This is a genomic window from Flavobacterium sp. (genome assembly GCF_040402895.1).
GTDB lineage: Bacteria > Bacteroidota > Bacteroidia > Flavobacteriales > Flavobacteriaceae > Flavobacterium.
The window spans coordinates 395,291-443,545 of record NZ_JBBALR010000001.1 but is presented as its reverse complement, the minus strand read 5'-3'; the positions used below and the strand labels follow the sequence as shown (position 1 = coordinate 443,545).

At 33.4% G+C, this 48,255-nt stretch carries 37 protein-coding genes, 2 tRNA genes and 1 pseudogene; 24 read left to right on the top strand and 16 right to left on the bottom strand.

The window, feature by feature from the left end; genetic code table 11:
* Positions 1 to 99: 99 nt before the first annotated feature.
* The 8 genes from ileS to ABWP60_RS02030 all read left to right on the top strand — a co-directional run bounded on the left by ileS (position 100) and on the right by ABWP60_RS02030 (position 7,785).
* Positions 100 to 3,501 (top strand): isoleucine--tRNA ligase, encoded by a 3,402-nt coding sequence (ileS, locus tag ABWP60_RS02065; protein WP_353147778.1) that lies wholly within the window; start codon positions 100 to 102, stop codon positions 3,499 to 3,501.
* Between the two features lie 55 nt (positions 3,502 to 3,556).
* Positions 3,557 to 3,937: a TraR/DksA family transcriptional regulator gene (locus ABWP60_RS02060; protein WP_353147775.1), complete on the top strand. Its 381-nt coding sequence runs from the start codon at positions 3,557 to 3,559 to the stop codon at positions 3,935 to 3,937.
* Positions 3,938 to 4,020: 83 nt separating this feature from the next.
* Positions 4,021 to 4,614, top strand: coding sequence for a lipoprotein signal peptidase (locus ABWP60_RS02055; protein ID WP_353147773.1), 594 nt, complete (start codon positions 4,021 to 4,023; stop codon positions 4,612 to 4,614).
* An 88-nt stretch (positions 4,615 to 4,702) separates the two neighbouring features.
* A complete protein-coding gene (locus ABWP60_RS02050; RefSeq protein ID WP_353147770.1) occupies positions 4,703 to 5,923 on the top strand; it encodes an aminotransferase class V-fold PLP-dependent enzyme in 1,221 nt (406 codons plus the stop codon).
* 15 nt (positions 5,924 to 5,938) lie between these two features.
* A complete protein-coding gene (locus ABWP60_RS02045; protein ID WP_353147767.1) occupies positions 5,939 to 6,373 on the top strand; it encodes a hypothetical protein in 435 nt (144 codons plus the stop codon).
* Positions 6,374 to 6,375: 2 nt separating this feature from the next.
* Positions 6,376 to 6,795, top strand: coding sequence for a SufE family protein (locus tag ABWP60_RS02040; protein ID WP_353147764.1), 420 nt, complete (start codon positions 6,376 to 6,378; stop codon positions 6,793 to 6,795).
* A gap of 71 nt (positions 6,796 to 6,866) precedes the next feature.
* Positions 6,867 to 7,190, top strand: coding sequence for an SUF system Fe-S cluster assembly protein (locus ABWP60_RS02035; protein ID WP_353147761.1), 324 nt, complete (start codon positions 6,867 to 6,869; stop codon positions 7,188 to 7,190).
* A gap of 91 nt (positions 7,191 to 7,281) precedes the next feature.
* Entirely contained in the window at positions 7,282 to 7,785 is a 504-nt protein-coding gene (locus ABWP60_RS02030) for a DUF2480 family protein (RefSeq protein ID WP_353147758.1), read from the top strand.
* A 7-nt stretch (positions 7,786 to 7,792) separates the two neighbouring features.
* Here ABWP60_RS02030 and hflX read toward each other — a convergent pair whose 3' ends face one another.
* The 5 genes from hflX to ABWP60_RS02005 form a co-directional block, all read right to left on the bottom strand.
* Positions 7,793 to 9,022 (bottom strand): GTPase HflX, encoded by a 1,230-nt coding sequence (gene hflX, locus ABWP60_RS02025; protein ID WP_353147756.1) that lies wholly within the window; start codon positions 9,020 to 9,022, stop codon positions 7,793 to 7,795.
* Between the two features lie 47 nt (positions 9,023 to 9,069).
* Positions 9,070 to 10,671, bottom strand: coding sequence for a peptide chain release factor 3 (locus tag ABWP60_RS02020; protein ID WP_353147753.1), 1,602 nt, complete (start codon positions 10,669 to 10,671; stop codon positions 9,070 to 9,072).
* Positions 10,672 to 11,073: 402 nt separating this feature from the next.
* A complete protein-coding gene (locus ABWP60_RS02015) occupies positions 11,074 to 12,735 on the bottom strand; it encodes a T9SS type A sorting domain-containing protein (protein WP_353147750.1) in 1,662 nt (553 codons plus the stop codon).
* 813 nt (positions 12,736 to 13,548) lie between these two features.
* Complete coding sequence (locus tag ABWP60_RS02010; protein ID WP_353147747.1) at positions 13,549 to 17,928, bottom strand: PKD-like domain-containing protein; 4,380 nt, start codon at positions 17,926 to 17,928, stop codon at positions 13,549 to 13,551.
* A gap of 604 nt (positions 17,929 to 18,532) precedes the next feature.
* A tRNA-Leu gene (locus ABWP60_RS02005) sits at positions 18,533 to 18,612 on the bottom strand.
* 188 nt (positions 18,613 to 18,800) lie between these two features.
* Here ABWP60_RS02005 and ABWP60_RS02000 point away from each other — a divergent pair.
* Both ABWP60_RS02000 and ABWP60_RS01995 read left to right on the top strand, forming a co-directional pair.
* Positions 18,801 to 19,742, top strand: coding sequence for a ribose-phosphate pyrophosphokinase (locus ABWP60_RS02000; RefSeq protein WP_353147744.1), 942 nt, complete (start codon positions 18,801 to 18,803; stop codon positions 19,740 to 19,742).
* A 74-nt stretch (positions 19,743 to 19,816) separates the two neighbouring features.
* A complete protein-coding gene (locus tag ABWP60_RS01995; protein WP_353147741.1) occupies positions 19,817 to 20,422 on the top strand; it encodes a 50S ribosomal protein L25/general stress protein Ctc in 606 nt (201 codons plus the stop codon).
* Positions 20,423 to 20,495: 73 nt separating this feature from the next.
* Here the strand turns inward: ABWP60_RS01995 and ABWP60_RS01990 are convergent, their stop codons facing one another.
* From ABWP60_RS01990 to ABWP60_RS01970, 5 genes are read right to left on the bottom strand one after another with little or no spacing between them, the layout of a single operon-like run.
* Positions 20,496 to 21,278, bottom strand: coding sequence for an enoyl-CoA hydratase/isomerase family protein (locus ABWP60_RS01990; RefSeq protein WP_353147812.1), 783 nt, complete (start codon positions 21,276 to 21,278; stop codon positions 20,496 to 20,498).
* Positions 21,275 to 22,684 carry a sensor histidine kinase gene (locus tag ABWP60_RS01985; protein ID WP_353147738.1) on the bottom strand — a complete coding sequence of 470 codons (1,410 nt, stop codon included), beginning with the start codon at positions 22,682 to 22,684 and terminating at the stop codon, positions 21,275 to 21,277. The genes ABWP60_RS01990 and ABWP60_RS01985 overlap by 4 nt, the downstream gene beginning before the upstream one ends.
* Before the next feature lie 49 nt (positions 22,685 to 22,733).
* Complete coding sequence (locus tag ABWP60_RS01980) at positions 22,734 to 23,273, bottom strand: CopD family protein (RefSeq protein WP_353147736.1); 540 nt, start codon at positions 23,271 to 23,273, stop codon at positions 22,734 to 22,736.
* Between the two features lie 29 nt (positions 23,274 to 23,302).
* The gene (gene hemH / locus ABWP60_RS01975; protein WP_353147734.1) at positions 23,303 to 24,322 is read right to left on the bottom strand and encodes a ferrochelatase; all 1,020 of its coding nucleotides are present in this window, start codon (positions 24,320 to 24,322) and stop codon (positions 23,303 to 23,305) included.
* 12 nt (positions 24,323 to 24,334) lie between these two features.
* Positions 24,335 to 25,207 (bottom strand): helix-turn-helix transcriptional regulator, encoded by an 873-nt coding sequence (locus ABWP60_RS01970; RefSeq protein WP_353147732.1) that lies wholly within the window; start codon positions 25,205 to 25,207, stop codon positions 24,335 to 24,337.
* A 228-nt stretch (positions 25,208 to 25,435) separates the two neighbouring features.
* Between ABWP60_RS01970 and hemA the strand changes: the two genes are divergently transcribed.
* Genes hemA through ABWP60_RS01930 form a run of 8 tightly spaced genes read left to right on the top strand, consistent with a single transcriptional unit; the run spans position 25,436 to position 32,197 of the window.
* A complete protein-coding gene (gene hemA, locus ABWP60_RS01965) occupies positions 25,436 to 26,692 on the top strand; it encodes a glutamyl-tRNA reductase (protein WP_353147729.1) in 1,257 nt (418 codons plus the stop codon).
* 25 nt (positions 26,693 to 26,717) lie between these two features.
* Positions 26,718 to 27,644, top strand: a complete 927-nt coding sequence (hemC, locus tag ABWP60_RS01960) for a hydroxymethylbilane synthase (protein ID WP_353147809.1) — start codon at positions 26,718 to 26,720, stop codon at positions 27,642 to 27,644.
* Positions 27,645 to 27,646: 2 nt separating this feature from the next.
* Complete coding sequence (locus ABWP60_RS01955; RefSeq protein ID WP_353147726.1) at positions 27,647 to 28,327, top strand: uroporphyrinogen-III synthase; 681 nt, start codon at positions 27,647 to 27,649, stop codon at positions 28,325 to 28,327.
* A gap of 60 nt (positions 28,328 to 28,387) precedes the next feature.
* The gene (gene hemE / locus ABWP60_RS01950) at positions 28,388 to 29,413 is read left to right on the top strand and encodes a uroporphyrinogen decarboxylase (RefSeq protein ID WP_353147723.1); all 1,026 of its coding nucleotides are present in this window, start codon (positions 28,388 to 28,390) and stop codon (positions 29,411 to 29,413) included.
* Positions 29,414 to 29,441: 28 nt separating this feature from the next.
* Positions 29,442 to 30,344, top strand: coding sequence for an oxygen-dependent coproporphyrinogen oxidase (hemF, locus tag ABWP60_RS01945; RefSeq protein ID WP_353147720.1), 903 nt, complete (start codon positions 29,442 to 29,444; stop codon positions 30,342 to 30,344).
* Between the two features lie 55 nt (positions 30,345 to 30,399).
* Positions 30,400 to 30,762, top strand: coding sequence for a four helix bundle protein (locus ABWP60_RS01940; protein ID WP_353147717.1), 363 nt, complete (start codon positions 30,400 to 30,402; stop codon positions 30,760 to 30,762).
* A gap of 27 nt (positions 30,763 to 30,789) precedes the next feature.
* Positions 30,790 to 31,788 (top strand): porphobilinogen synthase, encoded by a 999-nt coding sequence (gene hemB, locus ABWP60_RS01935; protein ID WP_353147715.1) that lies wholly within the window; start codon positions 30,790 to 30,792, stop codon positions 31,786 to 31,788.
* Positions 31,789 to 31,795: 7 nt separating this feature from the next.
* Entirely contained in the window at positions 31,796 to 32,197 is a 402-nt protein-coding gene (locus ABWP60_RS01930) for a c-type cytochrome (protein WP_353147712.1), read from the top strand.
* A gap of 32 nt (positions 32,198 to 32,229) precedes the next feature.
* Here ABWP60_RS01930 and ABWP60_RS01925 read toward each other — a convergent pair.
* Together ABWP60_RS01925 and ABWP60_RS01920 are read right to left on the bottom strand one after the other, a co-directional pair.
* A tRNA-Leu gene (locus ABWP60_RS01925) sits at positions 32,230 to 32,311 on the bottom strand.
* Between the two features lie 59 nt (positions 32,312 to 32,370).
* Positions 32,371 to 33,762 (bottom strand): dipeptidase, encoded by a 1,392-nt coding sequence (locus ABWP60_RS01920; protein WP_353147709.1) that lies wholly within the window; start codon positions 33,760 to 33,762, stop codon positions 32,371 to 32,373.
* 286 nt (positions 33,763 to 34,048) lie between these two features.
* Here ABWP60_RS01920 and ABWP60_RS01915 point away from each other — a divergent pair.
* From ABWP60_RS01915 to ABWP60_RS01895, 5 genes and pseudogenes are all read left to right on the top strand, one after another.
* Positions 34,049 to 34,621, top strand: a pseudogene (locus tag ABWP60_RS01915) (30S ribosomal protein S16); the annotation flags it as partial.
* Positions 34,622 to 34,794: 173 nt separating this feature from the next.
* A complete protein-coding gene (gene rimM, locus ABWP60_RS01910; protein WP_353147706.1) occupies positions 34,795 to 35,322 on the top strand; it encodes a ribosome maturation factor RimM in 528 nt (175 codons plus the stop codon).
* 53 nt (positions 35,323 to 35,375) lie between these two features.
* On the top strand, positions 35,376 to 36,089 hold the full coding sequence (locus tag ABWP60_RS01905) for a tRNA1(Val) (adenine(37)-N6)-methyltransferase (RefSeq protein WP_353147807.1): 714 nt from the start codon (positions 35,376 to 35,378) through the stop codon (positions 36,087 to 36,089).
* Between the two features lie 100 nt (positions 36,090 to 36,189).
* Positions 36,190 to 37,368, top strand: coding sequence for an acyl-CoA dehydrogenase family protein (locus tag ABWP60_RS01900; RefSeq protein ID WP_353147703.1), 1,179 nt, complete (start codon positions 36,190 to 36,192; stop codon positions 37,366 to 37,368).
* 101 nt (positions 37,369 to 37,469) lie between these two features.
* The gene (locus ABWP60_RS01895) at positions 37,470 to 38,246 is read left to right on the top strand and encodes a DUF3050 domain-containing protein (RefSeq protein WP_353147700.1); all 777 of its coding nucleotides are present in this window, start codon (positions 37,470 to 37,472) and stop codon (positions 38,244 to 38,246) included.
* Positions 38,247 to 38,306: 60 nt separating this feature from the next.
* Here ABWP60_RS01895 and ABWP60_RS01890 read toward each other — a convergent pair whose 3' ends face one another.
* From ABWP60_RS01890 to ABWP60_RS01875, 4 genes are read right to left on the bottom strand one after another with little or no spacing between them, the layout of a single operon-like run.
* Positions 38,307 to 41,150 carry an alpha-amylase family glycosyl hydrolase gene (locus ABWP60_RS01890; RefSeq protein WP_353147697.1) on the bottom strand — a complete coding sequence of 948 codons (2,844 nt, stop codon included), beginning with the start codon at positions 41,148 to 41,150 and terminating at the stop codon, positions 38,307 to 38,309.
* Positions 41,151 to 41,204: 54 nt separating this feature from the next.
* Complete coding sequence (locus ABWP60_RS01885; protein WP_353147695.1) at positions 41,205 to 42,251, bottom strand: SusE domain-containing protein; 1,047 nt, start codon at positions 42,249 to 42,251, stop codon at positions 41,205 to 41,207.
* 19 nt (positions 42,252 to 42,270) lie between these two features.
* The gene (locus ABWP60_RS01880; protein WP_353147692.1) at positions 42,271 to 43,869 is read right to left on the bottom strand and encodes a RagB/SusD family nutrient uptake outer membrane protein; all 1,599 of its coding nucleotides are present in this window, start codon (positions 43,867 to 43,869) and stop codon (positions 42,271 to 42,273) included.
* 10 nt (positions 43,870 to 43,879) lie between these two features.
* Positions 43,880 to 46,903, bottom strand: a complete 3,024-nt coding sequence (locus ABWP60_RS01875; protein ID WP_353147689.1) for a SusC/RagA family TonB-linked outer membrane protein — start codon at positions 46,901 to 46,903, stop codon at positions 43,880 to 43,882.
* Positions 46,904 to 47,193: 290 nt separating this feature from the next.
* On the opposite strand from ABWP60_RS01875, the gene ABWP60_RS01870 reads away from it, so the two are divergent.
* Positions 47,194 to 48,213 (top strand): LacI family DNA-binding transcriptional regulator, encoded by a 1,020-nt coding sequence (locus ABWP60_RS01870; protein WP_353147686.1) that lies wholly within the window; start codon positions 47,194 to 47,196, stop codon positions 48,211 to 48,213.
* Positions 48,214 to 48,255 lie beyond the last annotated feature (42 nt).

The window sequence follows — 48,255 nt, the reverse complement described above, 5'->3', positions numbered from 1 at the left end:
AAAAGAAGTTTTTTCTTAACCTACAACTTTTGCCTTATACCTTTTGCCTTTTCTCATTAAATCATTACTTTCGCAAATTGATTTAAGATAGCGACAAAAATGAGTACAAAATTTACAGAATATAAAGGACTTGACTTACCAACAGTAGCTTCAGAAGTTCTTGATTTTTGGAAGGAAAATAACATCTTTGAAAAAAGTGTAGCTACACGGGAAGGAAACCAACCATTTGTATTTTTTGAAGGGCCACCTTCTGCAAACGGATTACCTGGAATTCACCATGTGATGGCGCGTGCTATTAAAGATATTTTTTGTCGATATAAAACTCAAAAAGGATTTCAAGTAAAACGAAAAGCGGGTTGGGATACGCACGGATTACCAGTAGAGTTAGGTACTGAAGCCGCTTTAGGAATCACAAAAGAAGATATTGGAAAAACCATTTCTGTTTCAGATTACAACGAAGCATGTAAGAAAACAGTAATGCGTTACACCGACGTGTGGAACGATTTAACCGAAAAAATGGGCTATTGGGTAGATATGGAAGATCCCTATGTGACCTACAAATCCAAATATATGGAATCGGTTTGGTGGCTACTAAAACAAATTTACAATAAAGATTTACTATACAAAGGCTACACCATTCAACCGTATTCGCCAAAAGCGGGTACAGGATTATCTTCGCACGAAGTAAATCAACCAGGTTCATATCGTGATGTAACAGATACGACAGTTGTAGCGCAATTTAAAACTAAAGAAGACACATTACCAAACTTTTTACAAGGTTTTGGAACCATTCATATTTTAGCTTGGACCACTACGCCTTGGACGTTACCAAGTAATACCGCTTTAACGGTGGGACCAAAAATTGACTATGTTTTAGTACAAACATTTAATCAATATACTTTTGAGCCTGTAAATGTTATTTTAGCTAAGAATTTAGTAGGAAAACAGTTTGGAAAAGGATTTATTGCAAGCACAGAAGCAACTGATTTTGAAAATTTTAAAGCTGGTGATAAAAACATTCCATTCAAAATTTTGGCTGAATGTAAAGGTTCTGATTTAGTTGGAATTCGTTACGAACAATTGATGAAGTTAGCTTTACCCTATCAAAACCCAGAAAATGCGTTTCGAGTAATTGCAGGAGATTTTGTAACTACCGAAGATGGAACAGGGATTGTACACACCGCACCTACTTTTGGAGCAGATGATGCTAAAGTAGCCAAAGAAGCCACTCCAGAAGTACCACCAATGTTGGTTTTAGATGAAAATGGAAACGCAGTTCCTTTGGTAGATTTGCAAGGTAAATTCATTTCTAATTTAGGTGAATATTCTGGGAAATACGTTAAAAACGAATACTACAATGAAAGCGAAGCGCCAGAACGCTCTGCCGACGTAGAAATTGCAATTCAATTAAAAGAAGAAAACAAAGCCTTTAAGGTAGAAAAATACGTGCACAGTTACCCACATTGTTGGCGAACAGACAAACCCATTTTATATTATCCGTTAGATTCTTGGTTCATCAAAGTAACCGAAATTAAAGATCGAATGTTCGATTTAAACGAAACCATCAACTGGAAGCCGAAAGCTACTGGAGAAGGGCGTTTTGGGAATTGGTTAAAAAACGCTAATGATTGGAATTTATCGCGTTCAAGATATTGGGGAATTCCTTTGCCAATTTGGAGAAATGAAGAAGGAACAGAAGAAATTTTAGTAGGTTCTGTACCAGAATTAGTTCAAGAAATTGAAAAAGCAATTGCTGCGGGCTTTATGACCGAAAATCCATTCAAAGGATTTGAAATCGGAAATATGTCTGAAGAAAATTACGATTTAGTCGATTTACACAAAAATGTAGTAGACGAAATCGTATTGGTTTCGACATCTGGAAAACCAATGAAACGAGAAAGTGATTTAATTGACGTTTGGTTCGATTCGGGGGCGATGCCTTATGCTCAATGGCATTATCCTTTCGAAAACAAGGATAAAATTGACGAAAACAAAGACTTTCCTGCCGATTTTATTGCAGAAGGAGTAGACCAAACTCGTGGTTGGTTTTATACTTTACACGCTATTTCTACTTTAGTTTTTGATAAAATTGCTTATAAAAATGTAGTGTCAAATGGTTTAGTATTAGACAAAAACGGACAAAAAATGTCAAAACGTTTAGGTAATGCTGCTGACCCTTTTGATACCTTAGCCGAATATGGCCCTGATGCTACACGTTGGTATATGATTTCAAATGCCAATCCGTGGGATAATTTAAAATTCGATTTAGAAGGTATTGCTGAGGTACGAAGAAAATTCTTTGGAACGCTTTATAACACCTATTCTTTCTTTGTTTTATATGCCAATATTGATGGTTTTAACTACAGTGAAGCTGAAGTTCCTTTAGCAGAAAGACCAGAAATTGACCGTTGGATTTTGTCCGAATTACATACGCTTATTCAAGTAGTTGATGTCGCTTACGCAGATTACGAACCTACTCGTGCTACAAGAGCAATTTCTGATTTTGTTCAGGAGAATTTGAGCAATTGGTACGTGCGTTTATGTCGTCGAAGATTTTGGAAAGGCGACTATGCTCAAGACAAAATTGCCGCCTATCAGACGCTTTATACCTGCTTAGAAACGGTTGCAAAATTAGCTGCGCCGGTAGCGCCTTTCTTTATGGATAGACTTTATAAAGACCTGAATGCCAATACTAATAAGGAAAAATTTGAAAGTATTCACTTAGCTAATTTTCCTATTTCGGTTGAAAACTTTGTTGATAAATCACTAGAAAGTAGAATGCAGAAAGCACAAACTATTTCATCGTTAGTTTTATCACTACGTAAAAAAGAAATGATAAAAGTACGTCAACCTTTACAAAGAGTAATGATTCCTGTACTTGACGCTACTTTTAAAGCTGAAATTTTAGCTATTGAAGACTTGATCAAGGCGGAAGTTAACGTAAAAGAAATAGAATTATTAGAAGACGCTTCTGGGGTATTAGTAAAGCAAATTAAACCTAATTTTAAAGCATTGGGACCTCGTTTTGGAAAAGATATGGGCTTGATTGCCAAAGAGATACAGTCTTTTTCGCAAGATCAAATTAATGAATTAGATAAAACAGGTGAACTAACTATTACGAGTTCTGAAAAAAGTATTACTTTAACAGTCGAAGATGTAGAGATTTCTTCTCAGGATATTCCGGGTTGGTTAGTGGCCAATTCAAACGGAATTACAGTAGCTTTAGACATCACAATTTCTGAAGAATTACGTAAGGAAGGGATAGCGAGAGAGTTAGTCAATAGAATTCAAAATATTCGTAAAGATTCTGGTTTTGAAGTTACAGATAAAATTAAAGTTCAAATACTAAAAAATGATAGTATTGAACAAGCAGTAATAGCAAATGAATCGTACATTAAATCAGAAACACTAACCAATGAATTAATTTTTGTATCAGAAATATCAAATGGTACGGAAGTTGAGTTTGATGAGTTAAAAACAATAATACTAATTTCAAAATAATAAAACCATTTGGTGTTATTGGATTGAAATTATAAATTTTAAAAACAGGTCAATTATGATAGATCAACAAATAAGATTCTCAGATGCAGAATTACAAGAATTCAAAGAATTAATTAATCTAAAGTTAGATAAAGCTAGAAACGACTTAGAATTAATTAAGAGCGCCTATTTAAACGATTCTAACAACGGAACGGAAGATACTTCTCCAACATTCAAAGCATTTGAAGAAGGAAGCGAAACCATGAGTAAAGAAGCGAATTCGCAACTGGCGATTCGTCAGGAAAAATTCATTCGCGACTTAAAAAACGCTTTAATCCGAATTGAAAACAAAACCTACGGGATGTGTAAAGTAACCGGAAAATTAATCAATAAAGAACGTTTAAAAATAGTGCCTCACGCTACTATGAGCATTGAAGCTAAAAATTTACAACGTTAAAAAACGTTAATAAAAATAGAAACGCTCCTTTTGGGGCGTTTTTTATTCGTTAAAATTACTACTTTTGCACAAACATTAAAAAAATGAACCTAAGAAAAGCCGCTTTATTTGTATTTCTTATTTTACTTGTTGATCAAGCAAGTAAAATTTACATCAAAACAAATTTTTATATTAACGAACAAGTAAAAGTGTTTGATTGGTTTAGAATATATTTTGTGGAAAATGAAGGAATGGCATGGGGCGCTGAAATTCCAGGTAATTATGGCAAATTATTTCTAACCCTTTTCAGAATTATTGCGGTCGGAGGTATCTCTTGGTGGTTAAATGATTCAATTAAGAAAGGATTATCTAGTTATTTGACTTTTGCCATCACTTTAATTTTAGCTGGGGCTATTGGAAACATCATCGATTCTGTTTTTTATGGGGTAGTTTTTAATGATAGTTATAGTCAAGTAGCTACAATGTTTTCTGACAACCCTTACGGAACATGGTTTCATGGTGAGGTAGTAGACATGTTTTATTTTCCTATAATTAAAGATTTACCAATGCCAGACTGGATACCAGTTATTGGCGGAAGACCATTTACATTTTTCAACGCCATTTTCAATGTAGCCGATGTAGCCATTTCTACAGGATTTGGAATTTTAATTGTATTCAACAAAAGGTGTTTTAACTAAAAACAAAACATAATTTTCTGTTATTTTAATCTTTATTTATTCCTATTTTAAATAATCATATCGTAAATTTGTCTAAAATAGTTTTGATATGTTCGATATTCAGAAAATAAGAACGCAGTTTCCAATATTGTCACAAACGGTTAATGGAAAACCCTTAGTGTATTTTGATAATGGAGCGACTTCGCAAAAACCTCAAGTAGTAATTGACAGTATTGTAGATTATTATTCCAATTACAATGCAAATATTCATAGAGGGGTTCATACGTTGAGTCAATTAGCTACCGATGCCTATGAACAAGCTCGAAATAAAATTCAAAAGCATTTTAATGCGAAACAGCCGTACGAAATCATTTTTACATCAGGTACAACCGAAAGTATTAATTTAGTAGCCAATGGTTTTGCCTCTTTATTGGAAAAAGGAGATGAAATTATGATTTCTGCATTAGAACATCATAGTAATATTGTGCCTTGGCAAATGTTATGCGAACATACGGGGGCGATTTTAAAAGTCATTCCAATAAATGTTCATGGCGAATTAATTTTATCCGAATATGAGAAGCTACTCTCAAAAAAAACCAAATTAGTTTGTTGCAATCACATTTCAAATGCTTTAGGAACGCTAAATCCAATTGAAGAAATTATAAAAAAAGCACATGACGTTGGGGCAGCAGTCTTAATTGATGGCGCACAATCTTGTCCACATATTAAACCCGATGTGCAAGCGTTGGATGTTGATTTCTATGTAACTTCTGCTCATAAAATGTGTGGGCCAACAGGCGTTGGAATGTTATTTGGTAAAGAAGAATGGTTGCGCAAATTACCTCCTTATAAAGGCGGCGGAGAAATGATTGCTACCGTGACTTTCGAAAAAACAACCTATGCCGATTTGCCACATAAATTTGAAGCCGGAACGCCAAATGTTTGCGGTGGAATTGCTTTTGGTGCTGCGATTGATTATATGAACGAAATTGGATTTGATAATATTGCCAAACATGAACACGAATTACTAGTTTATGGCACTAAAAAACTTCAAGAAATTGAAGGATTAACCATTTACGGACCGACAGATTTATTTAAAAAAGCATCTGTAATTTCTTTCAATATTGAAAACATTCATCCGTATGACATTGGCACGATTATAGATAAATTAGGTATAGCGGTTCGAACTGGCCATCATTGTGCACAACCAATTATGGACTTTTATAAAATTCCAGGCACAATAAGAGCCAGTTTTGCCTTTTACAATACCAAAGAAGAAATTGATATATTTGTAACGGCTTTGAAAAGAGCTAAAATGATGTTATCGTAACTAAAATCTCAACTTATGAAAAGATTGTTAATCCTTTTTACCGCGATGCTATTTCATTATGCGTGTAGCGAAACTAAAAGTGTCGTTGTAGAAAACGTACCTACAATTTATTATGAGGCAAGCACTAGGGGTTTTTTTCTTGCAATAAAAGTTGAAAATCAAGTACTTTATACTTCTAATGAGAGAGGTTTTAAAGAATATTCAAATAAATTGGTGCTTTCAGAGGAAGAATGGGCAGAAATTTCAACATTAGCCAAAGCGGTCGATTTAGCAAAAGTAAAAGACTTGAATTGGCCAACAGAAAAGCGATATTATGATGGTGCGGCACACGCTAATATTATTTTCGAAGCAAAAGGCATTAAATATCCAGCCAATGGTTTCGACCATGGTTTTCCACCTACAGAAATAGAAAAATTGGTAAATAAAATTACAAAACTAGCAGAAAAATAATAATGAATATTAAAGAAATACAAAATGAAATTGTTTCCGAATTCTCTATGTTCGATGATTGGATGGAACGTTACGAATACATTATCGAATTAGGAAAAGGATTGCCAATTATTGAAGAGCATTTCAAAACAGAAGACAATATCATTAAAGGTTGTCAATCTAAAGTTTGGGTTCATGCAGAAGAAAATAACGGAAAAGTCTTTTTTTCAGCTGATAGCGATGCCATTTTAACTAAAGGAATAATTGCTATCCTAATTAGAGCTTTTTCCAACCAAACTCCGGCTGCAATTTTAGAAGCAAATACTGATTTTGTAGATGAAATTGGATTAAAAGAGCATCTTTCAGCCACTCGAGCCAACGGCTTGGTTTCGATGATAAAAAAAATAAAAATGTATGCTTTAGCATTTGAAGCAAGAAATTAAAAATTGAACACACAAGTGAATCATTTGAATAATACTTATATGACTTATTTGTTATAATAAAATCCCAAAAAATGGAAGAATTTAAAGACGAAATAAACTTAGGCGAAAGTGTAGTTACTGCATTAAAAGGAATCTATGATCCAGAAATTCCTGTGGACATTTATGAATTAGGTTTAATTTATGACGTCATGATTAACGAAGACAATGAAGTTAAAATATTAATGACGTTAACCTCTCCAAATTGTCCAGTTGCTGAGTCGCTACCAAAAGAAGTGGAAGAAAAAGTTGAAAAAATTGATACAATTAAATCTTGTGAAGTAGAAATTACTTTTGATCCACCATGGAGTAAAGATTTGATGAGCGAAGAAGCTAAATTAGAATTAGGAATGCTTTAATAAATAGTCTGAAAGTCAAAGGTTTGAATGTCTTAAAGTACATATATAACTTTTAACATTACGTCTTTTGACATTCGACTTTTTGACTAAAATGAGTGAAATAGTAAATAAAGTGGCCAATAGCGCCTTAATGGTTTTCGATTTAGAAGATTATTATCCGGATAATCATGTGATAGCAGTTGATGTATCGCAATGGTTGTTTGGTGGTGCTATTTTGAAGGAAACCGAATTTAGAGCGCAATTAAAAGCAACTGATTGGTCAGTTTACGAAAATAAATACGTGGCATTATATTGTTCAGAAGACGCAATATTACCGGCTTGGACGTACACATTAGTTGCTGTTCACTTGGCGCCATTTGCTTTAAAAGTAATTCAAGGCACTAAAGAATTGGCAATTATCGATTGGTATCAAGATATTTTAAACAAATTGGACTACACAGATTATCTTGAAAAACCGATTATTTTAAAAGGGTGTTCTAAAAAAGAAGTCCCTAATGAAGTGTACACTTTGGCTATTCAAAAATTAATGAAAGTAGCAAAAAGCATTATGTTTGGGGAAGCGTGTTCTGCGGTACCTTTGTACAAAAAGAAATGAATTTAATCTAATTTTCTTCTTCTTCAATTACATCTTTGTAATCTGGATATAAAAATTTATTGTAAGGAAAACGACTGATATGAATGCTTCGCACCGCTTCATATACTTTTTCTCTAAAAGCTTCAAAGTTTTCTTTTTCGGTTGCTGAAATAAAAAGGGTGTTGTTTTCTCCTAAATTACTCATCCATGTTTGTTCCCAATCTTGAAGCGAGAAATTTTTAGACGTTTTTTCAATAGTTTCATCGCTTTCATCAATTTTTACATATTTGTAGGCGTCAATTTTATTAAAAACCATAATTGTTGGTTTATCGGCACTTTTAATGTCTAATAAAATTTTATTTACAGCTGCAATATGATCTTCAAATTCAGGATGAGAAATGTCTACCACATGTAAAAGCAAATCGGCTTCTCGTACTTCATCTAATGTACTTTTAAAAGAATCAACCAATTGAGTAGGTAGTTTTCTAATAAAACCAACGGTATCAGAAAGTAAGAAGGGTAAATTTTTAATAACCGTTTTTCTAACGGTGGTGTCTAGTGTAGCAAAAAGTTTATTTTCTACAAATACTTCGCTTTTACCAACAGCATTCATTAATGTAGATTTCCCAACATTGGTATAGCCCACTAAAGCCACGCGTACCATCGCGCCACGATTCCCTCTTTGGGTAGACATTTGTTTGTCTATGATTTTTATTTTTTCTTTTAGCAAGGAAATTCTATCCCTTACAATTCGCCTATCGGTTTCAATTTCTGTTTCCCCAGGACCACGCATACCAATACCACCGCGTTGACGTTCTAAATGTGTCCACATTCCTGTTAATCTAGGTAATAAGTATTGGCATTGTGCTAATTCTACTTGTGTTCTCGCATAAGAGGTTTCGGCACGTTGTGCAAAAATGTCTAAAATTAAATTGGTGCGATCTAACACTTTACAATCTAACTCTCTAGTGATGTTTTTTTGTTGTGAGGGCGTTAATTCATCGTCAAAAATTACTGAATTGATATCATATTCTTTGATGTAGGTTTTAATTTCTTCAAGTTTTCCAGTCCCTACAAACGTTTTTGGATGGGGTTTATCTGTTTTTTGCCAAAATCGTTTTACTACTTCACCGCCAGCTGTAAAGGTTAAAAATTCTAACTCGTCTAAGTATTCATTTAATTTTTCTTCACTTTGATTTTGAGTGATAAGCCCAACAATAGCGGTCCTTTCAAAGATATGTTTTTCAACTTCTAGCATATTTACAAAAATAGGTATTAATATTCATATTGTTACCAACAGAAATATTAATTTTCGTTTTTATGATAATCTGAAGTATAATATAATTTCACACTTGGGTATTTTTGATGGGTCATTTGAATTGAAAATTCACTATCTGCCAGAAAAACCAATTGTCCATGTTTATCGTGTCCTAAAAACTTCTGTTTCACACGTTTAAATTCTTTAAATTCTTCGTTTTTCGGATCGTCTGGAAGTACCCAACACGCTTTGTATGCAGGAAAGTTTTCGTAAGTACATTTTGCTCCGTATTCGTGTTCTAAACGGTATTGAATTACCTCATATTGTAACGCGCCTACGGTACCAATTACTTTTCTACCATTCATTTCAATCGTAAATAATTGCGCCACACCTTCATCCATTAATTGATCGACACCTTTTTCTAATTGTTTCGCTTTTAAAGGGTCGGCATTATTTATATATCTAAAGTGTTCTGGAGAAAAACTGGGAATTCCTTTAAAATTCATGGTTTCACCTTCAGTAAGGGTGTCGCCAATTTTAAAATTTCCAGTATCGTGTAAACCTACAATATCACCTGGATAGGAGATGTCAACAATTTCTTTTTTCTCGGCAAAAAATGCATTTGGACTACTAAATTTCATGTTTTTTCCTTGTCGAACATGAAGGTAAGGTTTGTTTCTTTCGAAAGTTCCCGACACAATTTTTATAAATGCCAATCTATCGCGATGTTTAGGATCCATATTGGCATGAATTTTAAATACAAAACCGCTTAATTTTTTTTCATCCGGTTTCACTAATCTGGTGTCAGACTCTTTTGGTCGTGGTGTAGGAGCAATAGCAATAAAACAATCTAGTAATTCACGAACTCCGAAATTATTTAATGCTGAGCCAAAAAATACAGGTTGTAATTTTCCTGATAAATACTCTTCTCTATTAAAAGCAGGATATACCTCTGTAATAAGTTCTAATTCTTCTCGTAGCTTATTTGCTGGTTTTTCACCAATAATTTTTTCTAATTCAGGGCTTTGGATGTCTGAAAAAGCAATGGTTTCTTCAATATTTTTTCGACTATCACCTTCGAATAAATTAATATTTTTCTCCCAAATATTGTAAATTCCTTGAAAATCGTAACCCATTCCAATTGGAAAACTCAATGGCGTTACATGCAAACCTAGTTTTTGTTCTACTTCGTCCATTAAGTCAAAAGCGTCTTTACCTTCACGATCCAGTTTGTTAATGAAAACAATCATAGGAATGCTTCTCATTCTACATACTTCCACCAATTTTTCTGTTTGCTCTTCAACGCCTTTTGCAACGTCAACAACAACAATAACGCTATCCACAGCAGTTAGCGTTCTAAATGTGTCTTCCGCAAAATCCTTGTGACCAGGGGTATCTAAAATATTTATTTTTTTTTCTTTGTAATTGAATGCTAATACGGAAGTAGAAACCGAAATTCCACGCTGACGTTCAATTTCCATGAAATCAGATGTAGCGCCTTTTTTTATTTTATTACTTTTTACGGCTCCCGCTTCTTGAATGGCACCCCCAAAAAGAAGTAACTTTTCTGTTAAGGTAGTTTTACCAGCATCTGGATGCGAGATGATTCCAAAAGTTCTTCTTCGGGCAATTTCTTTTTCGAAACTCATGAGTATTAATTTTATGCAAAAATACTATTTTTAATACGAATTTCTATATCGATATGGTTTTAATGATAAGATTTTAAAGCTTGAAAGGAAATTAAAAATCGTAAAATTGCAACATTCACAATAAATTAATAATACATTTGAAAGTATATGCCAATAAAAAACGGCTAATTTATTTTAGCCGTTTAATTCTTAATTTTATGATTAAATTTTAACTGTTTATTTTAACTTTTTTTCTTTTTGAAAATAAATAAACAATTACAATTGTAAAAATAATAATAATTGGTATGTAGTTATTAATTGGCACATCTTCTACATCATCATCAAAACCTGGTTGTCCGAACAAATTTATTGTATTGAACAAGAACAAAAACAAAAAACATATTAATTTATGTTTTCTAAGAATTAATTTTTTATCCATTTTTTTACGATATTTTTGGAGTCCTTACTAATTACTATTTGGTAAATCCCTGTTGCTAAACTTGAAGGTACTTTACAATTTATTACATTAGTGTCAGTTGCAATTAGTTCCAAATCGAGTAACTGCCCTAATGAATTGTACATTTTTATAGTATAGTTTGAAGCATCTAATGGCAATTGTAAATTAAAATAATTACTTGATGTTGGATTAGGAAATAAATTAACGGAATCAACATTAAAATCATCAGTGTATAATACTTCTGTATTATACACAATTTCAAATCGATTGTAGGCAGTAGAAGCGGAATTAGCAAGATCAACAGAAAAATTGTAATTAACAATTGGGTTTACTTCAGTAAATGTTTGAGTGAATTTATCGTGTATATAGGGTGTTATCCCATTATAATTGTTCAGTTTTGCAACTAAAGTGTAATTTGAATAACGATATGAGGTAAAGTTTAAAGGGTAAATTGTAGTAATTTGTGGTGATGGAAAACTTGCTATACTCAATTTTGTATTATCAACAAACACAGAAATATTTTCGTCAAGATTAGTTAATTTTTTTGCATCATTTGAATCAACTGAATTTGAATTGGTAGTTCCAAAATACAAAAGAGCACCATCTAAAGAAGTTGGCTGTTGGTTAAAACTAGATCCTTCATACAAAGTAAGACGTAAAGAACCTAAATTTGCGTTAGATTGGGAATGATTAGTTCTATATACATTTTCGTTGGTTCCATCAGTATATTTATTATTTTCATTAAATGATATACTTGCCGCTCCGTTTAAATCGGTTGTTACAAAACAAGCTTGCATAGGTTGTAAATATTGATTCACATATGAACCATCAACATTATTTTCATCGTTTAAAAAAGTATAGGTTACATAAGCTCCTCTTCCGTTTGCTCCTCCTACTTTTGGATCCCAAACATAATAAAAATTGCTATTTAAATTTGTACTATTTGTTAATACGTCACGCATATCCACCGGAGATTGATATGGATTACCTATAAAATTATAACCACCAGTTACTTGGCTTAATGTAGAATTAGTGTACGAACCAATTTTTAAAGTTCCTGTAGTTCTTAAAGTTGTTACTGAAGGAGTTGCCGCATTATTATTTAAATCTACAGCACGACTTCCCCTAATCATAATTCTGTATGGATCACCAGCTACAAGTGTATTAACATCAGTGTTTGTAATAGATGACCAAGCTTGAGTGTTATTATTATAATTAAACATTGACGGTGCACCAGATTGTTGCGCATCAAAACCATTAGCGCCAGTTACTGAACCCGTAATATGAGTACCATATCCAGGGGACGTATTTAAATTATTAGCATACGGAGTTGTTGTATTATTTTGGTTTTCTTGCCAATTGTATTTAATTGAAGTTGAAGTTGTTACTGGCGAACTCAAAAATCTAAAAGCACGCTTTGATGGAATGTATCGTTCAACAACTATATTATTGACAGTTCCTCCAGTCGATTGCTCCACTATGGCAGTCTTGTTTGCGGTACTTCTCATAATTAATTTTCCACCACCATCAATAGTTCCTTGATTAGCAAGTAAACCATCCGAAATAATTAAGTAACCTGAGTTAACGGTTGCCGTACCTTCAGTCTTATCAAGTTCTAATCTTTTCACTATAACTGAAGTGCCAAGATCAAATGTTTGAGTAGCGCTATTTCCTGTTACATTTAGGGTACCATCATTTAAAGTTAAGGTCCCATTATTGTCAATATTTCCAGCAACAAATAACTTACCAGTACCTAAAGTAATAGTACCTTCATTTATAATATCACTTGCAGAATAAAGATTTTCTGCATTTGAATATAAATTTGACCACCTGCGCTAACTTTTAATTGGGCAAAGCAACAAGTTGATGATACTATTACAAAAAACAAAAATAATTTTATTTTCATAACAATGTAAATTGATTATCAGGAACAAAAGTAATGATAAAAACAAAATAAACTATAAAATAAAGGATTTATTCAAATTTTTTTAAATCCTAAAAAGATTCAAAAAAGAAATTATTGAAACTAAAGAGTATATTTCCTCTAAAATCAGGACGACTTGATTAATTGAAAATTATGAAAAAAGTAGAAGAAAGTTTGTTTAGTATTCAAAGCCAAAGTTGCTATTGAACCATTAATATTGTGAGACAATATCAGAACTTACTTTTGCATCCTAATCAAATATTGTAATGGAGCTAGCAGGTTATAAATATCGTTCTGTTGCATTGATTACGATTTCACCGAAAATCACATAGCTATAAAAAGACGGTATATATATTCCCCGAAAACGATGATTTCCAACTCTAAAATCACCAAAGATATTGAGTTGATTATTTGGGTCATTTTGACGTTTGAAAAAAAAGTGTGTAAAATAAAAAGGGAGTAAAAAAAAGAAAGAGGTCATAAAGACCTCTTTCATTTAATTAACAAAACAATATAGTTATTCTTTAACTAATTTTTTAACAAAAGTTTCATTATTTGATGTGTTGTAAATTTGTACAAAGTAGATACCACTACTTAATGAAGAAACATCCTCATTAATAATATTAGTACCTTCTGTTAACTGTACATTTTTAGTTCTAATTACCACACCATTGATGTTGTATATTGTCATTGACATTTCACCTACTTGAGATGATGTTAATTCTAATGTAAAATTATCTCTAGCTGGATTTGGATACATCGAAACTACTGAACTTGTAGGAGCGGCCATTTTAACAGCTACAGGGGGGCAAGCAGTACTTAACAACGTAATTGATTTTATAGCGCTGCTAACATTACATACATTTCTGGCAGCAACCGTCAATTTTGTTGAAGTCACTGTTCCTGAAACTGCTGAAAAATCAACTGTAACGCTTGTAGTTCCTTGACCACTAACAATAACAGCCCCGTTCGCAGGTGTCCAAACATAATTTGTTGCTCCAACAACTGCAGGAATTGTGAATGTTTGAGTAGCACATCTTGTAAATGATGTAATACCAGCAGAACCTGTAACAGTTCCTACTGAAGACATTGCTGATGCAATAACAAGTGTTCTGTTTGTAAGACTATTTCCAACACCATTTACTGAAGTTATTGTAACTGTTTTAGGAGACAGGGTAGTGTTTCCAACAAATCCATTAGGATAAGTAACAGAGAACGTTAAATCACTTGTTGCTAATACATTTAATGTATTTGATGAATTACTAGCTGAAGTAACAACTGATCCTGTTGGAGCAGTAATAATGTATGAACTTGCAAGTGCATTAGGAGTTATAGTATAATTATAAGTGCTACCACCACAAATTCCTGAAATTTGACCTGATACAGCTGAAACGGCACTTGGTAGTGTAGCTTTTAATGTTAATAATCTAGCTGTAGAAGTTGTTGTAGGTTCAATTGCTGATCCATTATTTGTAGTCGATTGACCAACACCATTACTTGATTTAACTCCAATTCTTAACACTTTAGTTAAAGCTGTTGCGGTAGTTAAAGTGTGAGTATTATCACTATTAACACCTGAGAAATTAACAGTAATTTCATTTGTAGTACCTCCAGATAATTGATTTACGCCTTCTGGCAATTCCCAAACATAAGAAGTAGCTGTAAGCGATGGTGTCGCAACTAGTCTTAATACTCTATCAGTTCCCATGTATCTACCAAAAGAAGTAACTGCTACAGGTAATAAAGTAGTAGCATTTACTGGTAATGTATCATCATACATTTTTATTGAACTAGGTGCTGTAGGTAAAACTTTAGTAAGAGCTACAGATTTTGCAGCGGTTCTACAACCATTAGCATTTTGTGCTTGAACAGTTATAGCTCCAACAGCTCCAATTCCCGAAGGAACATTAAGGAAATTAACCGTTACAGTATTTTCTGTTTGACTAACGATGTTTACTCCTGTTGGTACTGTCCAATAGTAAGTTAAACCAGCACCAACAAATGCTGGAACTCTATAAGTTACTGTGTTTGACGTTCCAACAAACTTTCCAACTGCTGTTGTAGCAGCAAGGTAAGTTCCCGGAGTTACTGTAGATTCAGTATTACTTGTTATTGTTCCTAAAACTTCTGTTGGCAATGCTAGTACATTAACTGTAATAGTTGCTCTTGGGCTTTCACTTCCATTTGACAACACTTGAGACACTTGATATTTTTTTGTCCCAGTTGTTGATGTGGAAGGTGTTGGCGCTGTAGAAGAAGAAGCACCGTAAGTAGTAATTCCTGTAGTTGCATTAGTAGTACCTGTGTACCATTTTAAAGTATTTCCTGAAAAACCACTTGCCGTTAACGGCGATGCAACTACACCTTTACAATAGTTAACTACAGCTGTTGTAGTTGGTGCTACTGAAGTAGGAGTTGGTTTAGTAAAGTAAATATTATCAAGATAAACAATACTACCCGCTGGCGTACCAACTAGCTTAAATTGTTGAACTGCAGTTAAAGCAAGTGTGTCATATGATGACATTGGAATATCAATACTATTCCAACCACTTTGTGTAAGTGATACGGTAACCTTTTGCTCTGCCGGTGGAACGCCAACAGGAGCAGAGTCAATTAAAAAGAAATCAAATGAAGTACAATTTGGTGTCCAAATGTCAACGTGTAACGTAGTCATTGATGAAACATCTATAGTACTTGCTAATTGAACTCCTTGGTAGGTCAAATTATCAAGTTTCAACGTATTGTTTGTTTCTATTTGAACCACAGCAGGTGCTATATATCCTGTAGGTTGTCCCCAATATGGGTAAGAAGCACCACCTTCATTGGTGTAAGCATTACTAAAAATAGACAATACTCTATCCGCAGGAACTGTTGGCGTTGGCGCAGCAGTTGCTGGTGGAAGGAATGAAACAACAAAAGAAGCTGTAATAGTTCCAGGACCAAAACCGCCAGCAGCGGCTTGAGTAGCTGTGATTATGGTTGTTCCGCCTCCTTCAATTGTAATTTCATCTCCGCTAATTGAAGCTACAGCCGTATTACTAGACGTGTAAGTAAAACTTCCAGGACTATTACTAGTTGGAGGTGTAATAGTAAAAGCAGCATCGTCAATGTTTTTTGACGGTATACTAAAATTTGTTATTGTTGGAGCTGGTTGAGATGATTCTGGTCTGTAAAAATAAAAGTTATCAACATATACAGTAGATCCACCTAATTGTGGGTCTAATAAAATTTGTGTGATTTTAGACTTATTTAATGATGTCCCAAATTGAGACATTGGAATATCTACGCTTCTCCATGTACCCGTTACAACTGGATCTTGTACAATAGTAAGTCCCTCTCCACCATCAATGGTGTTCACAAGCTTGGCTATCATAATTTTATTATCTGGAGTCCAATAATCAATATGCATAGTGGTCATTTGAGATAAATTGATACCACTACCATAATTAGTAACCATACCCAAGAATTCACCTCCAAATTTCCATGTAGCATTTCCTGCAATAGTTTCAACCGTAAACGGCGCTACTGCCAATTGTGACCATGATGTAGGAAGTTCATTTAATGTTACATTATCATAAGCACCACTAAATAGAGATACTACATCCCATGCATTTCTTGCAGGAGGAGTTGGTGCAGCTGTACTAGGAGGAAATCCTTCATCTATTGCACCATCACAGTCATTGTCTAAACCATCAGCAATTTCTGTAGCACCAGGATTCATAGCTGCGCTAGAATCGTTACAATCTGTATTGTTTACAGAATATCCTGTTGGAGCTGTTTCTGCTGTCAATAAAACTGCTGCCCCTGCACCATAACCATCATTATCTGTATCTGCATAATAGGTAAATGTACCAGCAGGAGCTTTCCAGAAATAAATATTGTCTAAATAAACTGTACTTCCAGTTGTACCAACATACTTGAATTGTATAATATTTGATTTGTTAGGTGTAGTATAAGATGTTAAAGGAATATCAAAACTATTCCATCCAAGAAAAGTTGGTGTTAAAGTTACAGCTTGTTCAACAGGACCTGGGCTAATTAAAAATACTTGGAAAGAGGCACAATTAGTTGTCCAAATATCAATATGCAAGTACTCCATACTTGATGCATTAATTGCAGAGGCAAATTGATTTCCTTGGTAATTTAAATTTGAATATTTTATTGTTGGATTTCCTGCTGCACTATACTGAGTATATTGAGTAGATTGACCCCAGTTTGGATAGAAATTAGTTCCAGCAACATTGGTATAAGCATCACTAAATACAGATATTACATCTTCAGCGGCTTTTGTAGGTGTAGTAGCAGCAGTAGGAGGTGCTGTAACAGCACATGGACCACAAGACCCACCACAATCAACACCGGTTTCTGTTCCGTTTTGTACACCATCGTTACAAGTTGGGATATTGTTTGTTCCTCCGGCAAAATCATCAACTAAATAGGTTCCCGTTAGGTTATTATTGAAATCTGTAAATAAAACAAATTTAGCATAACTGCCTAAACCTGTACCAAAATCTAAAGTAATGGTTTGCCAGTCATTTCCCGTTGTAGTAAATCCAAGCTGAGTTTGTGCTGCACCTCCGGTACCTTGTTCAAACTTTAATAAATGGTTTCTAGTTGTTAAACCCGCATCTCCAATAGGCTTTATTCTAAAGGTAATAGTATTATTACCATTATCAGAAAGATTTAAGGTTTGTGCTAAGGTTAACTGATAAGTGTCATAAGGTTGGTTTACACTAACTAATTGACCAACCTCGTTGCCTTCATCCGTTATGATACTAAAAGCGTTCCCGTCGTATCCAGTAAGCACATCTGTACCATCTGTAAAATCTAAAGGAAAGGTCTGCGAATATCCTAATGAAATAGTCATCAGGAAAAATAATAATAAAAATTTTTTCATTGAATATAATTTTAAAGTTGAAATGTAAATTTAAAATAATTAGCAACACAACCGAAAACGTTTGCGTACATAAAAACTATACAGTTTTAAATTTTAAAAAAACTTTTCAAAACCATTATATAAAGTAGATTATTGCTAATAAACATAACATCTTCGTTTTTAACATTGTATGTGTTGTTAAGGTAATGTTAAGGTAAATTAAAGTTTATTTTTTTAAAAATTAATAAAAGAGATAAAGTAAAAAATGCATTTTTTAGTAGATTTAATTATGAATACTAAAAATATTATCTAAAATATTTTTGATATTCATAATTCAAAACCATTTTAATTAATCTTCACCATTTTATATTTAAATTCCAACAATAAATGTTGGGTTACTGAGAACATCGAAACAGGTATAATGCTTCTTGAAAACGTCGACTAAATGTTTTATAAAAGTGATAATTTAGGGAAAAATTATTTATTGAAAAATTACTTTTCTGGAATGAGATATGTCTAACCCCTGAAGTAAACTAGGGGATTAGGATTTTAACCAGAAATAGTAAGGGTTTGGAAGGTGCTAAAAAAGGAAAAGCTGTCAAAAATGACAGCCTTTCCGTTTATGTACCCGGAGTGGGAATCGAACCCACACTCCAAGGAACACGAGTTTGAGTCGTGCGCGTCTACCAATTCCGCCATCCGGGCATTTAAAAGCAATAAATAATGTAATATTTTATTTTACGGCTTTTTAAAGTGAGTGCAAATATAACCAAAGTTTCTAATTTCATTGTAAAAATACTTAAAATTTTACTTTCAGAGTTCAATTAAATTACTAACTTTGCACCCAAAATGCACAAGACAACAACTAACTAACTACTAAACAACAAATTAAAATGTCATACAAAGAGCCTGAAGCAAAAATATTTGCGTGTTCTCAAAGTGTGTATCTAGCAGAAGAAATCGCCAGTAAATATGGTGTGCCGCTAGGTAAAGTAACATTCTCAAAATATAGTGATGGTGAATTTCAACCCTCTTTTGAAGAATCTATTAGAGGTCTTCGTGTATTTTTAGTGTGTTCTACATTTCCGAGTGCAGATAATTTAATGGAATTGTTATTAATGATTGACGCTGCTAAACGAGCATCTGCCAGACATATAACCGCTGTAATTCCTTATTTTGGATGGGCAAGACAAGACAGAAAAGACAAACCAAGAGTGCCGATAGGGGCAAAATTGGTGGCAAAATTATTAGAAACAGCAGGAGCTACTCGAATTATGACCATGGATTTACATGCCGATCAAATTCAAGGTTTCTTTGAAAAACCAGTAGATCACCTGTTTGCTTCCACTATCTTTTTACCTTATGTAAGAAGCTTAGGTTTAGAAAATTTAACAATAGCATCTCCAGATATGGGCGGTTCTAAAAGAGCGTATGCGTATTCTAAATTTTTAGAATCAGATGTGGTAATTTGTTATAAACAAAGAAAAGTAGCCAATGTAATTGATACGATGGAATTGATTGGTGAAGTAAAAGGAAGACATGTTATTTTAGTAGATGACATGATTGATACAGGTGGAACATTAGCTAAAGCAGCTGATGTAATGATTGAAAAAGGTGCTTTGAGTGTAAGAGCCATTTGTACACACGCCATTTTATCTGGTGGGGCGTACGAAAAAATTGAAAACTCAAAATTAGAAGAGTTAATCGTTACAGATTCAATTCCGTTAAAGAAAGAATCTAAGAAAATAAAAGTAGTGAGTTGTGCGCCATTATTTGCAGAAGTAATGCGCATGGTTCAGAATAACACTTCCATAAGTGGGAAGTTTTTAATGTAAAGTTAGTGGGTTTGAAGATGTTCATTCCTTTAAACTACTAACCAATTTTTTTTATTAATTTTAATTTATTTCAAATGAAATCAATTACGATCAAAGGATCACAAAGAGAAAGCGTGGGCAAAGTAGCTACTAAAGCCTTACGTAATGCTGGAATGGTTCCTTGCGTTATTTACGGAGGGGAAAATCCAGTACATTTTAGTGCTGAAGAAAGAGCATTTAAAGGTTTAGTTTACACTCCAGAAGCGCACACTGTAGTAATTGAATTAGAAGGTGGAAAGAAATTTGATGGTATCTTACAAGATATTCAATTTCACCCAGTTTCTGACAAAATTTTACACGTAGATTTCTATAATCTAGATGCAGCAAAAGAAATTACTATGGAAGTGCCTGTTAAAATTACTGGAACATCTCCAGGGGTTTTATTAGGAGGGGTTTTACGTTTAAATCAACGTAAACTTAAAGTAAGAGCTTTACCTGCAAACTTACCAGATTTCGTAGAAGCAAACATTTCTGAATTAGAAATGGGTAACAAATTATACGTTACTAAATTAGCTGCTGAAAATTACAAAATTTTACACCCAGACAATACGGTTGTTTGTCAAGTAAGAATTTCTCGTGCTGCTATGAAAGCGGCTCAAGAAGCTGCAAAAGCAGAAAAAGGTGGAAAAAAGAAAAAATAATTCAATTTTCTATACAAGTAAAAATCCCGAGCATTGCTCGGGATTTTTTTATTAAAATAAATTTAGAATTGTTTTATTTCCCAACAAAAATTGCTTTTCTTTTTTCTAAAAATGCAGTGGTGCCTTCTTTAAAATCTTCAGTAGCAAAACTAGCCCCGAAGTTTTTTATTTCAACATGAAATCCATTTACTCCGTCTTCAAAGTTGGCATTTATAGCTTCTATAGCTTTTGCAATAGCTACACTAGAATTTTGACTAATTTTTGTAGCCAAGGCTTTCGCCAAATCTAATAACTCCTCTTGCGACACCACATGATTTACTAACCCATATGATTTTGCCGTTTCAGCATCAATCATATTGGCTGTCATAATCAATTCCATGGCTCTACCTTTTCCAATTAATTGCGTCAATCGTTGTGTGCCTCCATATCCTGGAATGACACCTAAAGTGACTTCTGGCAATCCCATTTTCGCATTAGTTGAGGCAATTCTGAAATGACAGCTCATGGCCAATTCTAATCCACCACCAAGAGCAAAACCGTTTACTGCAGCTATAACTGGAGTTTGTAAATTTTGTACAAAATCAAATAATAACTCTTGTCCTTTTGCGGCCAATTGTTCTCCTTCGGAAGCAGAAAAATGAGCAAATTCAGAAATATCTGCTCCAGCTACAAACGCTTTTTCACCACTTCCAGTTAAAATAATAACTTTGGTACTACTATCGTTATTTAAATTACTAAATGCGGTATGCAATTCTTCAATTGTAGCTTTGTTTAAAGCATTTAATTTTGTAGGTCTGTTAATAGTAACAATCGCGAAATTGTCTTGTTTTTCAATTAATATAGTTTCCATTTTTATATTTTTATAGGTAATTTTACTGTAAATTGCGTTCCTTTTTTTTCTTCGGATTCAAAAGTAATGCTTCCGTTATAATTTTCTATAATTTTTTTAATAATAGCCAATCCCAATCCCATTCCTGAATTTTTAGTGGTAAATTTTGGTTCGAAAATATAAGCTGCGTTTTCAGTTGAAATTCCAATTCCATTATCTGAAATCTTTAAAACAAAATTGGTATCTTCTTTTAAAATTTCAACCACAACCGATTTAATTTCTTGGTTTTCAGGTATGGATTGAATGGCATTTTTCACCAAATTTGTAACTATTCTTGTCAATTGTGTTCTGTCAAAAAATGTGTAAATTTCATTTTCTGAAGTCTTAAAAATAATGTAATCTTCATTAAAAATTTCTATGGCCGTTTTACAAACCTGAACAAGGTTTAACTGTTCATTTTGTTGTGTTGGCATATTTGCAAAATTCGAAAAGGCACTAGCCACAGTGCTCATGGTATCGATTTGTTGTATAAGTGTTTCTGAAAAATCATGAATTTTCTGACTTATTTTTGGATCGTTTATATCAAATTTTCTTTGAAAACTTTGAATAGTTAGACGCATTGGTGTCAGTGGGTTTTTAATTTCATGCGCTACTTGTTTTGCCATTTCTCGCCAGGCATGTTCTCGTTCACTTTGGGCTAGTTTTTGCGCACTTTCCTCTAAGGTGTCCACCATATTGTTATAGGCTAAAATTAGCCCATTAATTTCTTGATTTCCTGGCTGAAGTTTTAGTTTTTGGTTGCGCTCATTTAATTGTGTAATCCCTAATTTTTCTGATATTTGAGAAATCGATTTGGTAATTGTACTGGATAATAAATAAGAAATTAATATAGAAATAATAAACATTATTCCAAAAACTTGTATATATCTTGTCAAGAAATTTTCCGCTTCTTGATTATAAAAATCGCTATTTTCTTCATAGGGAATATTTATTATGGCAAGATTTTTAAAATCGGTATCTTTAATATAACTATATGATGATTTTATGTATGTTTCGTTTTCTTTGGCTTTTGTAATAACAATTCGTTTTTCAGAAGAATTTTTTAAATTTTTTAAAATTTCTGCTTGAATTTTCGGTTTGTTCTTATTTAAATTAGTATTTGAAGAAAGTATTAGTTTTCCATTTAAATCAAAAAAGTTTATTTCTAAACTATGAATATCTGATAATTCATGAATTCTAGATCTAAATATATTTCTTACGTTTTCGCTTGTAAGAGGGTATTTTGTAGTTTGTAAAATGTATTCTATATGTTCTTTTATGGCATTTTCTTTTCGAGACAAACGTTCTTTATGGTATTCTTTAGCTTCATATCTGAAGTGAATTAACGAAACAACTGTAATCAATATCGTTGAAAATGTTATTAGAAACAACATCGACAAAAATATTCTTTTTCGTAAGGAAAGTGTATGTATTTTTAAAAATTTAATCACTTTTTTTATCTCTTATTCTTTTATAGAATTTAAAACCTAGCATAATAATTACGGAAAATAAAATAATTCCAATAACACCATAAATCCAATTGATAGCATTTTTTAAAATTACTAAAAAAACTACGGCAAACAAAATGATAGTAGCACCTTCATTCCATAATCGCATAAAATTAGAACTGTAGTTTACCTGATTGTTTTGTAATTCGGTATATATTTTCTGACATTTAAAATGATACATAAACAACAAAACCACAAAACCTAACTTGACTTGCATCCAAGGCATTTCCAAAAAAGCGGGATTTATATGTAATAAGGAAAGCGCAAAAATAGTAGCTAAAATGGCACTTGGCCATGTAATTATGTACCACAAACGATACGTCATTATCTTGTATTGCTTTTGTAAAATTTCTTTTTCAGGTGAAGGTTTGTCATTCGCTTCTATTTGATAAACAAATAAACGTACAATGTAAAACAACCCAGCAAACCAAGTAATTACAAAGATTAAATGTAAAGATTTTAGGTATTCATACATAAAATAAACTATTTACTAATCACTTTTTACTAATTACTACTCTTAAATTCCTCAATCCATTTGGCTACTACACCACACCATTCATCTTCGTCATTCATACACGGTATGGCCATAAATTCTTCCCCGCCGTGATGTTTAAATTCTTCATTGGCTTCCATTGCAATTTCCTCTAAAGTTTCTAAACAATCGGCCACAAAAGCAGGCGTTACAACAGCCAATTTCTTAATACCTTTTTTAGGCATTTTATTTACTTCTACATCAGTGTAAGGCGTTAACCATTTGTCACCTGCTAAACGAGATTGAAAGGTTTGGCTGTATTTTCCTTCCGGAATACCTAATGCTTTTACTACTTGTTTGGTCGTTTCATAACATTGATGGCTATAACAAAATTCATGCGCTGGCGAAGGCGTATTGCAACAAGTTCTATCCATTTTACAATGCGATTTTGTAATGTCTGTTTTACGAATATGACGCTTTGGAATACCATGATATGAAAACAATAAATGATCGTATTCAAAACCTTCTAAATGCTTTTTTATCGAATTGGATAAGGCTTCAATATAACCAGGTTTGTTATAAAACGCAGGAACCGTAGTAAATTTCATATTCGGAAAATGCTTGGCGCGAAGTTCCTCTGCCAACACTAAAATAGTTGTGGTTGAAGCCATAGCGTGTTGCGGATATAATGGAAAAAGCATCACTTCCGTTACGCCTTTGTCGTGTAATTCTTGCAACCCTTTTAAAATAGTAATGGTTCCATAACGCATGGCTAAAGCGACCGGAATGTCAACCAAACCTTTCACTTTTTCATGCATTTTTTTTGAAATTACAATTAATGGCGACCCTTCTTCAGTCCAAATACGAGCATACGCTTCCGCAGATTTTTTTGGTCTTGTTTGTAAAATTATGCCTCTAACCAATAAAGCACGTAATAAAAACGGAACGTCTATTACGTATTTATCCATTAAAAACTCATCTAAATAGGGTTTTACATCTTTAGCAGTAGGGCTTTCTGGCGAACCAAGATTTACTAATAATACTCCTTTCATTGTGTTGTTATGTTATAAATTAACGTTTAAGTTTAATAGGTATTTTTTTGGCGTGGTACCAAATTTCTTTTTAAAAGCAGCAATAAAATGGCTAGAAGTGCTGTAGCCAATTTTCAAACCTACTTCGTTTACATTATAGGATCCGGTATCTAGTAGTTTTCTTGCGAATTCCATTTTATAATCAAATAAAAAATTAAAAACGGTGTCTCCATAAATTTCTTTAAAACCTGCTTTTAATTTTTTTAATGAAATACCCACTTCATCAGCTAATTCTTGTAAACCAGGCGGTTCTGCCATGTTTTTTATAATGATTTCCTTAGCTTTTTTAATTTTTAAAACATTTTCTTCGTCGGATAAAAACGGACAATGTTCTGCATTTGGATCTTCATTGGTGTTAAAAAACAGACTCAATAATTCGTAACTTTTTCCTTTTAAATACAAGGTTTTAATTGAAGAATTTTGGTTGTAATGAAAAATCTGATTCAAAACAATAGCCATTGACGGACTAATACTTTCTTCAGTATAATATTTTTTTTCTAAATTATCTTTACTCAAAAAAGGAATCATTTCCGAATCAGATGAAAATAAAGTATGGAATTTTTTAATTGAAATAAGAATGGAAATGATCCAACTTTTCGGAGCAATTTCTAAATGAAGCGGCAATTCTTTTTGCGGATTGTATAGCAAAAGTGCTTTTTCTTCATTTAAATCTAAAATATACGAATTATTGTTAAAAATAAATTTCCCTTTTCCTTTTACATTAAAATGGAATTGAATTAAACCAAAACCTACTTGTTTTTCTAACGTTTCTGTGCTATCAGAATCGTTTTGAAATCGTAATAAAGTAAAATCGGTGTCAATTTTAATTTCTTCAAATGAACTCATAGCGTTATTTTTTTATGAATTGTTTAACCAAAAAACAGCTTGTTATTTATAATTAATCTAAACAAATCGGTTGTTTGGTGCTGAATTTGTTGCAAAGTTAGTAGTTTATATCAAAATAAGTGCAATTTATTTAAAAAAATCGAATTCCGATATAAAAAGTACTTTTAGCGTTGTTTTTGTGTATCAGGAAACAATAATTTTGTGCATCTTTAAGAGATAAAGCAATTTATGGACAATCATTCACCTGCAAAACAAACTACTTTCTATGCCATCGGACTTAGCTACAAAAAAGCGGATGCCAAAATTAGAGGTAAATTTAGTTTAGACGATACTTCCAAAGCAACCCTATTGGAACAGGCGAAAACAAACGGGATTGAAAGTTTAATTGTTACTTCCACTTGCAACAGAACTGAAATTTACGGTTTTGCACAGCATCCTTTTCAATTGATTCATTTATTGTGCGAAAACAGTTTAGGAACGGTTGAAGAATTTCAAAAATACGCCTACGTATACAAACAAAAGGAAGCTTTAAACCACATGTTTAGAGTTGGAACGGGCTTGGATAGTCAAATTTTAGGAGATTTTGAAATTATTTCCCAGCTTAAAAATGCTTTTGTAGAAAGTAAAAAACACAATTTAGCCAATGCGTATTTAGAGCGATTGGTAAATTCGGTGATTCAAGCAAGTAAAAAAGTTAAAAATGAAACCGAAATTTCAAGTGGTGCTACTTCCGTTTCTTTTGCGGCAGTTCAATATATTTTTAAAAATGTTGAAGAAATTTCCAATAAGAATATTTTACTTTTCGGAACTGGAAAAATCGGAAGAAATACTTGCGAGAATTTGGTTAAACATTCTAAACACGATCAAATTACGCTGATCAATAGAACAAAAGACAAGGCCGAAAAATTAGCCAAAAAACTCAATCTTGTTGTTAAAGATTATTCCGATTTACAAATAGAATTACAAAAGGCAGATGTAGTGGTTGTGGCTACTGGCGCTCAAAATCCTACAGTGGATTTAGACATTTTAAATCTAAAAAAACCTTTGTTGATTTTAGATTTATCTATACCTAAAAATGTCAACGAAAATGTAAAACAAAATCCCTTAGTTACGTTAGTTCACATGGATTATTTGTCGGAAATTACCGATGAAACTTTAGAAAACAGAAAACTATTTATACCGGCTGCCGAAGTAATTATTAGTGAAGTTTTAAGTGAATTTTTAACTTGGTCAAAAGGCAGAAAATATGCGCCCACCATTCATGCTCTAAAGGCCAAATTAAACGCCATCAAAGAATCTGAAATCAATCATTTAAAAAAGAAAAATGCCGATTTCAATGAAGAATATACCGAAATTGTTACCGCGAAATTAATTCAAAAAATAACCAGTCATTTTGCCAATCATTTAAAAGATGACAACACCGTTGTGGACGAAAGTGTAGAGTGGATTAATAAAGTTTTTCAAATAGAAAACCAAAAACGTTAATTTTGTTGATGTTTTAAAATATATAATAGTGAGTAAAACCATACGAATAGGAACACGCGATAGCGAATTAGCACTTTGGCAAGCCAAATCAGTTGAAAAACAGTTGAACGATTTGGGCTACAAAACAGAAATTATCGCAGTAAAATCCGATGGAGATATCGTTTTAGACAAACCATTATACGAATTAGGAATTACCGGAATTTTTACAAAAACGCTAGATGTAGCAATGATTCAAGGTAAAATTGACATTGCAGTTCATTCCATGAAAGACGTGCCAACACTTTTGCCTAATGGTATTGTACAAGGTGCCGTTTTGGAAAGAGCTTCAGCATTTGATATTTTGGTTTATAATGAAAATTTAGATTTCTTAAACGAAGAAAACGCTACAATTGCGAGTAGTAGCTTGCGAAGAAAAGCAAGTTGGTTACACAAATATCCAAGTCATAAAATAGTAGATATCAGGGGTAATGTAAATACGCGCCTGCAAAAAGTAGCGGATTCAAATTGGGGCGGTGCTATTTTTGCGGAAGCCGGTTTGGAGCGCATCCACTTAAAACCAGAAAAGGCAATTATTTTAGATTGGATGATTCCAGCACCCGCTCAAGGGGCTATGGTTGTGGTGTGTAATGCAGATGATTTCTTTTCTTTAGATGCCGTTTCGCAATTAAATCATATAGAAACCGAAATTTGTACGTACATAGAACGTCAATTTCTAAGAACGTTAGAAGGAGGTTGTACAGCACCAATTGGAGCCATTGCCACTTATAACGATAAAGAAGATGTAATTGATTTTACAGGTGTTTTATTATCGATAGACGGAAAACAAAAATTAGAAGTTACTAAAACCGTAGCCGTTTCGGAATGGAAAAAATTAGGATTTCATCTCGCACAAGAAATTTTGAGTAAAGGTGGTATTCAATTGATGTCAGAAATTAAAGAAAATTTAAAATAATCATGACAAATCAAACCACAATACTTTCTACCAAAACACTTTCACCAATTCAAAAACAAGAATTAGTAAAAGCGAATATTCAAGTTATTGAAGCCGATTTTATTAAAACAGAAAACGCTGCTTTCGAAATAAAAAATCTGAACAAAAACTTAATTTTTACTAGTCAAAACGCAGTTTTAAGCATTTTGCAACATCCAACAATTGAGCAATTAAAACAGAAAACCGTTTTCTGTGTAGGATTAAAAACCAAAGAATTATTGAACGAAAATGGTTTTACAGTTGAGGCGTACACCGGTTTTGCAGAAGATTTAGCAGAAATTATTACCATAGTTTATTCCGATGAAAGTTTTACTTTTTTTAGTGGCAATCTTCGTAAAGATACCTTACCAGAAATGTTAAGCGAAAATGAAATTATTTTCAATGAAATTAAAGTGTACGATACAACGTTAACACCTCATAAAATTTCAGATAAACTAGATGGAGTTTTGTTTTTCAGTCCATCTGCAGTAACTAGTTATTTGAAAAAAAATACACTTGGCAACGAAAAATTGTTTTGTATTGGCAATACAACAGCAGATGCTTTAAGAGCGGTATTGTCTGAAACTAAAATTAAAAATATAAAAACAGCATATCAACCAAGTATTGAAAACGTAATAGAATTAGCAATAAGCCATATGCAGTAAGCATTAGGCATAAAAACAAACGCTTAAAGCCTAGTGCTTAAAGCATAAAGCAAACAGAAAATGATTAAGAACGACCTTTTTTTAAGAGCCTTAAATAACGAAAAAGTAGAACGTCCACCCGTTTGGATGATGCGTCAAGCCGGAAGATATTTAACAGAATTTAGAGCTTTGCGCGACAAATACGATTTCTTTACCCGTTGCGAAACGCCAGAATTAGCAGCTGAAATCACCGTGCAACCAATTCGTATTGTAAAACCAGATGCGGCGATTTTGTTTTCTGATATTTTGGTTGTGCCAAGAGCGATGGGAATTCACGTGGAATTGAAAGACAATTTAGGGCCAATAATTCTAAATCCTATTCGTACTTCACAAGATGTAGAAAAAGTATTTGTTCCCGATGTAAACGAAACGTTGGGTTATGTTTTTGACGCCATCAAATTGACCAAACAAATGCTAAACGACGAAGTGCCATTAATTGGTTTTGCTGGTTCGCCTTGGACCATTTTTTGTTATGCTGTAGAAGGAAAAGGTTCTAAAAGTTTTGATACCGCCAAAGGATTTTGTTTTTCAAACCCTGTTGCAGCACACGTTTTGTTACAAAAAATTACAGATACTACTATTTTATATTTGAAAGAAAAAGTAAAAGCAGGTTGTAATGCCATTCAGATTTTTGATTCTTGGGGAGGCATGTTGTCTCCAGTAGATTATCAAGAATTTTCTTGGCAGTACATCAACCAAATCGTTGAGGCACTTGCGGAAGACACTAAAGTGATTGTTTTCGGAAAAGGATGTTGGTTTGCTTTGAACGATATGGCCAAATCAAAAGCATCGGCTTTAGGAGTAGATTGGACCTGTTCACCAAGAAATGCAAGATATTTATCTGGTGGAAAAATTACCTTACAAGGAAATTTTGATCCGTCACGATTGCTTTCGCCAATTCCTGTCATCAAAAAAATGGTTCACGAAATGATAGACGAATTTGGAAAGGACAATTACATCGTTAATTTAGGTCACGGGATTTTACCCAACATTCCTGTAGATCATGCGAAAGCATTTGTGGAAGCAGTTAAAGAATACAACAATTAGGCTGAGCTAACAGCGAATCGCTTTTTAAATGAAAAACAAATTCTACATCTACATACAAAACCTTCAAGAACAAATCTGTAAAGGATTAGAGGACATTGATGGTGTTGCCCAATTCCGAGAAGACATTTGGGAACGACCAGAAGGCGGTGGTGGAAGAACACGCGTAATTGAAAACGGGCAAGTTTTTGAAAAAGGCGGCGTTAATATTTCTGCGGTTCATGGAAAATTACCGGAAGCCATGCAAAAAATGTTTAACGTAGGCGAAGCTGATTTTTTTGCTTGCGGATTGAGTTTGGTTTTGCATCCAAAAAATCCAATGGTGCCAACGGTTCACGCGAATTGGCGCTATTTTGAGATGTACGATGAGAAGGGTAATGTAATCAATAGTTGGTTTGGTGGAGGCCAAGATTTAACGCCTTATTATCTTTTTGAGGAAGATGCGATTCATTTTCATCAAACCTGTAAAACGGCTTGCGACAAATATGATTCCGCCTTTTATCCGAAATATAAAAAACAATGTGACGACTATTTTTGGAACGCACACCGCAACGAAGCCCGAGGAATTGGCGGATTATTTTTTGATTATTGTAAAGCAACCGAAGAACAATCGATGGAAGATTTGTTCCGTTTTGTATCCGAAGTGGGAAATAGTTTTCTGGAAGCCTATGTTCCAATTGTCGAAAAAAGAAAAGACTTGCCTTTTACACCAGAACAAAGAACGTGGCAAGAAATTCGCCGTGGTCGTTATGTTGAATTCAATTTGGTTCACGACAAAGGCACTTTATTTGGCTTAAAAACCAATGGCCGAATAGAAAGTATTTTGATGAGTTTACCACCACATGTACAATGGCGTTATGACCATCATCCCGTGTCGGGAAGTGAAGAAGAAAAAATAATAAAAGTATTAGAAAAACCAGTTGATTGGCTGTAAGCTGTCAGCACTTAGCAGTTAGCTAAATTAATAGAACAAGATAAGCTCAAAAAAAATGAGAGATTATAAAAAATATTTAGTTTGGGAAAAATCACATCAGTTAACGCTGGATATTTATCGAAATACAATTTCATTCCCAAAAGAAGAACAGTTCGGATTAATTAGTCAGATAAAAAGATCTTCAAGTTCTATTCCGACGAACATTGCAGAAGGATGTGGAAGAAATTCGGATAAAGATTTTTGTAGATTTCTTTATATTGCATTTGGTTCAGCTAATGAATTAGAATATCAAATATTATTGAGTATTGATTTAAAATTTATTGCCCTTGAAAATGGTCAAAAACTTCTTTTTCAAGTTGAAGAAATAAAAAAAATGTTAAACGCATTAATAACAAAGTTAAATAAAGCTAACAGCTAACAGCTGATTGCTATAAAGCTAAAAGATATGTTTCCATTACAAAGAGGTAGAAGATTACGAGTAAACGAAAGCATTCGTTCATTAGTTAGAGAAACCACATTAAGTCCGGCTGATTTTATGTTCCCTATGTTTATTGCAGCGGGAGAAAATGTGCAAGTCGAAATTCCATCGATGCCCGGAATTTACCGTCGTTCGATTGATTTAACGGTGAAAGAAGTAAAAGAAATCTACGAGTTGGGAATTCGCGCCGTAAACATTTACGTAAAAGTAGACGAATCATTAAAAGACAATACTGGGAAAGAAGCTTGGAATCCCAACGGGTTGATGCAACAAGCCATTCGTGCCATCAAAGCAGCTTGTCCTGAGATGATTGTGATGCCTGATGTGGCTTTGGATCCGTATTCAATATATGGTCACGACGGAATTATTGAAAAAGGCGATGTGGCAAATGATGCAACCAACGAAGCCTTAGTAAAAATGGCCGTTTCGCATGCGCAAGCGGGAGCCGATTTTGTAGCGCCAAGCGACATGATGGACGGACGGGTTTTGCGTTTGCGCCAAGGTTTGGATGCTGCAGGATTTGAAAATGTAGGCATTATGAGTTATTCGGCGAAGTATGCTTCGGCCTTTTATGGGCCGTTTCGAGATGCGTTGGATAGCGCGCCAAGAGTAGCCGATGTTGCCGTTCCGAAGGATAAAAAAACGTACCAAATGGATTATGCCAATCGTATCGAAGCCATCAAAGAAGCCCTTTGGGATGTAGAAGAAGGTGCCGATATGGTCATGGTAAAACCAGGAATTGCCTATTTGGATATTGTTCGCGAAGTAAAAAATGCGGTGAATGTGCCTGTAACGGTTTTTCACGTGTCGGGAGAATACGCCATGATTAAGGCCGCAGCGGAAAGAGGTTGGCTTGACCACGACAAAATTATGATGGAACAATTAATGTGCATCAAACGCGCCGGAGCCAGTTTAATTTCGACTTATTTTGCGAAAGAAGCCGCAATTTTATTAAAAAAAAAATAGACTAGTTATGAAAGTGTATTTCAAATTTCTTCTGATTGGATCTTTTGTTTTAAATCTCATTCGTTGTGGTAAAAAAGCAGAAACGGATGCTATAGGGAATCCTATTGAACAAACAGAAACTTCAGCAAACCAAACACCTAAAGCGTTAGGTAAAGAAATATTTGAAGGAAAAGGAATGTGTGCTACTTGTCATAAAGCAGATGTAGCAACTTCAGGACCAAGCATTAAAGACATTTCTAAAATATATACAGAGAAAAAAGCAAGTATTTCCTTATTCTTACAAGGTGAAACAGATCCTATAGTTGATCCTTCGCAATATGAAATTATGAAAGCCAACCTCGAAATCACAAAAACCATGACGAATGAAGAAGTGCAAGCTTTAGAAGCGTACATGTTAAGTGTTAAATAAAAAAGCTCAAAACATGGTTTTGAGCTTTTTTGTGCGGGTAAAAGGACTCGAACCTTCACACCTTGCGGCACCAGATCCTAAGTCTGGCGTGTCTACCAATTTCACCATACCCGCGATAATTGGAGTGCAAATATATAAACTAAGTTTTCTTTTAGCAAATTAATTTCTTCTTTTTATTTTTTATACATTTCTGTAAAATATTTATAAAATAACGGAATAGTTTCAATTCCTTTCATGTAGTTGAAAATTCCATAGTGTTCATTTGGTGAGTGAATGGCATCGCTATCCAAACCAAATCCCATTAAAATCGTTTTGCTTTTTAATTCTTTTTCAAACAAAGCAACTATTGGAATACTTCCACCAGAACGAACAGGAATAGCCGAAACACCAAACGATTCAGTATAAGCTTTGTTTGCTGCTTGATAACCAATACTGTCAATTGGAGTTACGTAACCTTGTCCGCCATGATGAGGTGTTACCTTAACTGTTACGGCACTTGGCGCAATACTTTCAAAGTGTTTTTTAAATAATTCTGTTATGTTTTCCCAATCTTGATTTGGAACCAATCGCATAGAAATTTTCGCAAATGCTTTACTTGCAATTACGGTTTTTGCTCCTTCACCAGTATAACCACCCCAAATCCCGTTTACATCTAAAGTTGGACGAATAGAATTTCTCTCGTTAGTTGTATAGCCAGATTCACCATAGGTATCTGCAATATTTAATGCTTTTTTGTAATCCTCTTCAGAATACGGTCTTTTTGCCATTTCGGCTCTTTCTTCTAACGATAATTCTTCCACACCATCATAAAAACCGGGAATCGTAATATGATTATTTTCATCGTGTAACGAAGCGATCATTTTGGTTAATATGTTTATAGGGTTGGCAACTGCACCACCATATAAACCAGAATGCAAATCTCTATTTGGACCCGTTACTTCTACTTCCACATAACTTAAGCCACGTAATCCAGTTGTAATTGAAGGCTGCGTGTTTGAAATCATTCCAGTGTCTGAAATTAAAATCACATCACAAGATAATTTTTCTTGGTTGTGTTCCACAAACCAACTTAAACTTTTAGAACCCACTTCTTCTTCGCCTTCAATCATAAACTTTACATTGCAAGGCAAGTTGTTATTTGCAATCATGTATTCAAAAGCTTTCACGTGCATGTACATTTGACCTTTGTCGTCACAAGCGCCTCGAGCAAAAATGGCGCCTTCCGGATGAATTTCTGTAACTTTAATTACAGGTTCAAATGGAGGAGACGTCCACAATTCAATTGGGTCTGCGGGTTGTACATCATAATGTCCATAAACTAAAACAGTAGGAAGATTTGGATCGATTATTTTATGTCCGTAAACGATTGGATAGCCTGGTGTTTCGCACATTTCAACTACATCACAACCTGCTTTTTCCAAACTAGATTTTACAGATTCGGCAGTATTAATTACATCTTGAGCATAGGCGCTATCTGCACTAACAGAAGGCATTTTTAATAATTCTATTAATTCTTTAATAAATCGTTCTTTATTCTCCTGAACGTATTGTTTTATGTTTTCCATGATTGTTTTTTATAAAGTTCAAATATACGAATTCAATATCAATGTCAAAATTCAATGGTAAAAACAATTTCAAAATTCAATGTTAATATTAATTTCAAAATAGTTTAGAACACAGATTGAAGAAATTTTTAAGATTTCTAAAATTTATCTAATCTGTGTTCTAAAAAATCCATTAAAACACTGATTTAAAAATAATTAAACATAAAACATTGAAATTTAATAATTATTATTATCTTTGCACCCTTAATTAACCGAGGTCGAGTACCTCAAATTTAATCACAAGATTATGCCAGTAAGAATTAGATTACAAAGACATGGTAAAAAAGGGAAACCTTTTTTCTGGATCGTAGCGGCAGATGCCCGCTCAAAAAGAGATGGTAAATACCTAGAAAAAATAGGGACGTACAATCCAAACACAAACCCTGCAACTATTGATTTAAATATTGATAGTGCTGTTCAATGGTTACACAATGGTGCGCAACCAACTGACACGGCTAAAGCAATTTTATCTTATAAAGGTGCTTTATTGAAACATCATTTAGATGGTGGCGTTAGAAAAGGTGCTTTAACACAAGAACAAGCAGATGCTAAATTAGCAACTTGGTTAGATGCAAAAGCTGGAAAAGTTGATGCTAAAAAAGATGGGTTAAGCAAAGCGCAAGCAGATGCTAAAGCTAAAGCTTTTAAAGCAGAACAAGCTGCAAACGAAAAACGTATCGCCGCTATTGCTGATGCTGCAAAAGTAGAAGAAGTAGTTGAAGCTGCTGCTGAAGTAACTGAAGAAGTTGCTGTTGAAGAAGTAGTTGAAGCTGTTGTTGAGGTGACTGAAGAAGTTGCTGTTGAAGAAGTAGTTGAAGCTGTTGCTGAGGTGACTGAAGAAGTTGCTGTTGAAGAAGTAGTTGAAACTGTTGCTGAGGTGACTGAAGAAGTTGCTGTTGAAGAAGTAGTTGAAGCTGTTGCAGAAGAAACTACAGAAGCGCCTGCTGCTGAAGAAAACAACGAAGAAAAAGAAGCTTAATATATACTGCGATAATGCGTAAAGATGAATGTTTCTATTTAGGCAAAATCGCTAAAAAATTTAGTTTCAAAGGGGAAGTACTTATCTTTTTAGATACAGACGAGCCTGAACTTTATCAAAATTTGGAATCAGTTTTTATTGAATACAATAAAAATCTGGTTCCATTTTTTATTGATAAATCATCCATTCATAGAGATAAATTTTTACGCGTTAAATTTGAAGATGTTGATACGGAGCTAGAAGCCGATAACATGAAAAATTTAGAAGTGTATTTACCTCTAACGATGTTACCAAAACTAGAAGGCAACAAGTTTTATTTTCACGAAATTATAGGTTTTAAAGTTACAGATCAACGTTTAGGCGATATTGGAACTGTTCATGCCATTTTGGATAATGCCGCACAACCCATCTTTGAAATTTTCAAAGGACAAAAACAAGTTTTAGTGCCTATGATTGATTCTTTTATTATTGAAGTCAATAGAAAAGAAAAAGAATTGGTTTTAAACACACCAATCGGCTTAGTGGATTTGTATTTGGAGTAGCAAAAAACTTCAACATTCAACATTCGTTACTCAATATTCATAATTAATTTATGATTTTTTCATTCAAACAATTCTCTATTCAACAAGAAAAATCTGCCATGAAAGTGGGAACAGATGCTGTTTTGTTGGGAGCTTGGACACCACTAATTAACCATCCCTACAACCTACTTGATATTGGCGCGGGTACAGGAATAATTTCGCTTATGTTAGCACAAAGAAGTTATGCCGAACAGATTGATGCAATTGAAATTGAAGAAAATGCCTACGAAGAATGTGTAGCTAATTTTGAAAATTCGCCTTGGGCAGACCGATTATTTTGCTATCATGCAGGTTTAGATGAATTTGTTGCTGAATTAGATGAAATTGAAGAAGAATATGACATCATTGTTTCCAATCCGCCATTTTATTCTGAAGATTATAAAACAGACAATACATCACGAGATTTAGCTCGTTTTACAGATGCATTACCTTTTGATGAATTAATAGAAGCAGCCTATTTGTTATTGTCAGAAAACGGAATATTTTCTGTGATTATTCCTTATTCGGTAGAAGAAAATTTTATCGCTTTAGCAAAACAATCGTTATTATTTCCTTTAAAAATTACTCGAGTCAAAGGTACGCCAACCTCAGAAATTAAAAGAAGTTTATTGGCATTTACTCGCATAGAACAAATTCCAGCTATTGATGAATTAGTTATAGAAACGGCGCGTCATCAATACACTCCAGAATACATTGAACTTACCAAAGATTTTTATTTGAAAATGTAAGTTTTAACTTTTGTTTTCTAATAAATTTAACAATTCAATTTACTTTTGTTAAAAAATAATTACTTTTGTAACTCAAAATGATTTTAAAAAATATTCATATATGAAACCAGATTTATTTCAATCACCTGATTATTATTTGTTAGACGATTTATTATCAGAAGAGCACAAATTAGTTCGTGATGCAGCAAGAGCTTGGGTAAAAAAAGAGGTTTCTCCAATTATTGAAGACTATGCGCAACGTGCTGAATTTCCAAAACAAATTGTAAAAGGACTAGGAGAAATTGGTGGTTTTGGGCCTTACATTCCAGTGGAATATGGAGGTGCAGGATTAGACCAAATTTCTTATGGTTTAATTATGCAAGAAATTGAAAGAGGCGATTCTGGTGTACGTTCTACTTCTTCTGTACAATCTTCATTAGTAATGTATCCTATTTGGAAATACGGTAACGAAGCACAACGAATGAAATATTTACCAAAATTAGCAACCGGTGAGTTTATTGGTTGTTTTGGTTTAACAGAACCTGATCACGGTTCAAATCCGGGTGGGATGACATCTAATTTTAAAGATATGGGCGACCATTATCTTTTAAATGGGGCTAAAATGTGGATTTCAAATGCACCTTTTGCTGATATTGCAGTAGTTTGGGCTAAAAATGAAGAAGGAAGAATTCACGGATTAATTGTAGAAAGAGGTATGGAAGGGTTTACCACTCCAGAAACACATAATAAATGGTCGTTACGGGCTTCTGCAACTGGGGAACTTATTTTTGACAATGTTAAAGTACCAAAAGAAAATTTATTACCAAATAAATCTGGACTTGGAGCACCGCTAGGATGTTTAGATTCAGCGCGTTATGGAATTGCTTGGGGTGCCATTGGCGCTGCTATGGATTGTTATGATACAGCTTTGCGTTATTCTAAAGAAAGAATTCAATTTGACAAACCAATTGGTGCAACACAATTACAACAAAAAAAATTGGCAGAAATGATTACAGAAATCACAAAAGCGCAATTATTAACTTGGAGACTAGGCGTTCTGAAAAATGAAGGTCTAGCTACAACTGCTCAAATTTCTATGGCGAAAAGAAATAATGTAGACATGGCTTTAACTATTGCTCGTGATGCCCGTCAAATGTTAGGCGGAATGGGAATTACTGGTGAATATTCAATTATGCGTCATATGATGAATTTAGAATCGGTTGTTACTTACGAAGGAACGCATGACATTCATTTGTTGATAACAGGAATGGATGTAACTGGTTTTCCTGCTTTCAAATAATTATTGATTAAACAATAAATAAAATTGATATAAAATGCTTCTCTATTTGGAGAAGCATTTTTACTTTTGTGCTACTATTATAAATATAAAAAACATCCGGGATGAACACGAATATTATAAGTACCAAAATTGAACCATTAAGACAAGAATTATTACATCATTCTTTGTACTCAAAAATTCAAACAATTGAAGATTTACATGTCTTTCTAACGCACCATGTTTATGCCGTTTGGGATTTTATGTCGTTGTTAAAAGGTTTGCAAATTCATTTAACTTCTGTTTCTATACCTTGGACCGCTTCTCCAAATCCTGAATTACGTTACTTAATTAATGAAATTGTGGTAGCAGAGGAATCAGATTTGACTTTAGATGGAACACGTCAAAGTCATTTTGAAATGTATTTAGATGCTATGAAAGAATGCGGCGCTACTACACAACCCGTTTTAGATTTTTTAGAACAAGTAGCAACTACAAAAAATGTTTTTGTGGCTATAAAAAATGCTAAGTTACCAGAAGAAGTTAAAGACTTTTTACATTTTTCATTTACTGTAATTGAAACAGGGCAACCTCATAAAATAGCGTCTGCCTTTACATTTGGTCGTGAAGATTTAATTCCGAATATGTTTACCGAGATCGTGAAACGTTTTCAGGAAAATTTACCAGAAACTAATTTATCTAAATTAATTTATTACTTTGAAAGACACATTGAATTAGACGCAGACGAACACGGTCCCATGGCTATGAAAATGATAGATTACTTGTGTGGTGATGATATTAAAAAATGGCAAGATGTAGAACAAGTTGCCCTAGAAGCATTAGAAAAAAGAATAGGATTGTGGAATGCTATTGAACATTTAGTTGTTCCAGAATTAGTATAATTCATATAGAATAAAAAAAGGTGTCTATTTAGACACCTTTTTTATTTGTAATTTTATTTCTTATTCCTTAATCAATTTCTTACTTACAGAAATTGAATCAGAATTTGTAATTTTTACAATATAAATTCCTTTAGCTAGGTTAGAAATATTTATTTCTTTGTTTGCCATACAATTATTTTCAGTTTGAATTAGTTGGCCTGTTAGTGAATAAATTTCTACTTTTTTAGCATCTACTGAAATTTGAAAAGCATTCATGGTAGGATTTGGATATAGTTCTACTTTAGAAATTGCTTCAAAACTATCATTAGCTAATGCTGCAGAAACTTGATTTCCAAAAATTCGGTATTCTCCTGGACCTAATGTAATTTGCATATTTGTTGCAGTTACATTTGTAGTTGTGTTATCCATTAAATTATACCATGTTCCAGTATATGGAAAATCTGCAGTAATACTTTGTGCTGCTACGGAATAGTTAGCTAAAATAACTACGTTTTTTAATTGCGAAGCAGGTAAGGCATTGTCATAGATATAAATTCTTTGTTTGATGTTGCTCCCATTTATACTAATAGCATAATCACCGTTAAAAACAGGATCATTTTTTTTCATTTTTATGAATTTTGCATAATCGGAATAAATGGAGCTTCTTGGTGAAGTGGTAAGCCAGTTTTCCACCCATTGTGGCTGTTGTTTTGTTGCTAATTTGCAATCGCCTGGTGTTGAATCAGAATCACTATTTACAGTACCATTTGTACAAGCAAAAATAGAATCGTCCATTCCTAATTCTTGAAAATGCCAAATCATTTTTGGGCCAGGAATTAATAAGCTAGTGGCGCCTATAGTTGCCATTCTGTTTAAGGTATTGTTTAAATTTCCACCAACAGGTGCTGTTCCTGCACTATTTCCATAAGTAAATGCTTGGTACATTAATCGGTCTTTATCATGACTTTCTGAATACCCAATTAAACGTTTTCCAGTAAATCCTCTACTTACGTGTCCCATTCTTGTAATGTCACCATTTGTAGAATATCCTAAAGCAAGTTGTTTATAAGGCTCGTATAATTCGCCCCACATCATAATTCCTTTGCCTTCAGATAACCTGTAATTAGCCCATTGTTGTTCTTCAGAATCAGAACCTAAATGTTCAAAAATATTATAAAAATTCCCATCTAAATTCCAAGTGTAATCTGCGTAATCTTTAAGTATTGCTACTCTATCCGCTTGATAGTTATTAGTACAATTTTGATCACTAGCTGTACAATTTTGTGTAAATCCTTTGGTTAAATCCCAACGAAAACCATCTATTTTAAATTCGGTTATCCAATGTTTAATGGTTTTTTTAACATATTCTTTTGTGTAATTTGAAGCATGATTAAAATCTTCACCTACACTATAACTATGTTTTGCTACGGTATTAAAGTAGGGATTTTCTGATGTTGGACTTCCCCAACCGTCTCCATCAGGATCATTCATCCACATTCTTACCATTGGGTTTCTTCCGAAGGCATGGTTAAAGGCAATATCTAATATTACAGCTATACCGTTTTGATGACATAAATCTACAAATTCTTTAAATTTATTTTTTGTCCCATAAAATTTATCTAATGCCATGTGATAGGCGGTGTTATAACCCCAACTTTCGTTTCCTTCAAATTCCATAACAGGCATTAATTCGATGGCGTTAACTCCTAAGTTTTTGAAATAATCGATTTTATCAATTAAGTCTTGATAATTTCTATCCGAATCAAAATCTCTTACAAGAACTTCATAGATAACTAATTTGTCTTTATTTGGTTTTGTAAAACTAGTATTTTGCCAAATATATGGACTTTGTCCTGTCTGCAAAACAGTAATTTCTCTATCTTGACCAATTGGATAAGCAGGAATATTAGGATAACTTCCAGATGGAATATATGGATCATCATATGAAGATAGGACCAAAGTGGAACATGGGTCTGCTGTTTTTACCATACTAGGTGAATTTGCAAGTGGTGTTGTATCGACTACCCAATATTGATATAAATATTCTGTTCCTGAAGTTAAGTTATTTAATTCTAACCAAAATTTCCCATTATTTGGATCTTTTTTCATGGCATAACTTGATGTAGGTTGCCAGTTATTAAAGGAGCCAGCTACATATACATAATCTTTTCCTGGTGCTTCTAAAACTAAAGTGGCTTTTGTAGCGTCCGTAGAATTATAATTTATTCCTATTTCTAAACCATTTGGTAAGGCTTGAGAAAGTATTCCAGGATTAATAATAGCACTAAATCTTTTATTATAAGTTGTGCCGTTTTGTGTTATTTGTAATTCATAATTTTTATTAGAAGTAATATTTACATCCGTATAGGAATAAGTTGCCCCTATTGAAGTATTTATATTAGTTCCGTTTGCAAATAAATTATAAGTGGCATTTCCATTTGTGTTATTGGCAGTAATTAGTAAGTTTTGCCCAGAATTTAATAATGTAGTGCTGTTTTCGTTGGGTGCGGTTAAGTTGGCTTGATAAGCGCCTACATTTAATTGCAAATCTACTGTTTGTTGTGCTCCAGTATCGCTTCTAAAAACAATATTGACTTTAGATATAGCGCCAGTAGTTACTGAGTAAAAATTTTGTAACGTAGGATTTAAATTTAATTTATAAATATTTCCAGAAACTAATGTTAAAGCGGGTTGTACGGCATTGTTCCCCCAGGTTCCAATTACATTTTGCCAGGCGTTTCCGTTTAAAGTTACTCCAGTATGCGCATAAATTGTGCCCGTATAAGAAGCTAAACCCGTACCCGTTTTATCGAAAAGAATTGTACCTGCCTGATTGGCTTCTGGAGTCACACCTCCTTGCCAAGAAACTTGTGAAAAAGAACTACAACTAATAAGCAGCAGTAAAAAAGAATAGATTTTTCTCATAAAATTAGGAAAAAAAAGGGCTGTAAACAGCCCTTAATTAATTTTGTTTTTTTATTACTGTATTGAATATGTGTATGCTCTTGGGTTGCTTAAGTCTAAGCTTACAAAGTAAGTTCCGGCAGCTGCAACTGATAAGTTTGGTCCGTCATAATTCATAGAACCATCTTGGTCGCTATCACCACCTAAATTAATTGTCCATGCATTATTAGCTCTGAATTTAAATTCACCTGCTGTTAAAGTTACGGTACCTTCCCATTTTTTTGTAGTTGAGTTGTAAGTTAAAGCTGTACTTGCTCCCCATCCACCTGGAGTTGCTGCACCAACAATACCCCAATTTGTTAATGTTTCGCTATAGGTTAATGAAGTTGTATTAGCTTGAATTCTGTAGTATCCTGCTGTAGCTGTACAGTCAGATTCTCCAGTTACTGCTAAAACTCCAGAGAATGAACCATTATCACCCCAATCTGTGTTTCCCCAGTTGTAATTTCCAGCTGAATCAGGTCCAACAAATTTATGTCCACCATTTAAATATACATATCCTTCGTAATCTGTTAACCCAAAACCTGAAGCAGCAATTTTAGGAGCTGATCCTGGATTCCATCCTTGGTGATTTCCAGGTACTGCTAATTTTGGTAATTCAGTTGTATAAGGTGTAACTAAATAAGTGATTACACTTGAATATTTAGTCATTTCAGCATTTGTTCCAATAGATGCTTTGATACGAATATCAACTCCTCCTTGTGTGTATGGAGTTAAACCTGCATCTACAACAGCACCATTTAATTCTTCTACAGTTACTGAAGCAAAAGTATTGTTAGTTGATGTAATGTCTGTAACATCAGCAAAACTAGAACCAGCTAACGAAACTTGTACCGTATAATCTATTGCTGTTGGCGTTCCAAAATTTGCCGCTTCCCAAGTTAATCCTAAAGCTGGATTAGTTGCATAATCTGGATCTAAAACCACACTACTACCTGAAGTTGGTGAAGTTATTCTAAAATCACCTGCTTCATTTACATACGCTAAGTTGCTTTCGTCTTCACATGAAGTCATTGCTAAAGCAACAAATATTGTTAAAATTGATTTAAATATATTTTTCATAATTCTAAAATTTTATTTATTAATAACCTGTGTTTTGTGTTAAATTAGGATTTGCTGATAAACTTAATGAAGGGATTGGGAATACTTTTAAGTGAGTCGGTAAAGCAATTCCATTAGAACCATTACCTTTCCATGCCCAGTTGTAGCTTCCTCCAACATATTTATTGAAACGAATTAAATCTTGTCTTCTATGTCCTTCCCAGTGTAATTCTCTTGCGCGTTCATCTAAGATGAAATCTAAAGTTAAATCTGCAGTAGATATATTTGCTGATGTACCGTTGTTTGCTCTTTCTCTTAAGTTGTTTACATAAGTAACAGCTTGTGTTGTTGAAGCATTTGTTGCGCCTCTTTTTGCACATTCAGCATACATTAAATACACATCAGCTAAACGGAATAAAGGAAAATCAGTATCTACAAAACCTTGATTTACTCCTGCAGCTCCGGTTGAAGTTTTGTTCGAATATTTTGCTAATACAAACCCTTGATCTCTATCTGCGATAGTCGTAATATCAATTGGTCTAGCACCAGAAATGATTGTTTTTCTTTCGTCTGAATTGAATGATGATCCGTTAAATTTTTGAACAAATTGTTTTCTTAAACGTAAAGCACCACCCCAGCCTCCAGAGCCAACACCCATTGCTGAGCCATTTTGTTCAATTGAACCTACTTGACCATTAATCATTACTGTTGTTGGGCCATAGTTTTGAGTTACGTTACCATCAGACTGTAATGAATAAATCATTTCAGTAGAAGTATGATTATCTGCAGTAAAGTTATGTAAGTAGTTTGCTTCTAAAGCATAACCACCACCGATAACATTATTACACATGGTAACACATTGGTCATATTTGTTTTGTCCAATATACACTTCAGCGTTTAAATACATTTTAGCTAAAATCATCCATGCGAATGCTTTATCTACTCTTCCGTATTCATTTGTTCTTGGTGCTTTTAAGTTTGGTACAATTGCATTTAATTCACTTTCAATAAATGTAAATAATTGTTCTCTGTTATATTCTGGACCAGCTTGTCCTACAACATCATTTTCAGTATTAAAAGCGGCTTTACCAAACATATCCATTAAGTGGTAGTATGCTAAAGCTCTTACCGCTCTTGCTTCATTTCTGTAATCAGAAATATCTGCTAAAAGTTGAGCATTAGTAACGCCACGACTGCTTAATTTTTCAGCAGTTGTCTGTCTTAAATATTCATTACAAAAAGCAACTTGTGCCATTGATCGTGCAAACATACCTAAAACTATAACATTGTTTGATGTCCAAGTATTTCTTTGAATTTCAGCAACACCAGGGTCATTTTCATAACTCCAAATTACTTCATCCGTACTTAGATTTTGTAAGTACCATAAACAACGACCGTATTGGCTTGTTCCTGCATCTAATCCGGAAATATTAGAAGAACCAGCTCCTGTCAATCCAGTTAACGATAAATTAGAATATACACCTGCAATTCCTTGTCTATATGATTCAGGTGTACTAAAAAATGCTTCCGTTAAGAAGATATCATCATCTTCTGGAATTACATTTAAGTCATCTGTACAAGAAGAAAATAGCATAGTGATTCCAAAGAATGCTATTAAATTTGTTTTAAAATTTTTCATAGTAATTATTTTAAAATTTAACATTTACACCTAACAAAAATTGTTCTTGTCTTGGATAAATAGTATTATCAATTCCTCCAAATACTTCAGGATCTAAACCAGAATATTTTGTGAAAAGTAAAAAGTTAGGATTTTGTAACCCAGCCGTAAATCTAATAGTAGATTTTCTAGTAGCTGTTTGTGGGAATGTGTATCCTAATGTAATATTATCTACTCTTAAGAATGAAGCATCTTCTATATAGTAATCAGAAAAAATTACATTGTTTCCTGAACTAGTAAAGTTACTATCAAATGTAGAACTTGGTACATTAGCAATTGTTCCTCCAACATCACTTAATAAATTAGTATAAGCGTTTGCTGAATTTACATTGTTATAATTTTTATTTCCTAAACTTGCTCTCATATTGAAAGATAAATCAACATTTTTGTAGCTCATGCTTGATTGGAAACCTAATAAAGCAGCAGGATCTGGATTATTAAAAATATATCTATCATTTTCATTTACAATATTATCCCCATTAATATCTGCAAAAGCTCCTTCAATAGGAGTTCCATCTAGATTATATAGTTGGTTATATACATAAAATGAATTTGGTGTCCATCCTTCGCTAAAAATTTGGATATTACCACCAGTACCACCACCAATACCACCAACAGCAACATTGTTTCCAGCTGGTAAACTTTTAATTCTTCTTTCAAATGTAGAAGCATTAAAGTTAACATTCCATTTGAAATTAGTATCTCTAAAAATATCTGCATTTACGTTAAACTCAATCCCTTTAGTTGTAAAACTTCCAAGGTTTTGTGGTCCTTTATTAGAGAAGTTAGAACCATCAGCAAATGGAGCATCAAAAAGTAAGTCTTCAGAAAGTTTGTAAAACACATCTACACTTCCAGAAATTCTGTTGTCCCAGAAACCATAATCAATACCTGCGTTGTAATTTGTAGTCTGCTCCCATTTTAATTGGTCGTTAAAAGCTAAAGGAGAACCTACTATAATAGGTGTGTTTCCAAAAGTATACTGAGAATCAGAATTACTAGTTTGATATCTTGGAATAAAGAAATCATTTACAAATAAATCTTGTTGACCAGTAACACCCCATCCTGCACGTAATTTCAAATCAGAAATTAAGTTACTTTCTTTGAAGAAATCTTTGTTTAGTTTCCATGCAAAAGAAGCTCCTGGGAAATTACCATATTTTTCAGACTTTGGAAATCTTGATGAGCCATCTTTTCTGTAAGATAACGAAATAATATATTTATCACTCCAAGTAAAGTTAGTTCTTCCAAAGAAACCTAATAAAACTAAATCTGGTGCCTTGTAAGTATCTTCGTTTCTGTTAGGGTTGAAACTATTTCCAGAATTATATCTAGTTTGTTCAAATTTTTGATACGAATAACCTGCCGTAGCATCTAAATCCAATTTACCGAATTTTTTTGCATAGTTTAAATATCCATCAAATAGTTTGTTTGTTAAATTAGATGAGTAAGACTCGTTTGTTCCTAATTTATTTGATTGAACGGTTCCATCTAATATACTAAATGCTACAGCAGAGTTTGGCAAAGTAATATTTGTACCTTTTCCTTCTGATTGATCTATACCCACATTCATAACCGCTCTTAATTCTGGTAAGAAGTGAAATTTGTAGTCTAATTGAACATTTCCAAAAAATCTATTCACATTTGATAAGCTATTATTTAAAAGTATGTTACCTACTGGATTTCTTGTTCCTCCTGATGCCAATTGATTTGTTGTAGTGCCAGGTGCTAAAAACTCAGTGTATCCACCCCAAGCAGCATTACCGCTCAATACAGGTTTTGTTGGATCCATTCTTAAAGCCGCACCAATTGGAGTTGCTGCAAATTTGTTTTTCTCGTTTGAGTAATTTGCATTAACATTTACTTTTAAGTGATTGTTTAAAAAACTTGGACTTAACGCTAAACCGAAGTTAGTTCTGTTAAATTTGTCAGTTAAAACCAATCCTTCTTGATACGTATTACTTGCAGTTACTCTAGTAGGAATCATGTTAAATAAACTTCCGCCTAAATTAATAGTATTTACAACGTAATCTGTTTTTCTGTAAATTTCATCTTGCCAATCGGTATTTGAAAGGATTCTTCCTTCAATTACACCTGGAGTTGCTAAATTATCAGTTAACGTTGATTTTGGATCATCTATACCTAATTGATTTGTTAAACTAGGAAAATTAGTTTCTATAGCTCTAACAAAATCCGTTGCGTTCAAAACGTCAACTTTTCTTTTGTTTTGTCCTGAACCGTATTGAAAATTGTATTCAACACTTAATTTTTTAGAACCTTTTTTTGTTGTAATTAATATTACACCATTAGAAGCTCTTGCTCCATAAATTGCAGTTGAGGCCGCATCTTTCAATACAGTCATAGACTCAATTGTAGTTGGATCAATAGTTGCCAAAAAGTTTCTTGATCCTGATGGTGTTCCTGCAGATGAATTTTGTAAAGGCAATCCATCAATAACAATTAAAGGTTCGTTATTAGCTGTTAAAGAAGCTCCACCTCTAATTCTGATCGCAGAACCAGAACCAGGTCCACCGCCAGTAGAAATTTGAACTCCAGCAACTCTACCATTTAATAAATTTTCAACAGTTGGTGTAGCACCTTTGTTAAAATCTTTCGCTGAAATTTGAGTTACTGCGCCTGTAGCGTCTTTTCTCTTAACTTTACCATAACCTACAACTACAACTTCTTCAATCCCTTGTCCTTCTTGTTCTAGAGAAATAGAAATGTTTTGTTGATTAGTGTAAGCAATAGTTTCTGTTTTAAATCCCAAGAATGAGAAAGAAACATTGTCTCCCGATTTCACATTTTTTAAAGTAAATGTTCCATCAGAATTTGTAAATGTTCCATTTGTTGTTCCAGTAATTGTTACTGAAACGCCAGACATAGCTTCTTTGCTAGTTGCGTCTGTTACTTTACCTGATAAGGTGTTTTGAGCCAAAACACTTAAGGGTAAAACGAGCATAAAAAACAGTAATTTTTTTAGCATTGTTTTCATACATTTTGTTTAAATTAATAGTCAGTTTTTTGCTTATATATTCACTTCAAAGGTTAAATTTATGTAAAAATTTCATTAATCAAAATCTATACATATATATTAGGCCACGAAAACGTTTTCGTGTTGAAAACTTTATTAGTATTGTAACTTTTTTATTGTAAATAAATGGATTTAATATTTTTTTTGCCTAAAAATTTCACTTTCATAATTTCAAAAAAAAACAGCTTTTTTTCTACCAAAAATAAAAAATGTATCTTGTACCCTAAAATCGTATTTATTTCTAAATTATCATGAGAAGAAAAGTAACTTTAAAGCAAATTGCAAAAGAGCTAGATATTTCCATTTCAACCGTTTCAAAGTCGTTAAGAGACAGTCATGAAATTAGTGAAGAAACAAGACTGAAAGTGAAAGCGTTTGCCAAATTATATAATTATAAGCCGAATAATATTGCTTTAAGTTTAAAAAACAAGAAAACAAAAACAATTGGAATTATTATTCCAGAAATTGTGCATCATTTCTTTGCGACTGTTATTAGTGGAATAGAACATGTAGCGAATGAATTTGGCTATAATGTTATTGTGACGCTTTCAGACGAATCTTTTGATAAAGAAGTCATTAATCTTGAAATGTTGGCAAGCGGCAGTACGGATGGTTTTATTATGTCGCTTTCCAAAGAAACGCAACTAAAAAAAGATTTTCACCATTTGGAAGAAGTCATCAACCAAGGGATGCCAGTGGTACTTTTTGACCGAGTTACAAATGATGTTTTTTGCGATAAAGTCATTATTGATGATCAGTTAGCGGCTTATAATGCAACAGAATTTTTTATTACTAATAATTATAAAAACATTGCACTAATCACTACTGTTGATTATGTAAGTGTAGGAAAACTTCGTACAGAAGGCTATTTAAAGGCGTTAGCGGATTACAATATTAAACTTAATGAAAAGTTAATTATAAAAGTAGAAGATATAGACCATTGTCAAGATCAAATTATTGATTTAATTACAAATAACGCTATTGACGCAGTTTTTGCTGTGAACGAATTATTTGCCGTAACCGCCATTAAAGCGATTAATAAAATTGGCAAAAAAGTGCCAGATGATATTGCGGTGATAGGGTTTACAGACGGGATTATCTCTCAATTTTCAACACCAACAATTACAACTGTTAGTCAAAACGGAATCAAAATGGGTCAAAAAGCCGCAAAAATGCTAATTGAGCGTCTTGAAAAAGAAGAAGATGACGAACAGTATACTACAGAAATTATAGAAACCGAATTAATTTTTAGAGAATCTACGACAACGTAATAGTATTAGTAACGCCTTTTATATCAGGTATTTAAATTGTGT

Excerpts from the sequence above, each read along its gene's own strand:
- hemH (WP_353147734.1), bottom strand. The coding sequence starts at position 24,322 with ATGAAAGGAGTATTATTAGTAAATCTTGGTTCGCCAGAAAGCCCTACT.
- ABWP60_RS01875 (WP_353147689.1), bottom strand. The coding sequence starts at position 46,903 with ATGAAAACAATGCTAAAAAAATTACTGTTTTTTATGCTCGTTTTACCC.
- ABWP60_RS02020 (WP_353147753.1), bottom strand. The coding sequence starts at position 10,671 with ATGAGTTTCGAAAAAGAAATTGCCCGAAGAAGAACTTTTGGAATCATC.
- ABWP60_RS01890 (WP_353147697.1), bottom strand. The coding sequence starts at position 41,150 with ATGAGAAAAATCTATTCTTTTTTACTGCTGCTTATTAGTTGTAGTTCT.
- ABWP60_RS01985 (WP_353147738.1), bottom strand. The coding sequence starts at position 22,684 with ATGTTGTTTCTAATAACATTTTCAACGATATTGATTACAGTTGTTTCG.
- ABWP60_RS01930 (WP_353147712.1), top strand. The coding sequence starts at position 31,796 with ATGAAAGTGTATTTCAAATTTCTTCTGATTGGATCTTTTGTTTTAAAT.
- hflX (WP_353147756.1), bottom strand. The coding sequence starts at position 9,022 with ATGCTAGAAGTTGAAAAACATATCTTTGAAAGGACCGCTATTGTTGGG.
- ileS (WP_353147778.1), top strand. The coding sequence starts at position 100 with ATGAGTACAAAATTTACAGAATATAAAGGACTTGACTTACCAACAGTA.
- ABWP60_RS02010 (WP_353147747.1), bottom strand. The coding sequence starts at position 17,928 with ATGAAAAAATTTTTATTATTATTTTTCCTGATGACTATTTCATTAGGA.
- ABWP60_RS02050 (WP_353147770.1), top strand. The coding sequence starts at position 4,703 with ATGTTCGATATTCAGAAAATAAGAACGCAGTTTCCAATATTGTCACAA.
- ABWP60_RS01880 (WP_353147692.1), bottom strand. The coding sequence starts at position 43,869 with ATGAAAAATTTTAAAACAAATTTAATAGCATTCTTTGGAATCACTATG.
- ABWP60_RS02030 (WP_353147758.1), top strand. The coding sequence starts at position 7,282 with ATGAGTGAAATAGTAAATAAAGTGGCCAATAGCGCCTTAATGGTTTTC.
- ABWP60_RS01900 (WP_353147703.1), top strand. The coding sequence starts at position 36,190 with ATGAAACCAGATTTATTTCAATCACCTGATTATTATTTGTTAGACGAT.
- ABWP60_RS01970 (WP_353147732.1), bottom strand. The coding sequence starts at position 25,207 with ATGAGTTCATTTGAAGAAATTAAAATTGACACCGATTTTACTTTATTA.
- ABWP60_RS01885 (WP_353147695.1), bottom strand. The coding sequence starts at position 42,251 with ATGAAAAATATATTTAAATCAATTTTAACAATATTTGTTGCTTTAGCA.
- ABWP60_RS01870 (WP_353147686.1), top strand. The coding sequence starts at position 47,194 with ATGAGAAGAAAAGTAACTTTAAAGCAAATTGCAAAAGAGCTAGATATT.
- ABWP60_RS02055 (WP_353147773.1), top strand. The coding sequence starts at position 4,021 with ATGAACCTAAGAAAAGCCGCTTTATTTGTATTTCTTATTTTACTTGTT.
- hemA (WP_353147729.1), top strand. The coding sequence starts at position 25,436 with ATGGACAATCATTCACCTGCAAAACAAACTACTTTCTATGCCATCGGA.
- hemF (WP_353147720.1), top strand. The coding sequence starts at position 29,442 with ATGAAAAACAAATTCTACATCTACATACAAAACCTTCAAGAACAAATC.
- hemB (WP_353147715.1), top strand. The coding sequence starts at position 30,790 with ATGTTTCCATTACAAAGAGGTAGAAGATTACGAGTAAACGAAAGCATT.
- ABWP60_RS02040 (WP_353147764.1), top strand. The coding sequence starts at position 6,376 with ATGAATATTAAAGAAATACAAAATGAAATTGTTTCCGAATTCTCTATG.
- ABWP60_RS01995 (WP_353147741.1), top strand. The coding sequence starts at position 19,817 with ATGAAATCAATTACGATCAAAGGATCACAAAGAGAAAGCGTGGGCAAA.
- ABWP60_RS02035 (WP_353147761.1), top strand. The coding sequence starts at position 6,867 with ATGGAAGAATTTAAAGACGAAATAAACTTAGGCGAAAGTGTAGTTACT.
- hemE (WP_353147723.1), top strand. The coding sequence starts at position 28,388 with ATGATTAAGAACGACCTTTTTTTAAGAGCCTTAAATAACGAAAAAGTA.
- ABWP60_RS02000 (WP_353147744.1), top strand. The coding sequence starts at position 18,801 with ATGTCATACAAAGAGCCTGAAGCAAAAATATTTGCGTGTTCTCAAAGT.
- ABWP60_RS02045 (WP_353147767.1), top strand. The coding sequence starts at position 5,939 with ATGAAAAGATTGTTAATCCTTTTTACCGCGATGCTATTTCATTATGCG.
- ABWP60_RS01940 (WP_353147717.1), top strand. The coding sequence starts at position 30,400 with ATGAGAGATTATAAAAAATATTTAGTTTGGGAAAAATCACATCAGTTA.
- ABWP60_RS01920 (WP_353147709.1), bottom strand. The coding sequence starts at position 33,762 with ATGGAAAACATAAAACAATACGTTCAGGAGAATAAAGAACGATTTATT.
- ABWP60_RS01980 (WP_353147736.1), bottom strand. The coding sequence starts at position 23,273 with ATGTATGAATACCTAAAATCTTTACATTTAATCTTTGTAATTACTTGG.
- ABWP60_RS01955 (WP_353147726.1), top strand. The coding sequence starts at position 27,647 with ATGACAAATCAAACCACAATACTTTCTACCAAAACACTTTCACCAATT.
- ABWP60_RS02060 (WP_353147775.1), top strand. The coding sequence starts at position 3,557 with ATGATAGATCAACAAATAAGATTCTCAGATGCAGAATTACAAGAATTC.
- ABWP60_RS01895 (WP_353147700.1), top strand. The coding sequence starts at position 37,470 with ATGAACACGAATATTATAAGTACCAAAATTGAACCATTAAGACAAGAA.
- rimM (WP_353147706.1), top strand. The coding sequence starts at position 34,795 with ATGCGTAAAGATGAATGTTTCTATTTAGGCAAAATCGCTAAAAAATTT.